This window comes from Gemmatimonadota bacterium, assembly GCA_016719105.1.
GTDB lineage: Bacteria > Gemmatimonadota > Gemmatimonadetes > Gemmatimonadales > Gemmatimonadaceae > SCN-70-22.
Genome location: JADKAQ010000008.1, coordinates 173,015 through 230,685, shown reverse-complemented (window position 1 = coordinate 230,685; position 57,671 = coordinate 173,015). Strand labels below are relative to the sequence as shown.

At 70.1% G+C, this 57,671-nt stretch carries 35 protein-coding genes and 2 pseudogenes (2 of these 37 running past the window's edge); 19 read left to right on the top strand and 18 right to left on the bottom strand.

Translation table 11 applies throughout. From position 1 onward, the window contains the following. Positions 1 to 238, bottom strand: partial view of a PAS domain S-box protein gene (locus IPN47_11440; protein MBK9408637.1) — the 5' end (the start) only. 2,285 nt of this gene lie to the left of the window's left edge; the window shows 238 of its 2,523 coding nt (coding positions 1–238); its start codon is at positions 236 to 238; its stop codon lies off the left edge, out of view. A gap of 117 nt (positions 239 to 355) precedes the next feature. Here IPN47_11440 and IPN47_11435 point away from each other — a divergent pair, with 117 nt between their 5' ends. The 4 genes from IPN47_11435 to IPN47_11420 all read left to right on the top strand — a co-directional run bounded on the left by IPN47_11435 (position 356) and on the right by IPN47_11420 (position 5,409). Beyond that, positions 356 to 2,035: a GMC family oxidoreductase gene (locus IPN47_11435; GenBank protein MBK9408636.1), complete on the top strand. Its 1,680-nt coding sequence runs from the start codon at positions 356 to 358 to the stop codon at positions 2,033 to 2,035. A gap of 244 nt (positions 2,036 to 2,279) precedes the next feature. Next, complete coding sequence (locus IPN47_11430; protein ID MBK9408635.1) at positions 2,280 to 3,959, top strand: GMC family oxidoreductase; 1,680 nt, start codon at positions 2,280 to 2,282, stop codon at positions 3,957 to 3,959. A gap of 77 nt (positions 3,960 to 4,036) precedes the next feature. Further along, the gene (locus IPN47_11425) at positions 4,037 to 4,663 is read left to right on the top strand and encodes a gluconate 2-dehydrogenase subunit 3 family protein (GenBank protein ID MBK9408634.1); all 627 of its coding nucleotides are present in this window, start codon (positions 4,037 to 4,039) and stop codon (positions 4,661 to 4,663) included. Between the two features lie 272 nt (positions 4,664 to 4,935). Continuing rightward, positions 4,936 to 5,409 carry a GxxExxY protein gene (locus tag IPN47_11420; protein MBK9408633.1) on the top strand — a complete coding sequence of 158 codons (474 nt, stop codon included), beginning with the start codon at positions 4,936 to 4,938 and terminating at the stop codon, positions 5,407 to 5,409. A gap of 32 nt (positions 5,410 to 5,441) precedes the next feature. Here the strand turns inward: IPN47_11420 and IPN47_11415 are convergent. Both IPN47_11415 and IPN47_11410 read right to left on the bottom strand, forming a co-directional pair. Beyond that, positions 5,442 to 8,452 (bottom strand): annotated as a pseudogene (locus tag IPN47_11415) (aminotransferase class III-fold pyridoxal phosphate-dependent enzyme). A 25-nt stretch (positions 8,453 to 8,477) separates the two neighbouring features. After that, positions 8,478 to 8,864: a reactive intermediate/imine deaminase gene (locus IPN47_11410; protein MBK9408632.1), complete on the bottom strand. Its 387-nt coding sequence runs from the start codon at positions 8,862 to 8,864 to the stop codon at positions 8,478 to 8,480. A gap of 113 nt (positions 8,865 to 8,977) precedes the next feature. Here IPN47_11410 and IPN47_11405 point away from each other — a divergent pair, with 113 nt between their 5' ends. Next, positions 8,978 to 9,346, top strand: coding sequence for a GIY-YIG nuclease family protein (locus IPN47_11405; GenBank protein ID MBK9408631.1), 369 nt, complete (start codon positions 8,978 to 8,980; stop codon positions 9,344 to 9,346). A gap of 152 nt (positions 9,347 to 9,498) precedes the next feature. On the opposite strand, the gene IPN47_11400 is transcribed toward IPN47_11405, so the two are convergent. From IPN47_11400 to IPN47_11390, 3 genes are all read right to left on the bottom strand, one after another. Next, positions 9,499 to 11,457, bottom strand: a complete 1,959-nt coding sequence (locus IPN47_11400) for a hypothetical protein (GenBank protein MBK9408630.1) — start codon at positions 11,455 to 11,457, stop codon at positions 9,499 to 9,501. 118 nt (positions 11,458 to 11,575) lie between these two features. Then, positions 11,576 to 12,265 (bottom strand): DUF305 domain-containing protein, encoded by a 690-nt coding sequence (locus IPN47_11395; GenBank protein ID MBK9408629.1) that lies wholly within the window; start codon positions 12,263 to 12,265, stop codon positions 11,576 to 11,578. 278 nt (positions 12,266 to 12,543) lie between these two features. Then, complete coding sequence (locus tag IPN47_11390; protein ID MBK9408628.1) at positions 12,544 to 16,248, bottom strand: carboxypeptidase regulatory-like domain-containing protein; 3,705 nt, start codon at positions 16,246 to 16,248, stop codon at positions 12,544 to 12,546. Between the two features lie 158 nt (positions 16,249 to 16,406). Here IPN47_11390 and bla point away from each other — a divergent pair, with 158 nt between their 5' ends. Beyond that, on the top strand, positions 16,407 to 17,324 hold the full coding sequence (gene bla / locus IPN47_11385) for a subclass B3 metallo-beta-lactamase (protein MBK9408627.1): 918 nt from the start codon (positions 16,407 to 16,409) through the stop codon (positions 17,322 to 17,324). A gap of 66 nt (positions 17,325 to 17,390) precedes the next feature. On the opposite strand, the gene IPN47_11380 is transcribed toward bla, so the two are convergent. The 7 genes from IPN47_11380 to IPN47_11350 form a co-directional block, all read right to left on the bottom strand. After that, complete coding sequence (locus IPN47_11380) at positions 17,391 to 21,086, bottom strand: response regulator (protein MBK9408626.1); 3,696 nt, start codon at positions 21,084 to 21,086, stop codon at positions 17,391 to 17,393. A gap of 189 nt (positions 21,087 to 21,275) precedes the next feature. Next, entirely contained in the window at positions 21,276 to 23,318 is a 2,043-nt protein-coding gene (locus tag IPN47_11375; protein MBK9408625.1) for a S9 family peptidase, read from the bottom strand. A gap of 125 nt (positions 23,319 to 23,443) precedes the next feature. After that, positions 23,444 to 25,357 (bottom strand): caspase family protein, encoded by a 1,914-nt coding sequence (locus tag IPN47_11370; protein ID MBK9408624.1) that lies wholly within the window; start codon positions 25,355 to 25,357, stop codon positions 23,444 to 23,446. A 20-nt stretch (positions 25,358 to 25,377) separates the two neighbouring features. Further along, positions 25,378 to 28,743, bottom strand: coding sequence for a caspase family protein (locus IPN47_11365; GenBank protein MBK9408623.1), 3,366 nt, complete (start codon positions 28,741 to 28,743; stop codon positions 25,378 to 25,380). Positions 28,744 to 28,772: 29 nt separating this feature from the next. After that, a complete protein-coding gene (locus IPN47_11360; protein ID MBK9408622.1) occupies positions 28,773 to 29,216 on the bottom strand; it encodes a hypothetical protein in 444 nt (147 codons plus the stop codon). Between the two features lie 23 nt (positions 29,217 to 29,239). Further along, positions 29,240 to 32,185 (bottom strand): protein kinase, encoded by a 2,946-nt coding sequence (locus tag IPN47_11355; protein ID MBK9408621.1) that lies wholly within the window; start codon positions 32,183 to 32,185, stop codon positions 29,240 to 29,242. A 72-nt stretch (positions 32,186 to 32,257) separates the two neighbouring features. Continuing rightward, positions 32,258 to 37,144, bottom strand: coding sequence for a caspase family protein (locus tag IPN47_11350; protein ID MBK9408620.1), 4,887 nt, complete (start codon positions 37,142 to 37,144; stop codon positions 32,258 to 32,260). A gap of 333 nt (positions 37,145 to 37,477) precedes the next feature. Here IPN47_11350 and IPN47_11345 point away from each other — a divergent pair, with 333 nt between their 5' ends. The 3 genes from IPN47_11345 to IPN47_11335 all read left to right on the top strand — a co-directional run bounded on the left by IPN47_11345 (position 37,478) and on the right by IPN47_11335 (position 40,874). Then, positions 37,478 to 38,209 (top strand): metallophosphoesterase family protein, encoded by a 732-nt coding sequence (locus tag IPN47_11345; protein MBK9408619.1) that lies wholly within the window; start codon positions 37,478 to 37,480, stop codon positions 38,207 to 38,209. Between the two features lie 110 nt (positions 38,210 to 38,319). Continuing rightward, complete coding sequence (locus IPN47_11340; GenBank protein ID MBK9408618.1) at positions 38,320 to 39,870, top strand: M20/M25/M40 family metallo-hydrolase; 1,551 nt, start codon at positions 38,320 to 38,322, stop codon at positions 39,868 to 39,870. A gap of 44 nt (positions 39,871 to 39,914) precedes the next feature. Further along, positions 39,915 to 40,874, top strand: a complete 960-nt coding sequence (locus tag IPN47_11335) for a sigma-70 family RNA polymerase sigma factor (protein ID MBK9408617.1) — start codon at positions 39,915 to 39,917, stop codon at positions 40,872 to 40,874. A gap of 46 nt (positions 40,875 to 40,920) precedes the next feature. On the opposite strand, the gene IPN47_11330 is transcribed toward IPN47_11335, so the two are convergent. Then, the gene (locus IPN47_11330; GenBank protein MBK9408616.1) at positions 40,921 to 42,063 is read right to left on the bottom strand and encodes a M55 family metallopeptidase; all 1,143 of its coding nucleotides are present in this window, start codon (positions 42,061 to 42,063) and stop codon (positions 40,921 to 40,923) included. Positions 42,064 to 42,301: 238 nt separating this feature from the next. Between IPN47_11330 and IPN47_11325 the strand changes: the two genes are divergently transcribed. From IPN47_11325 to IPN47_11315, 3 genes are all read left to right on the top strand, one after another. Then, positions 42,302 to 44,131: an NAD(P)-binding protein gene (locus IPN47_11325; GenBank protein ID MBK9408615.1), complete on the top strand. Its 1,830-nt coding sequence runs from the start codon at positions 42,302 to 42,304 to the stop codon at positions 44,129 to 44,131. A gap of 82 nt (positions 44,132 to 44,213) precedes the next feature. After that, positions 44,214 to 44,678 carry a hypothetical protein gene (locus IPN47_11320; protein MBK9408614.1) on the top strand — a complete coding sequence of 155 codons (465 nt, stop codon included), beginning with the start codon at positions 44,214 to 44,216 and terminating at the stop codon, positions 44,676 to 44,678. A 118-nt stretch (positions 44,679 to 44,796) separates the two neighbouring features. Continuing rightward, positions 44,797 to 45,741 (top strand): alpha/beta hydrolase, encoded by a 945-nt coding sequence (locus tag IPN47_11315; GenBank protein MBK9408613.1) that lies wholly within the window; start codon positions 44,797 to 44,799, stop codon positions 45,739 to 45,741. Here the strand turns inward: IPN47_11315 and mmuM are convergent. Next, positions 45,738 to 46,637 (bottom strand): homocysteine S-methyltransferase, encoded by a 900-nt coding sequence (gene mmuM, locus IPN47_11310; GenBank protein ID MBK9408612.1) that lies wholly within the window; start codon positions 46,635 to 46,637, stop codon positions 45,738 to 45,740. The two genes, IPN47_11315 and mmuM, sit on opposite strands and share 4 nt — an antisense overlap. A gap of 22 nt (positions 46,638 to 46,659) precedes the next feature. Further along, complete coding sequence (locus tag IPN47_11305; protein MBK9408611.1) at positions 46,660 to 47,508, bottom strand: cyclase family protein; 849 nt, start codon at positions 47,506 to 47,508, stop codon at positions 46,660 to 46,662. Between the two features lie 224 nt (positions 47,509 to 47,732). Here IPN47_11305 and IPN47_11300 point away from each other — a divergent pair, with 224 nt between their 5' ends. The 7 genes and pseudogenes from IPN47_11300 to IPN47_11270 all read left to right on the top strand — a co-directional run bounded on the left by IPN47_11300 (position 47,733) and on the right by IPN47_11270 (position 55,489). Then, positions 47,733 to 48,953 carry a membrane dipeptidase gene (locus tag IPN47_11300; protein MBK9408610.1) on the top strand — a complete coding sequence of 407 codons (1,221 nt, stop codon included), beginning with the start codon at positions 47,733 to 47,735 and terminating at the stop codon, positions 48,951 to 48,953. Beyond that, positions 48,953 to 49,318: pseudogene (locus IPN47_11295) on the top strand (DUF3224 domain-containing protein). Before IPN47_11300 ends, IPN47_11295 begins: the two are co-directional and overlap by 1 nt. 1,193 nt (positions 49,319 to 50,511) lie before the next feature. After that, positions 50,512 to 50,736: a hypothetical protein gene (locus IPN47_11290; GenBank protein MBK9408609.1), complete on the top strand. Its 225-nt coding sequence runs from the start codon at positions 50,512 to 50,514 to the stop codon at positions 50,734 to 50,736. Further along, positions 50,733 to 52,616 carry an FAD-dependent oxidoreductase gene (locus IPN47_11285; GenBank protein ID MBK9408608.1) on the top strand — a complete coding sequence of 628 codons (1,884 nt, stop codon included), beginning with the start codon at positions 50,733 to 50,735 and terminating at the stop codon, positions 52,614 to 52,616. Before IPN47_11290 ends, IPN47_11285 begins: the two co-directional genes overlap by 4 nt. Next, positions 52,609 to 53,940 carry a cytochrome b N-terminal domain-containing protein gene (locus tag IPN47_11280; protein MBK9408607.1) on the top strand — a complete coding sequence of 444 codons (1,332 nt, stop codon included), beginning with the start codon at positions 52,609 to 52,611 and terminating at the stop codon, positions 53,938 to 53,940. Before IPN47_11285 ends, IPN47_11280 begins: the two co-directional genes overlap by 8 nt. A 9-nt stretch (positions 53,941 to 53,949) precedes the next feature. After that, positions 53,950 to 54,540, top strand: a complete 591-nt coding sequence (locus tag IPN47_11275; protein MBK9408606.1) for a Rieske 2Fe-2S domain-containing protein — start codon at positions 53,950 to 53,952, stop codon at positions 54,538 to 54,540. A gap of 4 nt (positions 54,541 to 54,544) precedes the next feature. Further along, positions 54,545 to 55,489 (top strand): c-type cytochrome, encoded by a 945-nt coding sequence (locus tag IPN47_11270; protein MBK9408605.1) that lies wholly within the window; start codon positions 54,545 to 54,547, stop codon positions 55,487 to 55,489. 77 nt (positions 55,490 to 55,566) lie between these two features. Here the strand turns inward: IPN47_11270 and IPN47_11265 are convergent, their stop codons facing one another. Both IPN47_11265 and IPN47_11260 read right to left on the bottom strand, forming a co-directional pair. Beyond that, positions 55,567 to 57,438, bottom strand: coding sequence for a CocE/NonD family hydrolase (locus IPN47_11265; protein ID MBK9408604.1), 1,872 nt, complete (start codon positions 57,436 to 57,438; stop codon positions 55,567 to 55,569). Positions 57,439 to 57,583: 145 nt separating this feature from the next. Beyond that, positions 57,584 to 57,671, bottom strand: partial view of a hypothetical protein gene (locus tag IPN47_11260; protein ID MBK9408603.1) — the 3' portion only. The gene runs 392 nt beyond the window's last position; 88 of the gene's 480 nt are visible here — the last part of the coding sequence; its start codon lies beyond the right edge, outside the window; its stop codon occupies positions 57,584 to 57,586.

Below are 57,671 nucleotides of genomic sequence, written 5' to 3'. Positions count from 1 at the left end.
TGGCGAAGTACGTCTTGCCGAACCGCGCCAGGACGGTCGCGATCAGCATCCCCGCGATCAGCGCCCCGATGATGACGTGATCGCCGGTGACCATCCCCGGCTGCCCGAGCAGGAAGGCCTCGAACACGGCGGCGGTGACCGTCGCCACCAGCGCCAGACGATAGGTGATGGCGGCCGCGGGCGACGTCGACCACGGGATGAGTCCGCGGCCAGACGCTGGTGTCTCCTGGGATGGCATCAGCGAATCGACCCGAATGGCAGGAGCCGGTGAAGCCTAGCAGCCTCCCATCTTGCCGAGGGACGTGGGACGGGCGAAGTAGTACGTCCTTCGTCACTGACGCATCGGGAGTACATCGTGCCATCGACTTCGTTCGACGCCATCGTGGTGGGGTCCGGGATATCCGGTGGATGGGCCGCCAAGGAGCTCTCCGAGCGCGGTCTCCAGGTGCTCCTGTTGGAGCGCGGCAGGAACGTCGAGCACATCGCAGACTACGTCAACACACGAAAGGCGCCGTGGGAGTATCCGCATCGCGGCGGGCGCACGCAGGCGATGATCCGGCGATACCCGGTGCTCAAGCGCGACTTTCCGCTCAACGAGAAGAATCTCGACTGGTGGGCCTCCGATGAGGACTCGCCGTACACCGAGACGAGGCGCTTCGATTGGTATCGCGGCTACCAGGTAGGGGGGCGATCGCTCATGTGGGGGCGCTGCAGCTTTCGCCTGAGCGACATCGACTTCGAGGCGAACGCACGCGATGGCGTCGGGACCGACTGGCCAATTCGATACGCCGAGATTGCGCCGTGGTACAGCCACGCCGAGAGGTTTGCCGGGATCGCCGGCTCGCTCGAAGGGCTGCCGCAGCTTCCCGATGGCGATTTTCAGCCGGCGATGGCGCTCAATTGCGCCGAGCAAGTCGTGGCCGAACGACTGCGGGGGCTGTATGACGGCAGGCGGCGGCTCATCTCCAGCCGCACCGCCAACCTGACCCAGGCGCTGCACGGGCGTTCGCCGTGTCAGTATCGCGATGCCTGCTGGTTAGGCTGCCCGTACGGTGCCTACTTCAGCACGCAGTCGGCGACGCTCCCCGCGGCCATGGCGACGGGGCGGCTCACGCTCAAGCCGTTCGCGATCGCCAGCGAGGTGCTCTACGACGCGGATCGGAAGCGGGCGACCGGGGTGCGCGTGATGGATGCGCTGACCCGGGAGGTCACCGACTACTCGGCCCGCGTCGTCTTCCTCTGCGCCTCGACGCTCAATTCCACCTGGTTGCTGCTGCGTTCAGCGACCGACGTTTGGCCCGGCGGGTTGGGGAGCAGCTCCGGGGAGCTGGGGCACAACCTGATGGACCATCACTTTCGGGTGGGGGCGTCGGGGCGGATCGACGGATTGGAGGACCAGTACGTCTTCGGGCGGCGCCCCAACCCATCTTACATCCCGCGGTATCGCAATCTTGGGGGGGACAAGCGGCCGTATCTGCGGGGATTCGGGTACGAAGGGGGGGCAGGGCGTGAGGGGTGGGCTCGAGCGGTCGCCGAACTGGGGGTGGGCGGCGGATTCAAGGACCGGGCGGCCGAGCCCGGCCGGTGGACCATCGGCGGGACCGCCTTTGGCGAGATGCTCCCGAACCACGCCAACCGGGTGACGCTCGATCCAGAAAAGCAGGACAAGTGGGGGCTCCCGGTCCTGCGGATCGACTGCGCCATCGGTGAGAACGAGCGGCTGATGCGAAAGGACATGGCCGCCGACATGGCCGAGATGCTCGAGGCGTGCGGTGTGAAGGACGTGGCGACCTTCGACGACGAGTACTTCCCCGGGATGGGGATCCACGAGATGGGGACGGCGCGGATGGGGACGAGCCCGAAGAACTCCGTGCTCAACCGGAACAACCAGGTCTGGGACGCGCCGAACGTGTTCGTGACCGACGGGAGTTGCATGGCTTCGACGGCCTGCCAGAACCCGTCGCTGACCTACATGGCGTTGACGGCGCGGGCGTCGGCGTTTGCGGTGGAGGAGATGAACCGCCGTGCGCTCTGAGGGAGTGAACGCTGTCCCACTTCGCGCCATGGCGTGAAACGAACGCTCTCCTCACGCGAAGCCGCGAAGCCGCGAACGAGGAAGGGCGCGGGGGATCAGGAATGCGGGCGGTGGCGCATCGCCAACGTGCGGTTCGGGCCACATATTATCGGCCGACTTGTCGCCTCCGGCGTGCGGGAATCGGACCTCGCGCGCGCGTGGTAGTCCTCGGGGTGGCACCGTTTCCAGTACTAAGGAGGATGGAGTGCAAGAGACGCAGTACGATGCGATCGTCGTCGGCTCAGGCATCGCCGGCGGATGGGCCGCCAAGGAGCTGACCGAAAAGGGGCTCCGCGTCCTCCTGCTCGAGCGTGGGCGCAACATCGAGCACGTCAAGGACTACGTGAACGCCCGCAAGGGGTCGTGGGAGTATCCCCATCGCGGCCGGCGCACGCAGGAGATGATCGCGCACTACCCCGTGCTCAAGCGCGACTACCCGCTCAACGAGACCAACCTCGATTACTGGGAAAAGGACGAGGAGTCGCCGTACACCGAGGTCAAACGCTTCGACTGGTATCGCGGCTACCACGTGGGCGGGCGGTCGCTCATGTGGGGGCGGCAGAGCTACCGCTTCAGCGACATCGACTTCACCGCCAACGTGAAGGACGGGATCGCGACCGACTGGCCGATTCGCTACGCCGACATCGCCCCGTGGTACGACTACGTGGAGAAGTTCGCCGGGATCGCCGGCTCCAACGAAGGGCTCGAGGTGCTTCCCGACGGTCAGTTCCAGCCGGCCTTCCCGCTCAACTGCGGTGAGGAGCAGGTGGCGGCGAAGCTCAAGAGCCAGTTTGGCGGGACGCGTCGCCTCATCCCCGGGCGCGTGGCCAACCTCACGCAGCCGCTCCCGGGGCGCAACCAGTGCCAGCTCCGCAACGCCTGCTGGTTAGGCTGCCCGTACGGCGGCTACTTCAGCACGCAGTCGTCCACGCTGCCGGCGGCAGTGGCGACCGGGAAGCTCACGCTCAAGCCCTGGTCCATCGTCACGGAAGTCATCTACGACAAGGACGCCAAGCGGGCCAAGGGCGTTCGCGTGCTCGACGCGACCAACAACCAGACCGTCGACTACACGTCGAAGATCGTCTTCCTGTGCGCCTCGTCGCTCAACTCGACCTGGCTGCTGATGCGTTCGGCCACCGACATCTGGCCGGCCGGGCTCGGCTCCAGCTCTGGCGAGTTAGGCAACAACCTGATGGACCACCACTTCCGGTTGGGGGCGTCGGGTGACCTCGAAGGGCTCGAGGACAAGTACTACTACGGGCGCCGCCCCACCGGCTTCTACATCCCGCGCTTCCAGAACATCGGCAAGGACAAGCGTGGCTACCTGCGTGGCTTTGGCTACCAGGGGAGCGCGAGCCGCGAGGGATGGGATCGTGCGGTGGCGGAGCTGGGCGTGGGGGCGCAGTTCAAGGACGCGATGGCGCAGCCCGGGCAGTGGACCATCGGGGCGACGGCGTTCGGCGAGATGCTGCCGAACCATGCGAACAAGATCACGCTCGACCCCGAGAAGAAGGACAAATGGGGGCTGCCGGTGCTCAAGATCGATTGCGCCATCGGCGAAAACGAGCTCAAGATGCGCAAGGACATGACGAAGGACATGGCCGAGATGCTCGAGGCGAGCGGCGTGAAGAACGTCCGCACCTACGACGGCGGCTACTTCCCCGGCATGGGGATCCACGAGATGGGGACGGCGCGCATGGGGACCGATGCCAAGAACTCGGTGCTCAACAAGTACAACCAGGTGTGGGATGCGCCCAACGTGTTCGTCACCGACGGCGCGTGCATGACCTCGGCGGCCTGCGTGAATCCGTCGCTCACGTACATGGCACTCACGGCGCGCGCGGCCGATTTCGCCGTCGAAGCGCTCAAGAAGCGCGAGCTGTAACGCGTCCAGCCTAACGCCAGCCCACGGACACTTCCGGATACGAGACCATGCCTGACGAGATGACGCCGCAGTTCGTGATTGACCGACGCGAAGCGATTCGCCGCGTGAGCGCGATGCTGGGCGGCGCCGCCTTCATTGGCGGCACGTCGCTGCTCGCCGCGTGCAGCAAGGAGCCGGCGGCCAAGGGCGATACCGCGGTTGCCGCTGCGGCCCCTGCGCCGACGCCCGAGCCGCCGCTGACGATGTTCACCGCCGAAGAAGTCGCCTACCTCGACGAGATCGCCGAGACGATCCTCCCGGCGACGAGCACCCCCGGGGCGAAGGACGCCAAGACCGGGCGATTCATTGGCGTGATGGTGCAGGACTGCTACACCAAGGAAGACCAGGACATCTTCAAGGCCGGGATGACGACGCTGAACGACGCGTGCACCAAGGCGCACGGTCACGGCTTCATGCAGGCGTCGCCCGAGGAGCGGCTGTCGCTGCTCACGCAGCTCGACAAGGACGCCAAGGCGTACCAGGACAAGAAGAAGGGCGACCAGCCCAACCACTACTTCCGCATGATCAAGGAGCTGACGCTGCTCGGCTTCTTCACGTCGGAAGTGGGGATGACCAAGGTGCTGCGGTACCAGGAGACGCCGGGGCGTTTTGATCCGTGCGAGCCGTACACCAAGGGGCAGACGATCTACGCGAGTCACGCCTGACGGGCGTGGTCAGATGCAGGCAGCGAGGGCGCTCTCGATGGAGGGCGCCCTCGCTGCCGTTTTTGGACCGGTCTGCAGTGAATTGGGTTCACTTCTTCGCGGGAGCGCGGAGACACTTCAGAACGAGTTCGCGCGCAGCGGGCCGACGGGAGTTCCTTGGCGTCTTCGCGGCTTCGCGTGAGCTCAAACGACAACGGCGTCTCACGCGAAGCCGCGAAGTCGCGAAGAAATTCGGGGCGTAGGGGGGAGGTGTGACAATGGTGGGAGACGGGATGCGTGGTGTGGGGGAGGCGCGAGACTCCGAGAGCCGTGTGGAACACGTGGCCGCGGTGGTGGTCGATGCGGCGTACCACCTGCACCGGGAGCTGGGGCCGGGACTGCTCGAGTCGGTGTACGAGACCGTACTCGCGCGCATGCTGGAGCAGCGCGGACTTCGAGTCGAACGACACAAGACGATCTCGTTCGACTTTCACGGGCTGCACTTCGACGAGGGGTTCCGCGTTGACCTGTTGATCGACGGGTGTTGTGTCGTGGAGCTCAAGTCCATCGAGCGCACCGCCCCCGTGCACCTGAAGCAGCTGCTGACCTACCTCCGACTCCTGGACCTTCGCCTAGGTCTTCTCATCAACTTCGGCGCCGCGACCTTCAAGGAAGGGATCAAACGCGTGGTGAACGGCCACCACGTCTTCGCGCCTTCGCGTCTTCGTGTGAGACAAGCCCTTCCCCGCGCCCCACACGACGTCTGACGTCGCGGGCCGAGCGGGCGCCGCAACCGGGCCTACCCGCTCAGCTCCCCGATCACCCTCCCCAGTACCGCCACCAGCCACTCCACGTCGCACGTCCCACGGTGAGCGGCGGCCGGATCTTGAGGACGTTGTCGGCCGGCCCCTCGGTCCCGATGAGGATGCGCTCCTCGCGCAGCCGATTGACGACGTAGCTGGCCAGCGCTGTTGCCGGCGCGCGTGTGTCGCGATCGGTGACCAGGTCGACACCCACAAACAGTCCGATGCCGCGCACGTCGCCGATGCACGCATGGCGCGTCTGCAGCTCGCGGAGGGAGTCCATGAGGTGATTCCCGACGGTGCGGGCATTCTCCCGCAGTCCCTCGTCCTTGACGATGCGCAGCACCTCGGTCCCCACGCGACACGACAGCGTGCTCCCGCCAAAGGTGGAGAAGAACTCGATCCCGTTGTCGAACGAACGCGCGATCTCGGCGGTGGTGACCACCGCCCCCATCGGGTGGCCGTTGCCCAGCGGCTTGCCTAACACAACGATGTCGGGGGCCACCTGCTGCTGTTCGAACCCCCAGAAGTAGTCGCCGAGTCGTCCCAGCCCGGTCTGGACTTCGTCGGCGATGCAGACCCCGCCGGCGGCGCGGATGCGGTCGTACACGCCCTGCAGGTAGCCAACCGGCGGGATGATCTGCCCGCCCACGCTGGGGAACGTCTCGGCGATGAAGCCGGCGAGTCGTCCGCCGCGCGCGTGTATGCGTGCGATGGCCTCGTCGACATGAGCCGCATACCCATCGGCGGCGTCGGCGCCGCGATGTTCGCCGCGATACGTGTCGGCGACCGGGACGAGTTGCACCCACTCCGGGCACCCGCCGCCGTTCGGTTTGTTGAACTTGTATGCCGACAGGTCGTAGGCGCCGGTGGTGTTGCCGTGGTAGCCGTGGTCGGGGGTGACCATGTCCTTCCCCCCGGTGTGCGTCCTCGCCAGCCGCAACGCCAGCTCGTTCCCCTCGCTTCCGGAGTTTACGAAGAAGACGTGCGTCAGGTGCGGCGGCATGTGTGCCAGCAACGTCTCGGCGAACTCCACCTGTGCGGGGTGCAGGTAGCGCGTGTTGGAGTTCATGCGGGCCAGCTGGTCGGCGGCGATGGCGACCAGTCGTGGGTGCGCGTGCCCCACGTGCGGCACGTTGTTGTACGCATCGAGGTGCACGCGCCCCCATTCGTCGAACAGGTAGTGCTTCCACCCGCGCACGAAGAGGAGCGGCTCACGGTAGCTGAGCTTGAGGTTGCTGGCGAAGTGTGCGCCCCGTTCGTGCCGGATGTGTTCCTCGTCCAGCGGACGATAGGCGACGCGCTCGTTCGGAAGGTTGAGAAGCGCGGCTGGGTTGGGGCAGATGGCGCCCCACATCGCCAGGTCGTCGGGATCGGCCACGCCGGGCCAATCGCGCTCCATTCCGCGGGTGGTCATCGCCAACTGGAAATGGAGGTGCGGGTCCCACCCGCCATTCTCCTCCGGAATCCCTAACCCTGCGAAGCGCTCACCGCGGGCGATGGGCTGCCCGGCGCGCAGTGCCTCGGCACTCGCACGCGACAGATGACCGTAGAGCGTCCAGAACGGGGCGCCGTCTGGCGTCGCGTGCCGCAGGATCACCATGCCGCCGTAGTCGAGCGTTGCCTCGCGGAACTCCACGGTCTCGACCACGGCGTCGAGCGGGGCGTAGACCGGGCTCCCCGCGGGGAGAAAGATGTCGACGCCTAGGTGCACGCTGCGCCGGTCGGAGATGGTGTGCGGTCCCTTTCGAAAGGCGGGAGCGGTGTACACCGCTCGCGGCTCGCCATAGCTCCCCACCCACGCCGGCCCGACGCCGGCCGCGGCGCCTAACGTGCGCGCCTCGGCCTGTGTCATCGCCGTCGGGTCGCGCGGGGCGAGGCTCGTGGCGATGGAAATGGACCCCGCGGGAATCGTCGCGAGGTCGATCCCCATGACCGGCGCAAAGCTCCCGCGCTGCGCATCGAGCCACGGCAGCACACGCGCGGCGGTGTCGCTCGCCGGGAACCCGCACGCTGAACGCAATCGCGCGCTCACCTGCTCGTCGGCGATAGTGGCGGCACGTTCGAGAAAGCGCCAGGCCGGTGCCTCGGAGATCACGACGTATGGATCATCGGGGCGCTCGCGCTTCATCTGCGCCGAGTTGGTGACGCTCACCGCCAGCCGCATGAGGAGGAGCGGCCAGAGCAGGTCGAGCTGGCGCGCGCTGAGGGGGGAGACCGCGTGATAGCCGGCGACGAAGGCGGCGAAGGCGCGCTCCGGCTGCGGATGGTCGAGTACGAGATACGCGCCGGCGATGGCGATGTCGGCCACGACGGGGCCCGCGACGATGTCGCCGAAGTCGATGAGGCCGGCGAGGCGCGGGAGGCCCCGCTCGTCGCGCGCAACGAGGACGTTCCAGTCGTTCAGGTCGTTATGCAGCACCGCGACGGGCTGGGCGAGCAGCGCCCGCTTGATGCCGTCGTAGCGCAGCCACGCGGTGGCCACCAGCTCTTGCCGGGCGTGATCGGCGATCTCGTCGACGTGATGCATGACCCAGTCGGCGCGCGTCAGGTCCCACTTGAAGTCGCGCTGGAGCCCGGGGTGCGCGAAGTCGGCGAGCGCGCGGTGCATGCGTGCGACCGCGGCGCCAAAGTCGCGCAGCAGGGCGAGCGGGCGATACGTCGTTCGTGCGTAGAGCTCGCCCTCGAGCATCGCCAGCAACCAGAGGATGCGCTCGTTCCCGTCCGCATCGCGCACGGTGCAGTGCAGGCGTCCGTCGCGCGCGGGGATGACGGCGGGGACCGGGACGCTGGGGTCGCGCGACTGGATGTGCGCGTGCGCGCGGCACAGCAGGTCGACGAACCCCTCGTCGCAGCCGGGGCGCATGACCTTGAGGATGAAGCGGCGCCCGTCGGTGGCGGTGGCGCGCAGGTTGAGGTCGTACTCGCCGGCGAGCGCGTCGAGCGTTGCGTCGATTCCCCAGGCCGAGGAGAGGGCACCGGCCCAGTGCGTGAGCGAAGTGGTCATCGGGAGGGGAGGAGCGCGCGGGTCGTTAGGGGCGGTAGGCGACGCAGTCGATCTCCACCCGCAACCCTTCGCGCGGGAGCTTCGACACCTCGACCGTGGTCCGGGCCGGGCGGTGGTCGCCGAACATGCGCCCATACACGGCGTTCATCTCCTTGAACTCGTCCATGTCGACGAGAAAGACGCCGCAGCGCAGCACGTACTGCAGGTCAGAGCCGGCGGCCTGCAAGATGGCCTGCACGTTCCGCAGGCACTGCTCCGTCTGGCTGGTGGCGTCGGGGCCGGAGAGCTGGCCGGTGGCGGGATCGACCGCGCCCTGCCCCGAGACGAAGATGAGGCGCTCGAAGGCCATCGCCGGCGAGTACGGGCCGACGGGATTGGGGAGGTTGGGGGCGTGGATGGGGAGATGGCTCATGGCGGGGCTGGGCGGGCGACGGTGACGTGTCGGGTTGGCGCCAAACGGTGCGCGTCCCCAAGATACCGACTTCGGCGCGCGCGACATGCCGATTCTCCTACTGCCTCCCGCTCGTGACCCTCGATCGCAAGGCGCTGACGCGCCAGTACAAGGAAACGCCGCGCACCGCCGGCGTGGCCCTCGCCAAGAACCTGGCGAACGGCAAGTGCTTCCTCTTCGCCGGCGTCGACATCGCGGCGCTCGTCAACCGCCATCGCGCGCAGCTCAAGCTGGGCGGGCATCCCAACAAGGTGCTGCAGGGCGACTGGAACGCTCTGGGCGCCGACCAGTTTGCCTTCGAGGTCGTCGATACGCTCCCCGTCCCGGAGACGGCGGATGTGGACCAGCGCGACGACGTGGCGGCGCTCGAGGCGTTGTGGCTGGAGAAGCTCGCCCCGTTCGAGCCCGCCGGCTACAACCGAGCACCACGCCCGCGGGGATAGCAGCCGCCATCGAATGGCAGACGGCCCGGGCGCGTGAGCACCCGGGCCGTCGCTTGTCACTCGCAGTCCTCCTTCGTGCCTTCGCGGCTTCGCGTGAGGCCTGAAGCAAGGGCGGCTCACGCGAAGCCGCGAAGCCGCGAAGAAAACGGGGGCTAGCTGGTGACGGCGAGGTCCTTCACGGCCTGCGACAGCTTCTGCACGCGCCCGCTGTCGCACGAGCTGCTCGCTTCACCAGCGAGCTGCGACGAGAGCGTGGAGAGCGCGGTGTTGCGCGCGCCGCCCGAGCCCTTCTCGGCGGTCGACAGCGCCTGACGCACGCTGGCGATGCGGCTGGCGGAGAGGCACTTGTTGCGCTCGAGCTGATCCACGTACGCGCGGGCCAGGGCGAAGCTCGGCGGCCAGACGATCTTGGGCTGCCCCTGCGCGTTGAGGTAGTCCCAGTGCACGGTCTTGGCCGCGTCGATCTCGTTCTGCGAGACAAAGGCGCTCGGCGTCAGCTCCATGACGTCGAGGCCGCGGGCGATCTCGGAGCTCACGATGGCGCCGTTGTACCAGTACACCGACCACGAACCGCCCATCGCCATGCGCAGCGAATCGGCCGGGCCGCGGTCGAAGAAGGCGATCTCCTTGGCGTTCTTGGGATCGGTGAAGTCGAAGACCGAGATCCCGCCCTGGTACCACGCCTGCACCATCACGTCGCGCCCGGGGATCGGGATGAGCGAGCCGTTGTGGGCGACGCAGTTCTCTTCCTTGGTCTGCGCGGCCGGGAGCTTGTAGTAGCTCTGGAACTCCATCTTCCCGTTGTTGAGCGTGAAGATGGCGTTGGCCCCCCACTCCTTGGGGTCCGAGGCGCGGCACTTGGGACCACCGCCACCGCCCCACTCGTCGGTGAAGAGGATCTTGGTCCCGTCGTTGTTGAAGGTGGCCGAGTGCCAGTAGGCGAAGTTGGAGTCGGCCGCGGCGGCGATGCGCTTGGGGTTGACCGGGTCGCGGATGTCGAGGAGGAGGCCGTACCCTTCGCAGGCGCCGCCGGCGAGGCCGAGGGCGGGATAGACGGTGATGTCGTGGCACTGCGTCGGGCCCGGACGCGGGCGTCCGGGGGCGGCGTCGCCCTCACCCATCATCTGCGCGATCATCTTGGGGATCGCGTTGCGCAGCGCCGTGCTGTCGGCGCCGGTGGGGGCGCCGCTGCCGCCGCGCGCCTTCACGATCGAGTCGAGCATCGGCTTGGTGAACTGCGGCGGGAGGACGAACGATTCGCCGCCTACATCGGCGACGAACATCCCCTTCGCGCGCGCCTCGTCTGCTTGCTTCTTGTCATCCGGAGCGGCGCCGTGCCCCTTGGGGGCGGTGAGGTCTTCGAAGATGCGCGGGCTGCTCACGATCGCGGCCTGCTCAGGGTGTGCGAGCGGGACCTTGATGACTTCGATGCGGAAGAGCGCCGAGTTGGGATTCTTGTCGGGGCTCTCGCGCACGCAGCCGGGGAGCTCAGCGTCGGGGCGCACGCCGGCCGAGCCGGACACGTAGATGTAGATGTTCTCCTTGTCCTTCGGATCCTCGACCACCGTGTGCGTATGCGAGCCACGGCACGTCTGCACGTTGCCGACGTTCTTCGGGTTGGCGATGTCGGTGATGTCGAAGATGCGGATGCCGCGCAGGCGATCCCTGCTCACGGCCTCGCGCACGCCCTGCGTGCCGCAGTCGAGGCGCCCGGTCATCCCTTCGCCCGAGACGAAGAGCAGGTTCTTGTAGACCGAGACGTCGCTCTGCGAGGCGGGGCAGACGAAGCCCCGCACGAGCACCGGCTTTGCGGGGTTGGAGATGTCCCACACCTGCCAGCCGTTGTAGTTGCCCTGGATGGCGTACTTGCCGCTGAAGGCCAGGTCGGAATTGGTCTGCCCGAGGAACTCCTTGGGCGGCGCGGTGCGCGAGAGGACGTTGAGGTTGGAGACCGCCTCGCCGGCGTCCATGAGGCCGGCGCGGAGGCCGACGCGCGGGTCGACACGGGGCGATGGGGCGGCGACCGACGCCTGGCGGGAGCAGGCGGCGAGCGAAAGGACGCCGACAGCCGCAACGAGCGACGCGCGGAAGGCGCGGGCCGGTCGCGCCATCGCGCGGTGGGGGTGAAGCGCACGATCCATGATCAGTCCTCGTAGGGAGCGAAGTGGTCCAACGGATGCTGCAGCTGCCGGTGACACGGGTGATGCCGCCGCGACGTCGATGCGCGCACTACTTGCCTTCGAGCCGCAGCATGAGGAGCATGCGCTCCATGCGGGCGATCTCGGTGGATTGGTCGACGTTGACGTCGGAGGCGAACTTGAAGACGGTTTCATCCTGGGCGGTGCCGTCCTTGGCGAAGAGCTCCTGCACCATCGTCACGGCGCCCTTGTGGTGCTGGATCATGTAGGTCAGGAAGAGGCGGTCGAAGTCGCGCCCGCGTGCCGCCTCGAGCTCCTGCATCTGCGCGTCGGAGAGCATGCCAGGCATGAGCATCTCATGATCCACGCCGTCCATCTTCATCTTCATGGGCATGGGCTTGGCTTCGGGGACCGGGAGCGCGCGGTCCTTGAGCCAGTTCTGCATGAGGGCGATCTCGTCCTGCTGCGCGTTGGTGATGCGGGCGGCAAGCGTGCGCACCGAGGGGCTGGCGCCATTGGGCTCGGCCCAGCGCGCCATCACGATCGCCTGCGCGTGGTGGCTGATCATCCCCGACATGAAGTGGATGTCGCCATCGGTGTAGGGATTGCGGGCGCTGTCGGCGCGGGCGCGCGCACGCGCCCCGGCGTCACCCGTCAGGTGCACCATTCCGTCGGTGCGGGTCGTGCGGGTGGCCGTCGAACAGCCGGCGAGGGTCACGAGGGCGACCAGGCCGACGAGGGTAAGGCGGGCGCGGGCGCGATCAAGGAAACGAGCGGACATGCGAGCGAGGGTGCAGAGTGTCGAAGGCCTCAGTGCCGATCGTGACGCCGCGGGAGGGTACCAACAACCCGAGGGGAGAGGCGCGCGCTGCAAACTACCACTGGCCTGCCACCTCGCGCGTCCCCGCCACGCCCCGCGATCTACACCAGCCGTCCACGAACGGCCCCGCCGCCGGTAGTGTCCGCAGCCACATACGGCGAGGGGGGCGTCGCGGTTCCACCCTCGCGAACGCCCCCCGGCTCGTCGGTCAGTCGCCCTCAGCGGCTCGCGCCAAACGACTACCGAGTCGCAACCTTGTCGTCGCGGAACTTGATGGGGTGCCCGAAGAACCACTGCGAGTGCTCCCGCTCCCGGGCTGGGACCTGCAGCATGCTCTCCAGCATGGGCATGAGGGCGCGCTGCGTTGGCGTGATGACCGAGTCGGCGATCTCGGGCTGCCGCCAGAAGACCTTCCAGTACGCCTTCCGCGCCGACGTCACGCTGTCGAGCGCGACCTTGGTTGCCTCGCCGTTGTCGAACTGCGCGAGGAACTGCCCCAGCGGCACAAAGATGGCGCGCACCTGCGCAACGTAGGTCGAGTCCATCCGGCGCAGCGCGGCCGCTTGCTGCTGGCTGAGGAAGAGCGAGTCGCTCTCGGCCAGGAGGGCGCGGTGGATGTCGGACGTGTTGTTGAGGTAGAAGGCCGCGAGCGAGTCGGCCGATCGACGCGACCACTGGCGATTGATGCGCAGCGGCTCGAGCGCGCGCCGCAACTCCTGCAGGTTGTAGTCGGTGGACAGGCGCATCGAGAAGTCGAGCGTGAGCCTGAAGGGGGAGCGAGCCAGGGTGCTGGCCACGCGCGTGTCGGCGAATCGCGGATTCACGTCGTAGCGAAAGCGGCGCGCGGTGGCGTCAAAGCCGCGCGGGATCAGCAGGACCGGATCGGGCGTTCCCGGCGCTCCCCATCCCCGGAGTCCATTGGCGCCGTGCACGAGCTGGTCGACGCCGCCCAGCACGTTCTGCAGGTAGAGCGTGGCCTGCACCCGGCGTCCCCAGGTGGAGGGGAGCGGCGGGCGCCACTGGGCGTTGAGTGTGGCCGTCCAGGGGCCGCGGCAACCGTTGCGGCTGGCGACCCGTCCGGTGAAGGCCTGTACGCAGCGACGGGCCGCCTCGGCGCCGTCCTCGAGCAAGGTTCGAAGCTGCGCGGCGGTCGCGGCATCGCCACCCGCGGCCGCGTCGGGAACGAAGGCGCGGTCGCCCCCGCGTCCGTCACCGTTCACGTCGCCCTGCACGATGGGGGTGAAGGGGAGCCCGGACTGCGCGCGCCCGAAGAGGGTGAACGTCCCCGTCCACTTGGTCGTGAACCCACCCTGCAGGATCATGGCGTGCCGGGCGTCGCTGTTGCTCGGTCCCCATTCGCGCACGCGCGGGTCGCCAAAGCCGCCGCCGTCGAATCCGCGGAACTGTCGACGAGTGGACTGCAGCGTGTAGGCGAGGGAGACGAACGGTGAGCCGGGCACGCGCCGCATCTTGAAGACGTCGGGGGCGACCTGGAAGGTGAGCTGGCCGCCGTAGCCGCGAAGGGCGCTGGTGCGCATGCTGACGCGCCCGTAGTCGGCCGTGCGGCGTGATTCGGCGGCCGACAGCGCGCCGCTGGCGGCGTCGATCGCCGCGGTGGACACGAAGACGGGACGTCCCCCTTCCTCGTCGAGGACAAACCGTTGCGTGCCGGCGAAATTGGCGTCGACCGTGCCGGGCTGCGCGAGGTCGTACGACCCCAGCGCCCCCACCCGAACGGTCCACGGCCCGATGTTGCTGTTCCAGTCGAGCGAGGCCCGCCACGAACGTGGGACGTCATATCCCTCGTCGATGAGCAGGACGCTCGGTGCCCGCTCGGCGAGGGGGCCGCTGCCGTCGGTACAGGTGGTGGGCAGTGCGTCAGGCGATGTGAGGAAACCGTTCCAGTCGGGCATCGGGACGCCGGTGCCCACGCAGGAGAGCACCTCGGTTGCCCCGGGGAGTCCGGTGCGCGCGGAGGCGTCGGCCAGGAGGTCCGGGCGCAGCAGGTCGCGGAACTCGCCGATGCCGCCACGCAGCACGCCCGAGGTGCTGCGATAGAATTGCCCGACGTTGTTGTTGCTGCTCCCGTTCCCGTTGTCCTTGTCGCGGTTGTAGGTCCAGGAGAAGCCCACGCGGGGGCTCACGTGCACGCGCGTGGGGGCGAGGGCCGACCGCACCCCGAGCGCCTGCTCCAGCGCCGGGTTGCGCGCCGGGGCGCCCGCAAAGCCGTTGGCCTCGACCCGGGCGCCGTAGAGCACTCCGAAAAAGCGCGATGGGGACCACTGGTGGGCGAGCGCCGTCGCGGCGTTCCAGACGGTTCCGTCGCGCGCCGGCAGGCGCAGCGTGCGGTTGTAGCTGGCGGGGTTGCCGGCGGCGAGGTCGGCGATGGAGTTGAACGTATAGCGCCCCAGCAGGTCGGCCCCGCCCGTGTGTTGCACCCCGTCGATCCGTCCCCAGAGCTGTCCCTTGAACGTGTGGCGGCGCCCGCGGGCGTTCCATAGGGTCTCGTTGGCTCCCTCGACGGTCCATCGCGACTCGGTGCCGCCGATCCCGGCACCGCCACCTAACGACAAGGTGGCCACGTCGCGGTCGCTGCCATCGATCGATCGCACGAGGACCTGCGCGCCAGGCAGCGCGAGGTACGGGTCGGTCTCGGTGCGCACCGCGTTCCACCCGAGCCGGGCCTGGTTGAGGCGCCGCCTGCCGGGACCGAAATAGTCGTTCGCTTGCAGCTGCAGCCCGAGCGTGCGGCCGCGCCGCTCGCTGGCAGCGGCGGGCGTGCCGAGGGTACTGAAGCCTTGCGCTCCATCGGTCGTGAGCCCGGCGTACGTGGTGATTGTGCGCGTGCGCAGCGAGTCGCGGATGTCGTCGAGGCGGGCCAGCCAGGTGAGCGCGGTGGAGGTACGGGCCCCCGGGATCCCGGCTCCGGCCAGGGGGATGCCGAGCGTCGTGGCGGTGGACAGGAGGCGGGCCACCGAGTCGGCGCTCACGCCCGCCAGCCGCAATGTCGTGGGAGTGGCGCCAAGCAGCGTGGCGGGATCGCTCTCGGTGCGCGAGTAATCGACGGCCACGTTGTAGGTGAGCGTCTGGCGCACGAGTTCCCCGTCGGCGCCGGCGCTTCCGCGGAATGAGCCAACCTGCGCCCCCGTCGCGCGCCCGATGGCATCGGTGAACTGCAGCGGCCGCGCGTCGAAGGTGAAGAAGGCGTTCCGCTGCTGGTACATGCGGTCGCCGGCCCCGAGCCGCACGTCGATGTTGGCCCCCGAGAAGCCGCCGCGCGTGGGATCGAACGTTGCGCCGGTCACGCGGGTGTCGGTGCGGGCGGCGCGCGGGAGCGAGGCGCCGCCCAGCGAGAGCCCGTTGAGCGTCGTGAGGTTGGACTCGCTGCCGGAGCCGAGGATCGCCGGGCCGTTGGGGCCGAGCGTGACGCCCGGGATGGTGCCGGCGATCGCGCTGACGTTCCCGGCCACCGTGGGCGGGAGCTGTCCCTGCACGCCGTCACTCCACTTCTCCGACGCCCCGGTTTCGGGGTTGTATGGCGAGACACGGTTGGTCGCGCGCACCGGCTGCGTGGCCGTGACCTTCACGGCGGCGAGCAGTGCCAGGTCGCGTCCGAGGACGAAGTCGGCCACGAGCTCACGTTCACTCCCCTGGCGTTGCACGCGCCGGCGGGCCGTCTTGAGCCCCGGCGCGGTGACGGCGACGAGGTAGTCGCCGGTCCCGTCCTCGAAGAGGAGAGAGTAGCGACCTGAGGAGTCGGTAGTCGTTTGCTTGAGCGCTCGATCGGGCCCCCGGGTGACGAAGACGCTGGCACTCACCACCGCGCGAGACGAGTCGTCGGTGACTCGGCCATGGATGTGGTCCGGGGGTGCCTGCCCCTGCGCCACCGCCGCGCACGTGAGCTGGAGGAAGAAGGCGAAGCGAGCGGAGGTGCGCAGCAGCATGCGACGATGAGGTGAGTGGGACCGCAGTGTTTGACCCCACCACGTCGCCGAGGGTTGGCACATCACGCGTACGGCTTCACGCAGTAGTTTCACTGGCGATCGGCGCTGGCGGGTCACGTGCTGGCGGTCGTCCTATTCACCCGCGCTCTGCTCGCATCATGCGATTCTCATCGGTCCTTCTCGTGGCGGCGACGGCGATCTTGGGCGCTTCGCTCGGCGCCCAGAGCGTCACCCCCACCCCCAACTGCCCCTCCTGCGCGGAGTGGAACGCACCACACGCGCCGTTCAAGCTCTTCGGCAACACGTACTACGTGGGGACGAATGGGTTGAGCGCGCTGCTGGTCACGTCGCCGCAGGGGCACGTGCTCGTCGATGGTGCGCTCCCCGAGTCGGCGCAACAAATCGCCGCCAGCATCCGGGCGCTCGGTTTCCGGGTGGAAGACATCCGGGTGATCGTCAACTCCCACGTGCACTTCGACCATGCAGGGGGGATCGCCGATCTGCAGCGGTGGTCGGGGGCCGAGGTGGTGGCGAGCGCGGCGAGCGTTCCGGTGCTGCGCACGGGGGACGTGGGACGTGACGACCCGCAGTACGGCACCATTCCGCCCATCGCCAGGGTCGCGCGTGTGCGCCTGCTCCCCGCTGGCGACACCGTGCAGGTGGGGCCATTGCTCCTGACGGCGATGCACACGGGGGGGCACACGCCCGGCGGGACGAGCTGGACCTGGACGTCGTGCGAGGGAGGGGCGTGCTGGGCAATCGTGTACGGCGACAGCCAGAGCGCGCTTTCCGCGGACGACTTCTACTACACACGCACGACCACCTACCCCAGCGGGCTCGCCGATTTCGCGGCCGGCTTTGCAGCGTTGGAGTCGGTGCGCTGCGACGTGCTCGTGACGCCGCATCCCGGCGCGACGGCGCTGTGGGAGCGGCTGGCGCGGCGCGAGGCGGGTGACGCGAGCGCGCTCCGCGATCCGGCCGCGTGCAAGCGCTACGCAGCCACGGCGCGCGCGGGGCTGGAGAAGCGCGTGGCTGCCGAGCGCGCCGCCCTGCCGAAACCGAAGCCGAAGCCGTAGCCGTTGCCGCACGGCGCGCGCTGGCGCGCGCCCCCGAACACGCCTTGGCGCACCCGCTGTAGAGGCTTAGGGGCGATACCGTCCCGGCACCGCGGGCTCGGCCGGGACGGCCCTGGCGGCGGCGGGGGTCTTGCGGCGGTCCAGTTCACGCCGGACCGCGGCCGCCAGGGTGTCCTGTTCGAACGGCTTGGCCACCATCGGGCCGAGTGTCGCCAGCTCGCTCAGGGCGGCGCTATCGAGTCCTGCGTAGCCCGACATGAAGACGACGGGGAGGCGCGGGAAGCGCTCGCGCAGCGTCCGGACCAACTCCGGGCCGGAGACGTGCGGCATCATCACGTCGGTGACGACGACGTCGATGTCGTCGGCGTGCTTCTCGGCGAGCGAGAGGGCGGCGGCGCCATCGACCGCTTCGATCACACGATATCCCAGCAGGGTGAGGACACGGCTCGCGACCTGACGGACCGCGGTCTCGTCCTCGACCAGGAGGATCGTCTCGCTTCCCACCGGTCGTCCGCTGGTGTTCTCGGCCGGCCTGCTGTCGCCCTGCCACGCCGGGAGCCAGACGGTGATGCGCGTCCCGGCGTCCGGCGCGCTGTCGACCTCGATGGCGCCGCGGTGGCGGGCCACGATGCCGTGGCAGACGGCGAGGCCCAGTCCGGTACCGCGGTTCACTTCCTTGGTCGTGAAGAAGGGCTCGAAGAGGCGGGCGCGTACCTCGCTGTCCATTCCCACACCCGTGTCGCCCACTTCGAGCGTGACGTAGTCACCGGCGGCGAGCGTCATGTCGCCGACGGTGCGCAGGGCCGGGAGCGTGACGTGGCGCAGCCGCAAGGTGGCCGCCCCACCAGTCGGCATGGCATCGCGCGCGTTGAGCACCAGGTTGAAGATGAGCTGCTCCACCTGCGATGGATCGGCGCTCACCGCCGGAATCTTGCCCGGGTCGTCGATCGATACCTGCACGCGCTCCCCAACCGACTGCTGCAGGGAACGGGACAACGCCGCCAAAAGCACGTCGAGTTGCACGGCGATGGGCTGCGTGTGCTGGCGCCGGGCGAAGGCGAGCAGCTGGCGGGTGATGTCGGCGACCCGTCGGCCCGCCTTCCAGACCTCATCCAGGTCGGATTGCAGCTCGGCATTCCCCTTGGCGCCGTGTTGCGCCAGCTCGGTGAAGCCCAGGACGCCCGTGATGGAGTTGTTGATCTCGTGCGCCACGCCGCCCGCGAGCCGGCCGATGCTCTCCAGCTTTTGCGCGGTGACGAGGCGTTGCTCCAGGAGCTTGCGCTCCTCGAACTCGCGGGCGAGGTCGGCGGTGCGCGCCTGCACGCGTGCCTCGAGCGATGCGCGCTCGGCCTCGAGCTCCTTCGTTCGCTCGACCACCAGCGCGGCGAGCACCTGCTCGCGGCGCTCCACCGACCGCAGGCGCAACCGCAGCGCCAACGCCGTCGCGGCGACGGCGAGTGCGAGCACGACGGGGTAGAACCAGGGGTACTCCCACGGCCAGAGCGGCACCTCGAGCGCGAGGCTGGCGACGACGGGGTTCCAGTCGCCGTCCTCCCCCGCCACCCGCGCCTCGAACCGGTACTCCCCGCCGCGCAGCGGCCCAAACGATAGCGTGCGCCTCACGCCAGCGTCGCGCCACGTCGTGTCCACGCCGATCATCCGGTACTCGGCGCGCACCCGCGAGGGGACGAGGGCGTTGGTGGCGGCGAAGGTCAGCTCCACCCGGATCGGGTGCGCGGAGAGACGAAGGGCGGCATCGACCGGGTACTCCGTCCCGTCGACCGACAGCCGCTCGAGGTGCACTTGCGGCGGCAGCGTGTCGTGCGAGACGGCGCGCGGGTCGATGCGCACGGCGCCGGCATACGTCGGGAGCCAGATGCCACCGGCAGGATCGGTGTAGAGCTGGCTCTGGTAGTCGGCGTTGAACTCCGTGGTGGGGAGACCGTCGGCGCGGTCGAAGCCGCGCACCATCACGCGCGTGCGAGGGTCGTCGGCGTAGCGCATCAGGTCGTTCGCATCGACGCGGTACAGGCCGAAGCTCGAGGTGAGCCACAGGTGGCCGAGGTCGTCCTTGGCGATACCGAGGACTTCGCGCCCCAGGCGCGGGTCGGCGCGCCCGACCCGCACGACGGTGTCACGGCGCAGGAGGTACAGTCCCGAGTCGGCCGTCGCCATCCAGATTCGGTCGCTGTCCGGGAGGACGGCGAGGATGTCGTGATGCGTCAGCCCCCGCGTCGAGTCGTACCGGGTGGCGACCCCCTTGTCGATGATCGTGAGGAAGGGGCGACCGATGATGAGCCGCCCGAGCGCGTCGCGCTGGATGAAGCGGGGCGGCTCGGTGCGCGAGAGCCCCCACGCGGGGTTGGCCGGACGGGCCACGCCGCCTTCGGCATGGTAGACACCGGAGTCGGTCGCGACCCAGTGCGACCCGTCGGTGTCCCGGTAGATCGACAGGACCGAGAGCCCACGCAGGCCGAGGGACTGGGTGACATCACGCGCCCCCTGTCGATCGAGACGATACACGCGGTTCACGTCGTAGACCGCTAGCATCCCGCCGTCGCCGCTGGGCCATGTGCTCGACGCGAGGTTACGTCCCGCATACGGAAGCCTGGGAATCCAGCGCTGGCCGTCGAGAAAGAAGACGCGCCCGTCTGACGCCGCGGCCCACACGGTCCCGGTCTCGTCCCCACGCACCGACCAGGTGCTGCTGGGCGCCATGCCTTCGTTGAACGTCGTGAAGGCCGAGCGCTGGAAACGCAGCATCCCGGCGGCGGTTCCCGCCCAGACGCGGCCCCGCGCGTCGGTCAACAGCCACCACGTGGGGTCGGGGGTGGTACCCTGCGCGTATGAGGTGAGGTGCTGGCCGTCCCAGCGCAGCACGCCGAGGCGCTCCGTGCCGATCCAGAGGTCACCCGTTGGCGTACGGGTGAGGGTCCAGACTTCGTTGCCAAAGGTGGGGTCGCCGGTCGCGAGCCGCTCGATGACGCGGACCGCGCGCGGATCGCGGACGTCGATGTGCCACGCGCCGCGTCGCGTGCCGACCCAGATCCCCTCCGCGCCGTCGCCGATGACGTCGAAGAAGCGCTCACCCGCGGTCGCCGGCACGACGGTCGGCGCGGTCTCACCGTAAGCGATCGAGCCGAGGAACTCGCGCCCGGCCATCCAGACGCGACCGGCGGGGTCTTCGTGCAGGGAGTAGACGAAGGCGTCGATGCCCGGGACCGGGGCGAAGCGTGTGCTGTCGCGGCGGAGCAGGCCAAAGCTCCCCGCGACCCAGAGGCCGCCGTGCCGGTCTTCCAGCACTTCCCAGACGCTGGTGGCTGGGACCTCCGCCGCGGGGATGCGGCGAAAGACGCCGCGCTCGCGGACCACCAGACCACGCGCCGTTCCGATCCAGAGACGTCCGGCCGCGTCGACCGACAGGCTGTTGATCGAGCCTGTGGGGAGCGCCGGGACCTCCTCCGGCGAATAGAGCCTGAACGACAGTCCGTCGTAGCGAACGACCCCGCGCCGCGTCCCGAGCCAGAGGTAGCCGTCGGGGGTCTGGGCGATCGCGTTGATCTGCGTGTCGGGGAGGCCGTCGTCGCTGTCGATGACCCGGCGGACGTAGGACGTCGTCGCCAGCGCGCGTGACGGCTCGCCCGAGCTCCGCTGCTGGGCCTCGGCGAGCGTCGCGACGGACACCAAAGCAGCGGCACTCGCCAGCGCGGCGAGCCATCGCGAAATCGTCAGGGACGTCGTCGAGTGCGAACGGCGGGACATCTCGTGAACTGAGTCGGCCGACCGGCGGGGGCGGCCGGGCGGGACGTGCGACGGCTCGGTGGGGGGGACGAGAGCTGACGAGCGCCTTTACTCCGTCTACTAGTCTCGGACGATGAACGGAGTTTGGTGGGAAGAACCGCTAGAACCTGCGCCGTCTGCGTCGCTCTCGCAATCCGCTGCTCGCATCTGTCACGAACCGGACTTCCCGAGCAAGCGCAGGTCAGGGGCCGCGTCGCCGAAGATGTAGTGGTTGAACCAGCCGAGGTTGTGCTCCATGACCGCTCGCATGCTCCGGGGCTTGGTAATGCCGTGGCCGAACCCCTTGTATACCACCATCTCCACCGGGACCCCGCGATCCTCGAGCCCCTGCCGCAGCTCGTACGCGTTGGCGATGGGGACGCGCCGATCGAGTTCGCCGTGCTGGATGAGCGTGGGTGTCCTTGCCCCCTTCACGTAGGTCATCGGCGACGTCTTGGCGTAGATGGCCGGATCGTCGGCGGGGTCGTCACCGAGGTAGTTGATGGTGAACGGGGTGATGTCGGTGTTGTAGTAGTAGGTGGCCCAGTTGGAGATCCCCGCGCCGACCGAGATGGCGGCGAAGCGTGTCGTGGAGGTGGTGAGGAAGGCGCTGATGTACCCCCCTTGGCTCCACCCCATCGACGCGACCTTGGCGGGATCGACCCAGCCCTTGCCGATGAGGTGGTCGACGCCGCTCAGGACGTCCCACGCGTCGCCGACGCCGAGGTTGCGAACGTTGAGCTTGCGGAACGCCTCGCCATAGCCGGCACTGCCGCGGTAGTTGACCTTGAGCACGAGCGCGCCGCGCTCGGCCCAGAGGTCGACCGGGTAGTAGCGGGCGTCGGGGAGGGCGGGGCGGTCGGTCCCGGTGGGGCCGCCGTGGATCACGCAGAGAAGCGGGTACTTCTTCGACGGGTCGAAGTTGGACGGCGTGATGAGCACCCCTTCGATGGTCGCGCCGTCCTTGGACTTCCACGAGATGACCTGGCGTCGTGCGAGCCGCCAGCCTTGCACCTGTCGGGTCATGTCGGTGAGCACCCGGGGCGACCAGGTGTCGAGGTCGCTCACGGCGAGTTCGGGGAGCGCCGTGGCCGAGTTGACCGTGAACGACACGCGGGTCGCGTCCTTGTTGAGCGAGGCGGCGCCCAGCATGGCCGAGTCGGGGGCGGAGACGCGCGTGATGCGGCGCGTGACGGGGTCGAGGCGGAAGAGGTGCGTCGCGGTGCGCTGTGCCCCGGCAAACCAGATGCCGCCGCTCTTCCAGTCGAGGAGCGACGGGTTTTCATCGAAGGCGTCGGTGAGCGACACCGGCGTCCCGCCAGCGGCAGGAACGACGGCGATGCGCGCGTTGGAGGCGAAGTAGCTCTCCTTCCCCATGTAGCTGGTGAAGGCGACCTGCGTGCCATCGGGCGACCAGACGGGGCCGTTGTCGGGGCCGGGCTGCGAGACCAGCGTGCGGACGGCGTCGGGGGCGCCGGGTTCGGTGGCGAGCGTGACGACGTACAGGTCGGCGGTCTTCCCCTGCACGAGGTCGGGGTTGATCGTAGCGCCGAATGCGATCTGGCGTTCGTCAGGCGACCAGGCAAAGGCTTGCACGGTGTACCGCGTGCCGGCGGTGCGGGCGCGCCCGGCCTGGGGCGCCTGCAGTGCGTCGGCGACGTTGAACGTGTAGAGGTGCGCAAAGGTGTAGTCGCGGCGTACGACTTCGAACGGGGCGTAGCGTTCCTTGCGCGCCTTGGCGGCGGGGGACTCGGCGTCGCTGGAGGTGAAGGCGATCGACGTGCCGCGGGGTGACCACTGATACGACCCGACCCCCGACTCCGCCTTCGTCAGCCGCAACGGCTCGCCGCCGTCGAGCCGCATGACGAAGAGCTGCGGCTTGTCCTCGTCGCGCGAGGAGATGAAGGAAATCCAGGTGCCGTCGGGCGACCACTGCACGCCGCTGATCCCCTTGGGATGCCGCGTGAGCTGGCGGCGCTCGCCGCTGGCGACGTTCACCACCCAGAGCTGCCCCACGAAGGCGTCGGCCTTCCAGTCGGTGGTGGTCACGGTGTATGCGACCCAGGCGCCGTCTGGAGACAGCTGCGACCCACCGGCCGATTCGAGGGACAGCAGGTCGTCGACGGTGGGGATGCGCGGCTGGGCGAGCAGCGCGGGCGCCGCCGCGGCCAGGGTGATGCACAGGGAGGCGAGGGCGAGCGCGTGTCGGCGCATGGGGAACGTACGGTGCGGGGGAGCGGCCGTCGCGCGACGAACGTGCGCGTGACGTGGTCTCACGATGCTGGATAGTACGCGTCGGCTGGGCAGGCGCGAGAGGGTGATGCTCGCGCGCCGCGGTGCTACCGCGTGATCTCGACCTTCAGCCGCGTCGTCCCCCACGTTGAATCGTCCTCGTCGTCATCCTCGGCGATCGCGGCCCGGACCCGCACCGCACTCGGCCCCACCAGCGCCGCCAGCTGCAGGTGGTCGGCGTCGAACTGCGTGGTCGCGGCGAAGAGCTTGAACCAGTCGGTGACAACCCGCACCGACGGGTCGCGCCAGTCCATGACCTTGAGCCGGAAGGCGCGCCCCCCCGCGGCGTAGGCCACCGACCGTGGCGGGATCCAGTCGGCAAAGAGCGTGGAGCAGCCGTAGGCGTCGTCGAGGTCGAGCAGGGCGACGTACAGCCGTGTGTCGGACGTATTGCGCAGGCGCATCTGCACGCGCGGCGCCTCGGCGCCGTCGTAGCGCAGTTGGAGGGTCTCGCCGAGTGGCGCATGCGGCGCCCGGTCCTCGGGGGGACGCTTCTCGTTTGCGGCGACCGGGACCAGTTCGAGGGCGACGGCCCCGTTGAAGCGCGAACCGGCGGGGGTGCGATCGCGCAGGCCGTACCACTTCGCGAGATGGGTGCAGTCGCTGGCGACGAAGCCGAGTTCGTCGTCGGTGAGCGGGTAGCGTAGCCCGGGGAGTGCGATGCCATCCTCGCCCACGAGTTCGATGGCGTCGCCGCCGACGCGCACCGTCACGAGCGGCGTGCTCGAGGGCTGCTCGACGACGCTGAAGAAGACGGCCGAAGCTTGCAGCTGCGCGCGCACACGGTCGGTCATGTCGCTGGATGTGCCGTCGACGCGCACGTGCAGGGGGGTGACGCCGAGTCGTGCAATGGCGCCGAGGTACGCTCCGGCGGGATCGAGCGCGGCAGCGCCGACCGTCAGTTGCAATCGCGCCCGGTCCTCGAGTACGGCGTCGACGGTGGCGCGCGCGATGGGGGCCGGCGTCACCCCCGGGAGGTCGAAGGCGCCGCGGGGATAGATCGACACCTCCACGACGGCGCCGCTCGCCGGGGCGGGGATGCCATCGATCGCGCCAGCCGAGAGCCACCACCGCCCGGATGCGTCGGCGTCGACGGTGAGGTCGCTTCGTCCCGCATGTCCCCCGAGGAAGGTGTCGGTGCCGCGGGCGCCGCCCACGGTGTCGAGGCTGGGGAGTTGCTCCTTCGCCCGGTCGCGGACCTTCATGCGCAGCGCCGTGACGAGGTCGAGATAGGTCGCCGACGGCCCGAGCGCGCGCGCCGCCTCCTCGAAGGCCGAGGTGAACGCCCCGCGGCGCGGCGGCTGCGTGGGGATCTCCTTGGCCGTCTCGTTATGCTGACAGGCCGCGACGGCGACGTGCCGCGGGGCGGGCGGTCCCTGCGTCGCGATGCGATCGGCGTCGTAGAGCACGCGCGCCTCCTCGAGGTAGTCGGCGAGCGAGCGTGCGCGTCCCTTGGAGGCCGCGGTCATGCGCGCCACGCCGGCGTCGGGGCTGGCCAGGTCAGAGACGTCACGGGTCACGCCACCGGAATGGCACGAGTCGAACATCGTCACCACGTGCGCCCCGCCAGATGCAACCTCGCCGATGAGGGCGTTGAGCTCCTTGTCGGCCAGGTCGAAGATGTCGCCCACCCGTGCGTCGACCGGGACGAGCGTCTGGTTCCTCCCGCTCGGCTCGACGTGCCGCCACTCCGGTGGGCATGCCTCCTCGGAGCCGTGCCCGCAGTAGTAGAAGAGCGCGGTGTCGCCGGCGCCGGCGCGTTTCAGGTGCGAGCGAAAGCCGTCGATGATGCGCGCGCGGGTGGCCTCGCCGTCGATCAGCCGCACCACATCGAGCGTGTCGGCGTGGACGCGTTCACGCAGCAGCGCCTCGACGGCGCCGATATCGGACACGCAGCCGTGCAGCGGGGTCACCGCCTGGTACTCGTTGATTCCGACCAGCAGCGCGTACAGTCTCGCCATGCCTTCCTCGCCTCAGCCGTCTAGGTCGCGAGCCACTTCGTGAGCTGTTCGGTCGTGCGCGGATACTGGAAGAACCCCGTGTGCGGGATCCCGTCCGATGCATCGAAGGTGACCTGCGCCGTGATGGGGAAGTACGGCGAGCCGTTCTCCTCGAAGACGCCGAGCGTGGGGACGACCATGTCGTTCCCCACTCCCTTGAAGACCTTGTCCACCAGGCGGTCGGCGGCGAGGCGCGCCAGCGTCGGGTGGAGCGGCGTGTAGTTGGAGGCGAGCGCGAAGTACTGCGTGTCCATGCGACGCTCGCCGGCATTGAGCGTGGTGCAGAAGTCGCCGCCGGGCTGCATCGATCGCAGGCCGACGAGGCTCGACCACAATCCGCAGGCCACGATCTTCACCCCCGACAACAGGTACGTCATGGCGTCGGTGACGCCGTTGGTGGGGAAGACGTTGAGCAGGTTGGTCGCGGTGTCGATGTATTCGCTGATGCACGCCTCGTCGGCCAGCCGCGTCCCGTTGTTCGGCGTCCCGACGAAGACGACCTTCCCTACACGCATGGTGCGGCGCCCGAGGGCGAACGACGCGTGCTGCTCGGCCAGGATGCGGCTCACCAACCCACCGCGCGAGTGGCAGATGATGTCGACGTCGAGCGCGAGGCCGTCGGGGACCCGGCGGAAGAACTCCTCGATGTTCTGCCGTGGGTCGTGCGTGAGCGTGGGGTGATCGAAGGCGAAGACGCGCCCCTCGTACAACGCGTGCATGGCCTCGACGAAGGCGCGCGGTAGCTGGCCAAAGGCGGTGTGCGTGCGGCTGTTGGTCCCGTGGATCATCAACAGGGCGCGTCCCCTGCCCATCGATTCCCACTCTGCCTGTCCCAGCTCCTGCGCGTCGGGTGAGGCGTAGTCGTCGGGCAGGAAGGTGCGCACGCGATACGGCGTCTTCTTGAGCTCGATCTGCTCGCCGTACTGGGCGGTGAGCTTTCCTACGAACGCCTTGGCGGCGGGGAAGACGTACACCTTGATGAACTTCTCGCCGATGGCGCTGGCGAGGCCGCGCGTGGCGGGGGCGTCCGGCGAGGCGGCGCCCGCGGGGATGGTGAAGGTGCGGGTGCGTGGCCCGGGTGGTTCGTCGCCGCGCGTGGCCGGGGCCGGGTCGAGCTGCGGGGCGAAGTGCCACGACACCACGCCGGCCGCGTCGGTCGCAAGCACCACCTGCTCGAAGCCCTCGCCGGGGTCCGTCACCTGCAACTCGATGACCGGCTCCCCCTCGGCGCCGCGCGTGCCGTCGGCGGTGCTGACGGCGTCGGTGACGACGAAAGTCTGCTGCGTGGCGAGCCCCGATTCCTCGATGGCCCGCGTGAGGGCATCGGATGGCGCCGGCGCCGCGGCGGCGCGTTGGGCCGGGCCACCAAAGGCGCGCACCGTTCCGGTCAGGCCGCGCGCGGTGAGCGCGGCGCCATCCACCGCGACCGAACGCCCATCGGCGGACAGGTCGACCTTGCGCCGGATGACGATCGACTGCACCACGCTCGTCCAGTCGTCCTGGCTGAGGGGCTCTTCCTCCGTGGCGCCGCGCGTCGCCTCGCCGGCGCGCAGGAGGAAGGAGAAGTCGACCGGCTGCACGGTGGCGAAGAGCTTGAACGACTCGACCGCGTCGTCGCCGTCCCACGCCATGCGGAAGCCGCGTCCCTTGCCGGCCTTGCTGGCGTCGAAGGCGATCCCCGGCTCGAGCTTGATGGGATTGCCCTTGATGAGCGGCGAGACGGCGCCGTTAGGCTCGAAATCCAGCAAGGAGACATAGACCGGTTCCTCGAGCGCGCTGGTGATGCGGAACTCGAGGACGTCGCCGGAGTCGACGACGGGAAGCCCCGCCGCCTCGTCGGTCTGCAGCGGATTCCACGTGCCACCCGATTCCTTGCGCAAAATCTCCAGCGTCACCTTGCCGCGCACCTGGCTTGCCGGGTCGACGTTGTCGATGGCGAGCGCCCCCACGTAGTCGGCGCGCTTGCGCAGGAGGGCGACGACGTCGTCTTCCGACGCGAGCTGCGCGACGGGAGCGATGAGTCGCCCGTCGCGGCCGGCCACCGCCCACGTCTCCTTCGTGAGCGCGCCAAGCATCGGCAGCGGGTCCTTGGCGCCGACCCCCTCGCGCGGTGCCAGACGGAAGACGCGCACCGTGGCCGCATTGGCCGAGCGCACGAGGGAAATCGTCGGTTCGTCCTTGAGCCGCGTGCGCAGCGTGTCGAGGGCGTCGTCGTCGGCGCCGGCGGCGACCAACTGCACCGCGAGCGGCGGGGTGGGGTAGGCGTGCTGCGTCTCGACAGCGCGCGCCCCGTCGACGATTGCACCTGCCGACGCTTCCTCGACGATGGTGGCGCGCGAGGTCATCCCGGCGACGCGGGTGATCTTCACCGTCCCGAGCGGCGTGGCGTCACCGGCGTCCTTGGTCCCCTGCGCGTAGACGGTGAAGACCGACCCGGCGGTGGCGCCGTGCACGGCGCCGATGGCGAGTTGCACGGAGTCGGTCGCGCGGTCGCGCACCGCCACGTAGCGCATCGGCACCAGTTCGCGCAGGCCGAAGATCTCGCGATCGGCCGCGCCGGCGAGCTGCGGATGCTGCGCGCGGTGCACCGCGGTCACCTTCGACGCGGCACGCTCGAAGACGTCGCGCCACGTGTCGCCCGTGGTGGCGCGTTCCAGCTCCTGGCTCAGGGCGTAGGTCAGCGCCCCGTGATGGACGTTTTCGTCGCCGGGGAGGGAGGCCTCCTGGGCGATCTCGCCGTCGCGACAGGCGGCGATGAGCACATAACGATCGGTGGAGGCGGGGGCCGCCACGGCGGGGGCATTGGGCTCGCGCGCACGCTTCGGCTTGGCCTTCGCCTTCGGAGCCGCTGCCGAACGTTTGGCCGAGGCGGTGAATCGCCCGGTTCCGCCAAAGGCGTCCCGCGTGATCGTCCCCGAATTGCAGGCGTCGATGATGAGCACGGTGTGCGGCGTCTTGGCGCCCAACGCGGCCAACCGCTCGGCGAGTTCGTCGTCGAGCACGTCCTGTCGCGGGTCCTCGCAGACGCAGAGCGTGTTGTCGAAGCCCGTTCCCTCGTCGCCGCTGGCATCCTTGATGGTCGATCCGTGGCCGGCATAGAAGACGAAGGCGACGTCGTCGGGGCCGGTGAGGTCGACCAGCGCATCCAGCTCGGAGAGGACGGCGTCGCGCGACGCGTCGCCGTTGAGGAGCGTGCGGATGTTCGACGGCTCGAAGGCAAAGCGATCGCGCAGGAGCTGCGCCATCAGTTCGGCATCGGCGACACAACCGTCGAGCGGCTTGACGGCATAGGTGTCGATGCCGATAACGAGCGCACGGCGAGTGCGCTCGTCACGGGGGGTGGCCATGGCAGTTGGGAGGAGGGGGGAAGCGGCGATCAGCGACTGCGGGTGGTGCCGCGGGGGGCAGGCGCAGGGCTCCCCCCTCGTCCCTTCGTGGTCTTCGCGGGAGCAGTGCCGCCCTCGCGTCCCTTCGTGGTGACGACGGGGGCCGATCCGCCCTCGCGACCCTTGGTGGTCTTGGCGGGAGCAGTGCCGCCCTCGCGTCCCTTCGTGGTCACCACGGGGGCCGATCCACCTTCGCGTCCCTTCGTGGTCTTCGCGGGGGCGGTGCCGCCCTCGCGCCCCTTCGTGGTCACGACCGGCGCCGATCCGCCCTCGCGACCCTTGGTGGTCTTGGCGGGAGCAGTGCCGCCTTCGCGTCCCTTCGTGGTCTTCGCGGGGGCAGTGCCACCCTCGCGCCCCTTGGTCGTCTTGGCGGGGGCGGTTCCCCCCTCACGCCCCTTCGCTCCCTGCTTTCCACGCTTTGCGGCAGTGGCCACGGCCTGCTCCCGATGAGTGGGGACTACGCCCCGGTAGACGCACGCGCGCCGCGAAGGGCGGCGAGTCGCGCTCGATATTGTCCCGCGGCGACGGAATTGCCAAGTGAACTCGCGGCGGTCGCACGCAGTTCGAGCGACGCCGGGAGATACAACAAGTGCACGAGCGGCCACGACGAATCGAAGACGCTCGCGACGTCGATCGCCTCCTGGTGCGCGCCGCGCGCCAGGAGCAGCTGTGCGAGCTGCAAGCGCTCGGCGGCGCGCGGGTCGGCCTCATCCCACTGCACCGAGTCGGCAGTCGCGCCCCGCGCCAGGAGCGCGATGAACTGTCCCTGCGCCGCGGCGCTATCGCCCCGCGCCAAGCGTACGAACGCGTCGACGGAGCGCGCCAGCCCGTCAGTGTGGCGCGAGGAGGATTCGGCGGCGCGCCGGTGCAGTTCGCGGGCGACCGCGTCGGCGATCTCGGGGCGGCCGCTGCGCGCTTCCAGCACGCCAAGCTCCCAGAGCCGCGTGGGGAGCGGAACGGCGGCGTAGGTCGCGCCATGCGCCGCGGCATCCTCACGGGCGATGGCTAGCGCGCGTTCGCGATACGATGGCACGACCGAGGCGCCGAGGAGATAGAGCGTCGCGCCAAAGCCGAAACGCTGCATCGTGGCGTCGATGGCTGCCGCCGCCGAGTCGGGCTTCCCGCGCGCCACCATGACCGCCTGCAATCCCATCAGCGATACCCACCGGCGCGCATCGGCCGAGTCGGTGGCGGCGGTGTCGATCGCCAGCAGCGTCTCGAAGGCGCGCCGGGCGCAGTCGAAGCGCGCCCCTTCGCCGCCGAGCGAACTGGCGGCGAGGACGACGGCGAGCGGGCGCACCGACGCCTCGCGGCGCCAATCGACCCGGTCGGCACCGTCGCGCACGCAGGCTTCTGCCACGGCGAGCTTGCCTACGAGGAGCGAGTCGGCGTTATCGCGCCGGAACTCGCGCAGCATCGGTTCGGCCGCCGTCAGGTCGCCGCGCCGCAGGCGAATCTCGATGGGATGCAGCAGGACGTTGGCCGCGGTCGAGTCGAGCTGGCGGGCCTTGGCGAAGGCGGCATCGGCCAGCGAGTCAGGATTGCCCTTGAGCGGCAGGAGGTGGGTGTAGACCTCGCCGAGCTGCATCCACGCGACCCCCATCTCGGGGTCGGCGGCGATGGCCGCAGTGAGATGTACGATGGCCGAGTCGGGGCGTCCGTCGAGGTAGGCGAGGTAGCCGCGGGCAAACGAGGTGTAACGCGGGGCGAGCGGGCGGGCGAGGGCGGCGGTGATCATCGCGCGGGCCTCGCCCTCGCGGTGGTTCCAGCCGGCGGCCTGCGCGCCACGGATGGCGGCGAGGGCGAAGGTGGAGTCGCCCTCGACGGCGTTGCGATAGTGTCCAAGCGCATCCGTCAGATGCAACCGGCGGAACGCCGCTTCCCCCAGGAGGAACGAGGCGACGGCGCCCGGACTGCGGTTGGCCCACTCGGCCGAGACGTCGGCGGCGCCCTCGGGGATGAGGCGCGGGAGGATCGTATTGACCGCGAGGAGCGCCTGACGCCACGGATCGGTGGCCCCCCCCGCTCCTGCCCCCTCGGCGAGCACCGAGTCGCCGCGCACGTCGTGCAGGGTGAGGAAGACCTTCACCGAGTCGCCGAGCGTGACGAGACGCCCGGTGATGAAGGTGGCGCAGCGCTTGTCGCGCGCCAGCGCGCTTGCCGCCTCGAGCGTGAGCGAGCGAATGTCGTCGCGCGTGCGGGCGTCGAGCAGCGTCCACCCGTCAATCCAGCGCAGCGGTCCGGCGCCGTCGAGCGCGTTGCCGATGATCGTCGCCATGTCCTCGCCCGCCGTGCGCGCGCCCACGAAGCCGTCGGGGACGACGAACGGGAAGACCATCGTGCGGTTGGTGTCGAGCGCCAACGAGGTGGGGGCGTTCATGCGCCAGACCGCGACCGCTGCCACCACGGCGATTGTGGCCACCGCCGCCGCCACCGCGCGCCAACCGCGCCGCGACGAGGCGACGGTCGACGCGTCCATTGCCGGACCGCGGCCGCTCGACGGCAGGCGCGCGGTTCCCGTCGGCAGGTCGTCGAGAATCCCCGGGTGCCTGAGTGCGGCGCGGAACTCCGCCGCCCCCGCATAACGATCGACCGGCACCTTCTCCATCGCCTTCATCAGCACCTGCTCGAGGCGCGTGGAGACCTTGGCGCGCACGGTGCGCACCGGGGGCGGCGGGTCGATGAGATGGCGCGCCATCACCGAGCGCGCGGTCGAACCGGCAAACGGCGGTTGGCCCGCGAGCATCTCGTACAGGACGCAGGCCAGGCTGTACACGTCGCTCCGGCCGTCGACCTCGCTGCTGGCCGACGCCTGCTCGGGGCTCATGTAGTCGACCGTCCCGATCGCGAAGCCCGATTCGGTCAGCTTCTGCGCGCCGGCGCGCTCGACGGCGCGCGCAATGCCGAAGTCGGCGAGCAAGGCATGGCCATTGGCCAGCAGGACATTGGCCGGCTTGACGTCGCGATGGATGAAGCCGTTGCGGTGCGCGTAGGCGAGGCCGTCGGCGATCTCGGCGGTGAGTTCCAGTGCCTCCTCGATGGGGAGTGCGCCCTCGCGCTTGAGGCGCTGCTCCAGCGTCTCCCCTTCGATGAAGGGCATGACGTAGAACGGGCGCCCCTCGAACGTCCCGGAATCGAAGACGGGGACGATGTGCGGGTGTTGCAGCTGGGTGCTGATCTGGATCTCGCGCGCGAAGCGATCGGCGCCGAGCTGCATGACGAGCTCGGGGCGCGGGAGCTTGATGGCGACCGTGGTGTCGTGTTGCAGGTCGCGCGCGCGATAGACCGTGGCCATCCCCCCCGCCCCGATCGCGCGTTCGATGCGGTAGCGGTTGGCGAGCACGCCGGAAAGCGCGGCGGTGTCGGCCGGGTGGGGCTCGTCAGGCGAGCTCGGCGTGGTCACACGCCTAGAATAGGGGTGGGGCGTTGGGCGAGCTAGTGAGCGCGTGTCGCCGTTATGGGCGGCGCGTCGCCGTTATCTGCGGCGCGTCCCCGAACGACCGCGTGCACGCTCGCATGCGCTCCATCGCGCGCGCGACTCCGATTCCGATTCGCTCAGGTAGCGTTGGCGGTCGTTGGCGCTGAGGCAGAGGGTGCCGACGGCGAAGGTCCGCAGGATTCCCGCCGCGTCCAAAGGAAAGAGCCCCGCTCCACCCGAGTCGAGGGCGTTGACCAACCATCGACCGTCGGGGCTGACGCTGGCGCGGGAGACCGTGGCGCCAGCGCCGGTGAAGGCGGCGACCCCGCCCGAGCCATCGGCATTCCACAGGCTCGCTGCGGTGTCGGACTCCGGCACGGTGAGCACTCGCATGCCGTCCGGGGTGAAGTGCGCGGTGGGGGCCCCGATGCCGCGCGGACGCAACGTGACGACCGATCGCCCCGCGCGCACGTCCCAGATGCGAATCGTGCCGTCGCGCGAGACACTCAGCAGGCGTTTGCCGTCGTCGGCGAATTCCACGGCGGTCACCGGCTGCGTATGGCCGGCCAGCCGTCGTCCCGCCGACCGCCCGGAGACCGGGTGCATCGTCACCGCCCCATCCTCCCACCCCACCGCCAGTTGCAACCCGTCGTGGGAAAAGGCGGCACTTGTCGGGAGGAGGGGATACGGGTCGTCCGCGTCGGGGACCACGATGCCGGTGCGCGCCCCCGTGCCGTCGATCCCCTGCACGTGCACCGTGCCGCGCCCGGTGCCGGTCGCGAGCAGCTGTCCGTTGCCACTCACTGCCGCCACGATGATGGTGCCGTCGGGCGACGTCACCTTCGCGGGGGGCTCGCGGCGCTCCAGGTGCCAGACAAACAACCCGCTGTCGACGGCGGCGTCGGGCGCGGCGTCCGGCGCGTCGGCGTCGACAAAGCTGCCCGGCGTGCTGAAGCCAAACGCGTGCCGACCATCGGCGGAGACGTTCGCGTCGAGAATCATGATCTCGCGAGACGATTCGATCCGCACCGTGTCTCGTGGCCCGCTCTGCGCATCGAGCGCCCACTCGGTACGCCCCCCGTCCACGGCGAGCGCGATCAGGCGACGGTCATCCTGGCTGAACACCAGCGCGCGCGTGGTGCTGGAGGTGGTCGACAGGAGCCGCGGGGCGTTGAGCGCCTCCACCGGCGCGACGGCGATGCGTCCGCCGCTTGTCGCGATGGCCAGGAGGCGGCCGTCGTGGCTGAAGCGCACCGCCGAGAGCGCATTTTCACCGGGATCCACAGCGGCGGCCGTGGAGTCGAAGTCGTAGATCGAGGCACCGCGCACCCACGGGTTGTAGACCCACTCCCGCGCCGTGCCGTCGCGTGAGGCAGTGAAGGCGCGCACGCCGTCGGGGGTGAAGCCGACCGTCTCCAGGAGGTCGGCGTGACCGGCGAGCACGGTCGGCGTTGCCTTCCCGTCCTCATCCCAGCGCCAGACGATCGCGTCGTACCCGTAGCGCGAACGCGCGATCAGCGCCGAGCCGTCTGGAGAGAACGCTCCGCCCACGAGCGTTTCTCCGTCGCGTTCGAGCCGAGTGATGCGGCGCCCGCTCTCGGCGTCCCATATGCGCGTCGCATCGAGACCGAAGGTGGCGAGCAGGTGACCGTCGGGGCTCCAGGCGATCGCGACGACCGAGTCGGAGTGCTCCGTCAGCTGCAGTCCCCGACCGCGTCCGGCCGTCGATTGGCCGGGCTCCTGCCCGGCTACTGATCGGCCGGGCACCTGCCCGGCCACTGTGCACCCGCCCGTCCGTTGGTCGGACGTGCACGTGGCCACGGCGATGTGCGACCCCGACGGGTTGAGCGTCGCCGTGGAGACCCCCACTCCGCGGAATTCGAAGACCTGCGCCGGCCGCGAGGCCCCGTCGATCGGCCACACACGCGCGCGCGTCCCGTCGGTCGTCACCAGCCAGTCCCCCCCGCCGCCGAAATCCTCGGTCGGGAGCTCGTGGTCGCCGAGTGGGAGGCGCAGAGGCGTCCCCGAGCCGTCGGCGTTGAAGACGCGTGCTTCGCGCGACGGTGTGAACTCCACGAGTTCGTGCGTCGTCGAATCGTAGACGAGTCGCAGGTAGAAGGCGGCGATGCGCGATCCATCGGCGCTGAACGACAGGCGGTAGAAACGCGACGAATCCGGCGCGGCGAGGCGCACCGGGCGCTTGGACGAGCCGATCGTCCACACGTACAGCGTGCCGGCGGTAGAGGTCGAGACGAGGCGATCGCTTTGCGGGCTGAACTCGACCCCCCAGATGGCCGATTCCTCCCCCTGGTCGAGCACGATGGGGTCGCTGGCGCTGTCACTTCTCGAGAGCGTGAGCAGCCCCTCGTTGGCCCCCATCGCCACCCAGCGGCCGTCGGGGCTGAGGCGGGCGTAGCGCAGCCCCGACCCGACCTCGCCAAAGCTCGCGGTCACGAGCGGTCGCACGGCGAGTTCGGCCGAGGTGCGCACGAGGGCGAGCTGTGTCGCGGGATCCAGTCGTCGCACCAGGGTCGAATCGATGCTCCCCAGGACGAGCCCCGCGCTGAAGGGATCTTCCGCCGCCAGGGCCGCCGCGGTGCGCACGATCGATCCCACCCGTACCTGCTCCGCGCGTTCGCTGGCCTGTCGTCCGCTGATGAAAGCCCAGGCGCCGGCAGCTGCAATCATGGCGACCGCCACGGCGGTGGAGGCACGCCGCACCGTGCGCCCGCGCACGCTGCGCCGCGCGAACTCGAGCTCGCGCCGGTTGAGCCATGGGGCGCGCGCCTTGACCAGCGGGGCGAGCTGCGCGCTGCGGACCGCGTCGCTCCAGACCAGCCCGCCCTGCGACGCCCCGTCGGCGCGCTCCCACTCGCCGGCGGCGCGTGCCAGGCGCTGCCGCTGCGCCAGCGGGAAGGGCGCCTCCCCCTCCTCGCGCACCCAGTCGAGCAGCCGCCCCCACCCGCGCACGAGTGCATCGTGTGCCGGCTCGACGAAGGGTTCGCCGTCCGCCTCCTTTCCCTCGACCAGCAGGCGCGCACTCGTCAGGCGACGCACCACTTCCTCGGCGCGGGCGTGCTCGGCGGCGTCGGGATAGTCGAGCTCCGCGTCGCTCACGCGGCGACGCGCGAGGTTGCCGCCCTCGGCGACCACCATGCGCAGCATCACGCGACGCAACGTCAGGCGGTGCGCGGCGTCGAGCGCGTCGTGCTCGGCCTCGGCGCGCGCACGCAGGGCGCCCACCACGCCGCCTAACGCGTCGTAGTCCTCGCGCGTGATGGCGCGGTCGGCGCTTCGCCGCCCGACATAGCGCACGTACATCTCGCTCAGGGCAAACGAGAGGAGCGGGAGCGCCCCTGGTGTCGCCACCACCTCGTCGAGCAGCGACTCCACCAGCGCCGACGGCTCGAAGTACAGGACCCGCTTGGCGGCGGGCTGCTCGATGACCGCGCGCAGGCTGTCGCGCGACATGGGCGGGACGATGAAGCGCCCGGCGCGCCAGCGCTCGCCAAAGGCCGAGCGATCGAAGTTGGGCTCGAAGTCGGTACGGAGCGTGAGGATGATGCGGACGGTGTTGGGGTGCGCCTCGGCGAGGCGCGCGAGAAGCGTCAGCACCTGCTCGCGTTCGGCCGGCGTGCGCACGAGCGTGATCAGCTCCTCGCACTGGTCGATCACGAGCACGACCTTGCGGCTGCCGGCAGCTGCAACCATCGCCTCGACGCGGGCGGCGATGGCCGCGGGGGTGGCGGTCGCTGCGCCCGCGGCGGGGGTGGCGGTCGCCGCGGGGGTGGCGGCCACGGCACCGTCGCCGCTCCCCACGGCCTGCGCCAGCGCCACCAGCGGCGTGGTCCCCGGGCGCACGATGGGGAGCACCTGCCACCCGTCGGCGGCCAGTCGCGGGACGAGCCCGGCCTTCACCAGCGACGACTTTCCCGTCCCCGAGGCGCCGAGGACCACCGTCAGGGGCAACGCCTCGACGCGCGCGCGGAGCGCGGCAATCTCGGCGTCGCGCCCGAAGAAGAGCGCCGCGTCGGCGGCATCGTACGAGGCGAGGCCGCGCCACGGGTTGTTCTCGAAGGTGAGCGCCGGCGCCGGGGGGAGGGTGAGGTCACGCCCCGGGACGAAGAAGACGAACTCCCCCTTGTCGTGCTTGCGCAGCGGCCAGAGGCGCGGCGTCTGCCGCTTGCCCGCCTCCTGCGCCGCCAGCTGCAGCCGTTCCTCCAGGTAGAGATAGAGTTCGGTCGCGGTAACCAGGCCGTCTCCCCCCTTTCGCGGGATCACGTCGCCGGCCCCGTCCAGCGCCTCGAAGAGCGCCAGGGCAAAGGGGGAGTGCGCGCCGTCGCCGTCACGGCTCCCTAACGAGCCGGTCGAAAGCTGGTCGATGGCCTTCTGGTCCTGCGCCGCCGACGTGATGACCTGCCACGCCGGGTCGCGCACGAAGCGGTCGTACTTCTCCTGGTGGATGACTGCGTCGTCGTCGATCAGCTCGGCGGCGCGCGTCCCCGACCAGCGAAAGGCGCCGGAGAAGCACGAGTCGAGGACCACGAGCATGTGCCGGCAGGTGAGCGACAGGAGTGCGTCGTGCACCAGCGGCATGTGGAGGAAGGTCGCCTCGTCGCCGCGACGGGCATCCACCGGGAGGAGGTAGCCGTTGGGGCCATCGTCGCCGTCGCGTGCCACGCCGTGGCCGGCCCAGTAGAAGAAGACGCGATCGTCGGGGCCAACGCCCTCAGGGAGCTCGCGGGTGAGCAGCGTCGTCAGGCGTGCCTGCGTCGCCTCTTCGTCGAGGAGCTGGATGACCTCGTAGCCGTGTGATTCACCGAGGATCGCCCCAACGCGCCGCGCGTCGTTCGCCGCCGTGCGCAGCTCGGGGATCCCGTCGCGATAGCGATCGATCCCCACCACGACCGCGATGGACCTGGCAAAGGGGCGATGGTCGGTCATCGCCGGCGGGCGTCGAGCACGGGGGGCACAGAGTCGGGCGAGGAGTGCACTCGGGGAAGGAGAGGGGACCGGCAGGGACGGACCGCCAACGTACGCACTGCAGCCACCCGAGGCTACAGGGCCGCGCACAAGTCGTCGACGAGGTCGGGCCGGCGCCCTGAGCCCACGCGACAGCGACCGCTGGTTGTTGGCGTCACGTACGTCGGCTCGCGCCCTCGCCCTCCGCAACGGCCATTGCGCGTGTGCCACGTCCCACGCTAGTTAGGCACCGCGGCCGCCGGATCGTCCCGCCGGAGCGCACCGCCGCTCCAGCCATCGTGAGGCACCAACGCCATGCGCATCGCTGCCCTCTTCGACATTCACGGCAACCTCCCCGCCCTCGAGGCGGTGCTCCACGACGTGCGGCAAGCGGGGGTCGACCTCGTGGTGGTGGGCGGCGACGTGCTCCCGGGGCCCATGCCGCACGAGTCGCTGGGCGTGCTGCGCGCGCTCGCGCTCCCCGTGCGGTGCATCCGCGGCAACGGCGATCGGATCGTCATGGAATCGCGGGCCGGTGAGGAGTCGCCTGAGGTCCCGGCCGCGTTTCGCGAGGTGGTGCGCTGGAACGCGGCGCAGCTCACGCCGTCGGACGTGGCTTTCGTGTCCGACTGGCCCGTCACGTTTCGCCAGTACGTCGCAGGCGTTGGCGACGTGCTGTTCTGCCACGCAACGCCGCGCAGCGACACGGAGAACTTCACCCGCCTCACGCCCGAGGCGCACATTCTTCCGGCCTTCGGCGGCGTCGCCGCAGACGTCATCGTGTGCGGGCACACGCACATGCAATTCGATCGCACCATCGGCGCTCACCGGGTCGTCAACGCGGGAAGCGTCGGCATGCCCTTCGGCGCGCCGGGCGCCTACTGGCTGCTGCTGGGCGCGCGCGTCGAGCTACGCCACACGTCGTACGACCTGGACGCGGCCGCCGACCGCATCGTGGCGACGGCGTATCCACAGGCGCAGCACTTCGCCGAGCAGAACGTGCGGCATCAGCCCACCGAGCAGGCGATGCTCGCCGCGCTGTCCTGACCACATGCGGGAGCGCGCAATCCGCCACGCCTCGTCCCCGGGCGTTTGCCCTTCCACAGCCCCCGCCCTTAGGCTTGTTCCACCACGCCTCGACAACCAGGGAGCCCATCGTGCCTCGCTTGCGCCCGGCCGCCTTCGCCCTCGCCTTCCTCAGCGCTGCCGCATCGGTCGGCGCCCAGTCGTTTCCCACCAACGATCCCGTCATCCGACGCCTGTGGGATGAGGGGATGACGAGCAAGTCGCAGGTCGCGCGGTTGGCGCAGGTGCTCACTGACTCCATCGGCCCTCGCCTCTCAGGTTCACCCGCCTTCCTCGGCGCGACCGACTGGGTCTCGGCCCGCTACGCCGAGTGGGGAATCCCGGCGCGCAAGGAACGCTACGGCACCTGGCGTGGCTGGCGTCGCCGTTACACCCACATCGACCTCATCGCCCCGCGTGAGCGCACACTCGAGGGGATGATCCTGGCCTGGAGCCCGGGGACGACCAAGCCGGTGGAAGGGGACGTCGTCGTGATCCCTGAACTCGCCGACAGCAACGCCGTCAAAGCCTGGCTACCGAGCGTGAAGGGGAAGTTCGTCCTCCTCTCGGCACCCGAGCCCACCTGCCGTCCGGACGAAAACTGGGAGCGCCTGGCGCGACCGGCGTCGGTGCTGGCGATGAAGGCCGCGCGCGATTCGTCCAAGCGCGCGTGGAACCAGCGCGCGCAGCGCCTCGGCCCTAACGCCTTCGCGCTCCTGGATGGCAGCGGGGCGGCGGGGGTCGTCACGTCGCTCTGGTCGGCCGGTTGGGGGGTCAACAAGGTCTTCAGCGCCAGCACACGCACCGTCCCCGTGATGGACGTGAGCTGCGAGGACTACGGCCTGCTCCATCGCCTGGCGGCCAACAATCAGGGACCGCGCCTGCGCCTCGACGCACGCGCCGAGCAGCTCCCCGAGTCGCCGATGTTCAACGTGGTGGCCGAGCTCAAGGGGACGGAGAAGCCGGACGAGTACGTCTTGTTAGGCGCGCACCTCGACTCGTGGGACGGCGCGTCGGGCGCCACCGACAACGGGACGGGGACGGTGATGATGATGGAAGCGATGCGGCTGCTCAAGGCGGCGTATCCCAATCCCAAGCGCACCATCCTCGTGGGGCACTGGGGGGCCGAGGAGCAGGGACTCATCGGGTCGCGCGCCTTTGCCGAGGACCACAAGGAAGTGGTCGATGGTCTGCAGGCGGCCTTCAACCAGGACAACGGCACCTGGCGGGTGGAGTACATCCGCATGATGGGGCTCACCGGCGCCGCGTCGCACTTCGGGCGCTGGCTCAGTGTCATTCCCACGGAGATCGAAGGGCTCATCGACCTCGACATCCCCGGCGTCCCCGAGACCGGCGGGAGCGACCACATGTCGTTCCTGTGCGCGGGGGCACCGTCCTTCCGCCTGCAGTCGAACTATCCTGACTATCGCCAGTACACCTGGCACACCAACCGCGACACGTACGACAAGGTCATCATCGACGACCTGAAGAACAACGCGACGCTGGCGGCGATGCTGGCGTACCAGGCGTCGGAGGATCCGGAGCGCGTGGCGCGCGACAAGCGGGTGATGACGACGCCGAGCGGGACGACGACCCCGTGGCCGCGCTGCTCCACCCCGCCGCGCAGCACGCCGCAGCGTTAGGCAGTCGCGCACCCCCGCGACCATTCACCCCTCGGACGGCGCGCATGACGACGATCGCGACCCCCTTCACGCCCGACAGTCTCGAACTCCATCGCACGGCGCTCACGGGCCACTGCTACCGCATGCTCGGCTCCGTGGTCGATGCCGACGACGCGGTGCAGGAGACGATGTTCCGCGCCTGGAAGGCGCTCGAACGGTTCGACGGACGTGCCTCGATGAAGACCTGGCTCTATCGCATCGCCACCAACGTGTGTCTCGACGCGCTCGCCGATCGCCCGCGCCGCGCCCGCCCGCTGGAGGAGGGGCCGGTCGGCACGGTCGACGACGAACTGCACGAGCGTCCGCGCACGCACTGGCTCGAGCCGATCCCCGACGCCAGGGCGCTCCCGGCCGATAGCGATCCGGCCGAGGACGCGGTGCTGCGCGAGAGCATCCATCTCGCCTTCGTTGCGGCTTTGCAGCACCTCCCGGCGAAGCAGCGCGCCGTCCTGCTGCTCACGCAGGTGCTGGGGTGGTCGGCGGCGGAAGTGGCCGAGAGCCTGGCGACGACGGTGCCGGCGGTGAATAGCGCGCTGCAGCGGGCGCGCGCCACGTTGGCCGAGCGCAACGTGGCCCCCGTGCCGGCACGCCTCAACGATGAACAGCGGGCCCTCGTGGCGCGCTACGTCGATGCCTTCGAGCGCTATGACGTGCAGGCGCTGACCATGCTCCTGCACGAGGACGCCACCATGTCGATGCCGCCCTACACGCTCTGGCTGCAGGGGCACGACTCCATCGGCAACTGGCTCTCGGGGCGTGGGGCGGGGTGCCGCGGGTCGCGACTGGTCCCCACCGCGGCGTGTGGCGCACCGGCCTTCGGGCAGTACCGCCACGGCGGCAAGGAGCCGTGGGCCCTCGTCGTCCTCGACATCGTGGACGACAAGATCGTGAACATGACCTACTTCCTCGACACCGCGACGCTCTTCCCCAAGTTCGGGCTGCCGATGCAGCTGCCGGACGAGTGAGTCGGTGCCTGGCGCGGCGCGACGCTGCACCGCGTCAGGCGATGCGCTACTGCGCGCCGTAGTACTTCCGTCCGGGGGTGGGCGCCGTGGGAGCGGGGGGGTGCCAACGTTCGCTCTCCACGTCGAACCAGCGCTCCATCAGGCGCTCGCGCTGCAGCCGGGCGATGAGCGTGCTGTCGCGGTGTTCGCGCACCACCTCGTTGGTGGTGGTGGGATAGGCCAGGCGCGCGACGCCGATGAGGGCGTTGAGCCCATCGTAGGCTCCCTGGAAGTCGTTCGCCTCGAAGGTGACTTCGTCGCCGTCCGCGGAGAGGGCGACGCCGGGGACGCCGCGCAACATGGCGAGGCTCGCTGGGCGCACGACCTTGAGCGCCGCGCGCACCGGTTCGTTGGCGCGCATCGTCTTGGCACTGGCCAGCGCGCGCACCGCGGCCGCCGCCTTGGCGCGCATCTCGGCGTGCACCTCGGCGACGTTGCGCAGCTCGACCGTACTGGCGCTCGTGGCCCGCTTGGTCACGACGTATTGCAGCCAGGGCATCGTCGCCAGGTCGCGTTGCAGCCGGTCGTCGCCGGAGACGAAGATCACCGGGACGCCGACGCGCCCCCACGAATACGCGACAATCTCCGTCTCGGTGATCGCGTGCCCGTTCATCGACAGCCCCATCCCGATCGTGACGGTGTGCGAGGCGAACCCCTTGCTCCCCGTCTTGGCGTGCATCCCCACGGCGACGATGGCGTCGTACGTGTCGGGGGCGACGACATCGACGTAGTGCCGGAACGGCGCGTTGCGCGTGAGTTGCGTCGCGCGCTTGTCGAGCCGAGCGCGATCGACATCGGGATTCGGGTTCCCGCTCCCGTGCGCGTCGATGATCTCCACGCTGGTGGCGCCGCCGGCAAAGAGCCCATCGACCACCGCGTTGATGTCGGCGACCAGGTACCCCTGTCCCTTGGCGTAGTACTCGGGGTGCGAGTAGTTGAAGGTGCGATAGTCGTCCTGCCCCGCGAGTCCTTCCATGTCGTGGTAGACGAGGACGCGCAGCGCGCCGTTGCGCGCAGGGCGAGGGGACGAGAGCGTGACACCACCCGACGTCGACGCGCGTGGCGCGGCACCGGGCGGTGCGTTGCCGGCGCATCCGAGGGCGACGAGGGCGCCGGCGCACGTGAGCAGCAGGTGATGACGAGGTTGCATGACGGACTCCGCAGGAGGTCCCCCAAGATGCGGCGCGCGTCGCCCGATCGACACCATCCCCGCGTCGACTGCGACCAGGTTCGCGTCGTCTCGCGCGATGCTTCGCGGCCGCGGCGTGTGCATGGAACCACGCGGCCGTGCGCTGTGCCCTAGTCGCGTGCGCCGGCTCGGCGTATCATCGCCTCACCAGCCCCGCGCCTCGGGGACGCAGCCGTCCGCCCACCTGGAGCATCACGAGATGAACGACGACGGCGTCACGCGCCGCGACTTTCTGAATGGCGTGAGCGTTGCGCTGGGGGCCTCGCTCCTGGCGCCGTGGGCCGATCTCATCGCGCAGGGGTGGGACCCGGGGAGCGACTACTACCCACCGGCGCGGACGGGGCTGCGCGGGACGCACGAGGGGGCGTGGGAGACGATGCACGCCCGCGTGCAGGGGAAGACTTGGCGCGCCGGGGCCCCCGAGGAGCAGTACGACCTCGTGATCGTCGGCGGCGGCATCAGCGGCCTCGCCTCGGCGCACCTCTATCGCAAGCAGCGCCCCAACGCGCGCATCCTCATCCTCGACAACCACGACGACTTTGGCGGACACGCCAAGCGCAACGAGTTCTCGATCGATGGGCAGACGCGCATCGGCTATGGCGGAACCGAGTCGATCGATACGCCGTCGGCGTACACGGCGATCGCCAAGGAGACGCTCGTCGACATCGGGATCGACACGGCGAAGTTCTACGAAGCGTACGACCAGACGCTGTACGCCAAGCTCGGTCTCTCCAAGTCGATTCTGTTCGACCAGGAGAACTTCGGGGAGCGCAAGCTGGTGCTGGGGTACGGGAAGGTGTCGTGGGAGGAGTTTGCGCGAAACGCCCCGCTCAACGACCAGGCGCGCGCCGACTTCATTCGCGTGCAGACCGAGACCCGGGACTACCTCCCTGGGCTCACGCGGGAGGAGAAGTACGCCAAGCTGCGCACCGTGAGCTACGAAACCTGGCTCCGCGACTACTGCAAGGTCGACCCACAGCTGCTCGAGCTGTACCGCAAGTTCGGGATCAGCTTCTGGTGTGTAGGGATCGACGAGATCCCGTGCACGTCCATTCATGAGTATGACGGCGGGATGCCGGGGCTCGATCATACGCTGCCGCGCTACGGCTCGCGCGGCAACGAGCCGTACATCTTCCACTTCCCCGACGGCAACGCCTCGGTGGCACGCCTGCTGGTACGCAAGCTCATTCCGGCCGCGATGCCGGGATCGACGATGGAAGACGTGGTGACGGCGCGCGCCGACTACTCGCAGCTCGACCGGAAGGGTTCGGCGGTGCGCCTGCGCCTCAACAGCACCGCCGTCCACGTGCGGCATACCGCCAGCCGCAATGCGGTGGACGTCACGTATGTCCACGACGCGCGAGCGCACACGGTGCGTGCGCGGCGCGTGATCATGGCCTGCTACAACATGGCCATCCCCCACCTGTGCCCCGAACTTCCAGCGGCGCAGCAACATGGGCTGCGCTACGGCGTGAAGGTCCCGCTCACCTACACCAAGGTCCTCATCCCCAACTGGCGCGCCTTCGCGCAGCTCGGCACCGACTTCGTGTACTACACCAAGGACTTCTTCAAGCAGGTCGAGCTCGACTATCCCGTCTCACTCGGCAGCTACAAGCGCTCGCAGACGCCTGACGAGCCCATGGTGCTGCACATGTGCTACGTGCACCACGACGGAAAGTCGAAGGGGCCCGAGCAGTGGCGCGACGGAAGGCGCCGCCTGATGGAAACGTCCTTTGCGCAGTTCGAGGGACACGTGCGCGACCAGCTCGACGCCGCGCTCAAGGGCGGGGGGTTCGACGCCGGGCGCGACATCAAGGCCATCACGGTGAACCGGTGGCCGCACGGCTATGCCTACTCGCCGGAGCTCTTGTGGGAGCCAGCGTACGCCAGCGAGGCGGAGAAGCCGTGGGTGATCGGTCGCCAGCGGTACGGGCGCATCGCCATCGCCAACTCCGATGCGGGGGCCAAGGCCGACACCAACTCGGCCATCACGCAGGCGTGGCGCGCGGTGCAGGAGTCGCTGGCCTAAGGGGGCGGGTCGGCGCGATCGATGACGCTCACCCATGACGTCGCGCCGTGACGGCGCATCGGCACCATCACGAGGATCGTCCATGACCGAAGTCTTTCCGATCATCCCGGGTCCCATCCGTTCGCTCTGGATCATGCTCCCCATCTTCCTGCTGATGGTGGCGACGATGGGGGTGCTGGGGCTGTCGCTTGGTAGTGCTCGCACCGCACGGTTCGAGGTCTCGCCTGCCGGGCTTCGCCTGCGTGGCGATATCTATGGCCGCCTGGTCCCGGCGTCCGCGCTCCGCGTGGGCGAGGCGCGTGCGGTCGACCTGAACGTCGACAAGTCGCTCGCCCCGTCCATGCGCACGATGGGGACGGCGGTCGGGGGGTATCGGGCCGGGTGGTTCCGGCTGCACAACGGTGAGAAGGCCTTGCTCTACATCACCGACAAGTCGCGCGTGGTGTATGTCCCCACCACGAGCGGCTACAGCGTCCTGGTGAGCGTGGCCGATCCGGCCGAGTTCCTGCAGGCGCTGCGGCGCGCGACGGGGGCGAGCACCTCGTAAGGGCGGTTGGGGCGCGCGGCGCGGCGCCCCGCCGCCTAACGTTGTTCGGAGCGGCGGCCGTGCACGTTGCGCGTCACCGCGACAGCCTGGTGTCGCCCCTCTCTCTCATCCCCCTCGCATGCCCCGCCTGCTTCGCGCGCTCGCCGTACTCGTCGCCCTCGTCATCGCCGGTGGCGCGGCCGCCTGGGTGGTGAAGAACCCCGAACAGGTGCTGCTCGACGACGCGACGCGCGCCGGGGCGCCGGGGCGCTTCGTTCGACTCTCGGACGGAGCCACGCACTACGAGGTCGCCGGTCCCGACACGGGGCGCGTCGTGGTGCTGGTGCACGGCTTCTCCGTCCCGATGTACATCTGGGACTCGACCTTCATGGCGCTCAGCGCGGCCGGGTACCGAACGGTGCGCTATGACGTGTTCGGGCGCGGCTGGTCCGATCGTCCCGATGGCGCCTACGACGGCCCGATGTTCGACCGGCAGCTCGACGAGCTGCTCGACTCGTTGCACGTGACGGGGCCGGTCGACTTGATGGGGCTGTCGTACGGCGGCTTCGTCACCGGGCACTACACGGCGGGGCATCGGGAACGCGTCCGCACCCTGACCCTGGTCGACCCGGTGGCGACCAGTTCACCGATGCCGTCGATCATCACGACGCCCCTCCTGGGAACGTGGCTCTGGCAGGTGACGCGCGTCCCCGGGATGGCCGACAACCAGGCGTCGGACTTCCTGCACCCGCAGGACTTTCCCGGCTGGGCCGATCGCTATCGCCCGCAGATGCGCTTCAAGGGGTTCGGGCGCGCCCTCCTGCGATCGGCCGTCACCGCCTCGAACACCAACTTCGACTCGCTCTACGCCGGCGTGGCCCGCACTGGCGTCCCCGTGCTCCTGATCTGGGGGCGTCAGGACCAGACCGTGACGTTCGACAAGTCGGAGGTCGTGCGCCGCGCCATCCCCTCGCTCGTCTTCTTCCCGGTCGACTCGGCCGGTCACCTCCCGCACCTCGAGCAGACGGCGTTGGTGAACGCCCGCCTGTTCGACTTCCTGGCGGCGCACCCGGTGCAGCGTTAGGCGTCGACGAGGGTGCGCAGGCGGCGGATATCGGCGGGCGTCGTGCGGCAGCACCCGCCAATCCACGACGCCCCGGCGGCCAGCCACTCGGGGACGTGCGCCGTGAAGCGGGTGGCCGCCCCTTCCCAGCACCGCCGCACCGCGTTCCACTGCTCCCCCGAGTTGGGATAGGCCAGAATCGGCTTGTGGCTGACGGAGGCAAGGGCGCGCACCGCCTCGCCCACCAGTGTCGGGGGGACGCAGTTCACCCCCATCGCCACCACTTGCGGCTCGGCGTCGAGCATCGCGGCGCACGCCACGAGGGGGTCACCCGCCGATGTGTGCGCGCCGTCGCGACAGCTGAACGAGAGCCAGGCGCGCGCGGTGGGATGCTCGCGCAGCAGGCGCACCAGCGCCCGCGCCTCGCGGAGCGACGGGATCGTCTCGCAGGCCAGCAGGTCGGGGGCCGCCCCCGCCAGCACGGCGAAGCGCGCGCGGTGGAAGTCGATCAGCTCTTCCTCACGCAGCCCGTCGTCGCCGCGGTACTCCGAGCCATCGTGGAGTGTGGCACCGTACGGCCCGACCGACGCGGCCACCAGCGGCCGCCGCGTCCCGGCGGGACGCCGCGCCAGGTAGCGGGAGCGCGCCGTGTCGGCGAGTGCGACGGAACGTTGCAGCAGGCGGGTGGTCTCGTCCGCGTCCAGTCCACGCTCGGCAAACCCCTCGTAGCTCGCCTGGTAGCTGGCCGTGATGGCGACGTCGGCCCCCGCCTCGAAGTAGTCGAGGTGCACCGCCTCGATCGCCTCCGGCGCGTCGGCCAGCAGCCGAGCCGACCAGAGGTGATCGGACAGGTCAAAGCCACGCTCGGCGAGCTCCGTCGCCATCCCACCGTCGATCACCAGGCGCGCGCGATCCATCCAGGACTCCGACGTCGTGAGGTCAGCGCCGCGCCGCGGCGCGCGGGACGAGCGCCACCACCCGCACCGGCCCCCCCGATCCACCCTCGATCTTCATGGGCAGCGCGATGACCGTCGCCCCGCGTGCCGGCAGCGTCTCCAGGCGCGCGAGATTCTCCAGCCCGATCACCCCGGCGCCGGCCGCCACCTGGTGCACCATGAAGTCCTTGCTGGGGCCGTGGTCGATGGACGCGACGTCGACGCCTAACGCCGCCACCTTGCGCTCCCCCACCAACAGCCGCGCCGCATCCACGCCATAGCTGGGGAAGTGCAGTCGCGAGGCATCGCCCGGCGTATCGTCGCCGAGGTAGGCCTTGGCGTTGGGCCAGCGCACCCCCCACCCCGTGCGCAGGAGGACGAAGGCACCGCGCGGGATGCGCCCGTGCGTCTTCTCCCATCCCTGCACGTCCTCCACCGTGAGACGATAGTCCGGGTCCTTGGCCGCCTTGGCGCCGACATCGATCACGACCGCGGGGGCGATGAGCTGCTCCAACGGGATGCGATCCGCGGTCAGCCCGCCCCTGTGGAAGTGGATCGGTGCGTCGAGGTGCGTCCCGCCGTGCTCCGGCGCGGCGAAGGCATACGACGAATAGAAGTAACCCCCCGGCGTCTCGCCGAACGCCAGCTGTTGCAGCTGGAACCCCGTGGTCGCAGTGGGCCAGTACAACGTCTTGGCGTTGAGCGGGTGCGTGAGGTCGACTAGGCGATGACGCGCGACATCGATCGCGGGCGGTTGGGCGACCGCGGTAGACGTCGTGGCGGCGAGCAGGAGGACGATGCGCGTCGCGATCCGTCGGGCGGTAGCCGCGGCGTGGTGGGTGGGTGTGGTCATCGGGTGGTGGGGGTACTGGCAGGGCGGGATGGAGGGGGTGCAGACCCTGTGCTCACACGAAGCCGCGAAGGTGCGAACAAGAACGAGCGCCGTGTGCGAGCCCCTCGTGTCTTCGCGGCTTCGCGTGCGCCTCCAGTTTCCCGACCTGCGCACGGAGGGGGAAGGGGGGTGCATTGCCGCGCGGTGAGCACGACGACAGATTCGCGTCTCTCATTCCTCCTCCAATGGCTCTGGTACGCGACCATTCTGTCCCAGGCAATGAGTTCTCGCGTCGCGAGGCACTCAAGCGCCTCGCCGCCGGCGTCGTCGCCGCCCCCGCCATCCTGCGCGGGCGCTACCCGCTCTTTCGCCCGGCCGACGCGCGCTTTCCCGTCGAGTACTCGGCGCGCGCCATCAAGCTCGTGCAGGAGTCGGTCGTCATCGACCTGCTCAACCAGTTCCGATTCGCCGACTTCGCCGAAAAGCCCCCCAAGAGCCAGCTCTGGCTCAGCAAGCCGCGCAGCATGACGTCGGCCGACTGGGAGGTGTATCGCACGAGTGGCTACACGGTCATGTGCCTTGGCCACTCGCCACGCGACTATGCCGACGGCCTGCGCTTCTTCGCCGAGTGGAACGGCTTTGTCGCCGAGTATCCGGAGTGGTTTGCGCGGGTGGATGATGCGCGCGATTTCGAGGCGGTGAAGAAGGCGGGGAAGGTGGGGATCATGATCACCTTCCAGAACTCCGACCACTTCCGCTCGCCCGACGACGTCGACCAGTTCTACTCGTTAGGGCAACGGCTGTCGCAGCTCACGTACAACTACCAGAACCGCATCGGGAGCGGTTTCTTGGAGGAGCGCGACGGCGGGCTGACGGTGTTCGGGAAGTCGATCGTGCAGCGGATGGAACAGGTGGGGATGGCGGTCGACGTCTCGCACTGCGCCGATCGCACCACGCTCGACGCCCTCGACATCGCCAAGCGCCCCGTCGTCTTCTCGCATGCGAGTGCGCGCGCGCTCATGCCCGACCATGCGCGCTGCAAGACCGATGAGATGATCACCAAGATGGCGAAGACCGGCGGGGTGATGGGGATCCCGTTCCTCCGGATGATGATCTCCCCGACCGAGCCGGTGACCGTGGAGCACGCGCTCAACCACTTCGACCACGTGCGCAAGCTGGTGGGGATCGAGCACCTGGCGATGGGGAGCGACATGGATGTCGTCGGCAATCCCAACCCGGTCAACGGCCCGGGGCAAGGGAACCCGGCGACCCCCAACTTCGAGCGGTATCACCTGCACACCAACGACAAGGGGGAGTGGCTGCTGACGGTGCCGGGGCTCGACCATCCCAAGCGGACCTTCGACATCGTCGAGGGGCTCATCCGCCGCGGCTACACCGACCAGCACATCGCGATGGTGTTAGGCGGGAACGCGATGCGCGTCTTCCGAAACTTGTGGGGGCAGTGATGCGGGCAACGGGGACGTTCGACGTCAAGCTCACCCCGCAGCCGGCCGACGGGTACGCCGACGCAAAGTCGTTAGGGCGCCTGACGATCGACAAGACGTTCCATGGTGATCTCGCCGGGACGAGCGTGGGGCAGATGCTGAGTGCGATGTCGGCCGTGAAGGGATCGGCCGGCTACGTGGCCATCGAGCGGGTGACCGGGACGCTGGCCGAGCGCGCCGGGACGTTCGTGCTGCAGCACAGCGGGACGATGAACCGCGGGGTCGGGACGCTCGCGCTGTCGGTGGTTCCCGACTCGGCGACCGATGGGCTCGAGGGGTTGAGCGGGAGCATGCAGATCATCATTGAGGGCGGGGTGCACTCGTATGTGTCGACCCGGGCCCCCCCCCCCCCCCCCCCCCCCCCCCCCGGGCCCCCGGGGGCGCCCCCCCTCCGAGCCCCGCCCCGCCCCGCCTCGGACGCCAGCCCCCCCCCCCCCCCCCCCCCCGGGGGGGCGGGCCGGCCCCCCGCCCGGGGCCCCCGGGGCCGGGGCGGGCCCCCGCGCGCGGGGGCGCCCCGCGGCGGGGGGGGGGGGCCCGGCGCCCCCGGCCGGGCCGGCCCCCCCCGGCGGGGGCGGGGCGGGGGGCCCGGCCGCCGCGGCGGGCGGGGGGGCCGGCCGGGCCCCGGCGCCCCGCGCCCCGGGGCGGGGGGCGGGGGGCGCCGGGGCCCGCCGGGCCCGCGGCCGGGCGGCCCGCCCCGGCGGGCGCGCGGGGGGGGGCGGGGGGCGGGGCGGGGGCCCCCCCGGGGGGGGGGGGGGCCCCGGGGGCCGGGCCCTTACCGCCGCCCCCCCCCCCCCCCCGCTCTTCCTGCGGCCGAGGAGCGGGGACGATCTGACGGCGACGACAAGCTGGTCCGGCGGAAGGGGGAGCCGTCGCCTCGCTCGCGTCCGCGTCCACCGCGTGTTGGTCGGGTCGCACTCCTCCGGCCGTACCGGGCGCATGAAGGTGTCCACCGTCAGGTACAACACCTTGGAGAACGGGTAGAGGACGATCGGCGTGATCGCCATCCCGCCCACGGCGCCGTAGGTGAGGTAGTCCCAGTTGATGTCGGGCCACATGGCAACGATCGCCGTCCCCATCCCCACCGCGAAGAGGAACTCGGCGGTGATGAGGTTGAAGAACATCGCCCCGGTGAAGTACGAGTCGCTGCTGCGCTCGAAACGGAAGTGACAGTGCGCGCAGCGCTCGTGGATCTTCCCCCAGGAGATGAGGACGGGGGCCTGGCCGCAGTGCGGGCAGCGGAGGCGCACGGCGCGGCCGAGGACCGTGAGGAACTGCGTCAGCGAGCGCTCGGAGACCGGCTGGGTCTGGGGGCGGGGGGGCGGCGGCGGAGGCGCGGAGCGGGACATGACGGGGGCGAGAGGGCGACCGCGCGCGGTCGAGCGGGCGTTGGGAGACGCCGCATGGAATCTACAGCCCAACGCGCCCGAATCCGTCTCGCCGTGTCGGCGATTCCCTCTCGCGACCGGTAGTACCACGGGCGAGATATCCAAAGACACGCCCCCCTATTCCGGATCGCGCAGTGCCGAAGGAGCTCCAACCGGTCGCCTGGCCACTGGCCGCAGCCCTCGCCGTCGTGGCGGTGGCGGCGGCGGCGGTCGTGCTCGCGGTGGTCCCGAACCTCATCATGAACCACCTGGGCGGAGCGCGGGAGCTTCGCGTCGCGGTCGCCACCTTCTATGAAGTGGTGGCCTTCGCCGCCGTCGCCTGGGGGGCGACCCGGCTCCAGCGGCGGGGGGCGCCATGACGGCGACCGCCCTCCCGGTCGGTGCGGAACGGGGAAGCGCCGGGCGCGCCCTCCCGCTCGCCCCGGTTCTCCCCGACGCGCGCTGGTGGCTGGAGAACGTCCCCTGCCGCACGGCCTGCCCGGTGCACACCGACGCCGGGGGCTACGTGACGGCGATCGCCCAGGGGCGCTTCGCCGATGCGTATCGCATCGCGCGGCGGCCGAATCCCTTCCCGTCGATCTGCGGGCGCGTCTGCGCGGCGCCGTGCGAGACGAAATGCCGACGGGGGGCGATCGATGCACCGGTGGCGATTCGGGCGCTCAAACGCTTCGTCGCGTCGCGCTTCGGGGTCGAGGCGGCGCGCGAGACGGGGGGCTCGCTGTGGCGCGAAGCGATCGGAGCACCGGCCCCCGACAGCGGTAAGCGCGCAGCGATTGTCGGCGGGGGGCCGGCGGGGCTGGCCTGCGCGCACGACTTGCGGCTGGCGGGGCATGCCGTGACGCTGTTCGAATCATCCGCAGCGCTTGGCGGGATGATGGTACATGGGATTCCGCCGTTTCGGCTTCCGAGGGAGCTCATCGCCGCAGAGATCGCGGGGGTCACGGAGTTGGGGGTGGAGGTGCGGTTGCGCACGCGCGTTGGGGTGGACGTGCGGATGGAGGCGCTGGTCGACTCTTTCGACGCGGTGTTCGTCGCGGCGGGGACGGGCGTTGGGAAGCGCCTGTCAATTGAAGGGCGCGACCTGCCCGGAGTCACGACGGCAGTGGCGTTTCTCGCCGGCAGTGCTGGTGAGGAGGCATTGGTCGTCGGCGAGCGCGTGGTGGTGATCGGCGGCGGCAGCGTGGCCTTCGATGCGGCGCGCACGGCGGCGCGAACGGCGGCGCTCACCACGGACGGCGCTCGCCCCGACGTTGCGCCTGGCGATGTCCACGGTGCGCTGCAGGCGCTGCTCGATGTCGCCCGCACGGCGCGCGCCGCAGGGGTGCGCGAGGTGACGGTCGTCTCCATCGAGGGACGCGAAGAACTCCCCGCCGAGCCTGACGAGTGGCGCCAGGCGGAGCGCGAAGGGGTGCGGATGCTGCACCGGCGCTCGGTGCAGGCGATCGTGGGCGACGGACGCGTGCAGGGCGTCTCGCTGCGCCCGGTCGTGACGGTCTTTGCCCCTGACGGGCGCTTCGCCCCGGTGGTCGACGATTCGGCGCCGGTCGAACGGCTCGACTGCGATACGGTGATCTTCGCGGTGGGGCAGGAGGCCGACACGTCGTTCCTCCCGGCGCCGCTCGTCCGCGGCTCACTGGCCGCGGTCGACGCGACGACGCTCCGCACGTCGAATCCCAAGGTCTGGGCCGGCGGCGACATCGCCTTCGGGCCGCGCTTCCTCATCAACGCCATCGCCGATGGACGGCGCGCCGCGGCGGGGATCTCGGCGTTCCTGGAGTCGGGCGCCGGCGCGGCGTCGGGCGCCGGCGCGGCGCTGGGTGACGCATGGGGCGAGGCCGCGACGTTGCGGCTGGCGACGCCGTGGCACCGCCACTGGAGTGACTACGACGCGGCGCCGCGCGCTGCACTTCCGGTCATCGCCGCCAGCGACCGCACGATGGGGCGCGAAGTGGAAGGGGTGCTCGACGAGGGGGCGGCGGTGCGCGAGGCGCAGCGCTGCCTGCGCTGCCACGCCAACGTCACGCTGCGCGCCGAGCGGTGCATCCTGTGCGGGCTGTGCGCCGATGTCTGTCCGGAGCGGTGCATCGCGCTGCGCGCAGGCGACGCGGGGACGGTGGTGCTGTCGCTCGACGAGGCGCGCTGCATCCGCTGCGGGCTGTGCGTGGAGCGCTGCCCGCCGCAGGCGCTGACGATGGTGGAGCTGGTGCCGATGGGAACGCGGGAGCTGGCGCATGCCTGACGAGTCGCTGGAGCCGGGGGCGGCGCCGCCGCACGGACTCATGGCCCGCCTGCGCGCGAGCGAGGCCTATCGCTCGATCTTTCGCACGCCGCCGCTCGACACGGCGCGTGGGCGCGCGCTCAAGAGCTTCGGGAACGTCTTCCTCCACCTGTACCCGGTGAAGGTCCCGTGGCGCGTGCTGCAGTGGCGCTACTCGTTCCGGCTGGGCTACATCACGACGGTCCTCTTCGTGATCCTCGCGGTCACGGGGACCTACCTGATGTTCTTCTACACACCGTCGGTGGCCAACGCGTACGGCGACATGCAGCGGCTGCGGGCCGAGGTGGGCTTCGGGCAGCTGCTGCGCAACGTGCACCGCTGGGGGGCGCACCTGATGGTGCTGGCGACCGCGCTGCACGTGGGGCGCGTGATGCTCACCGGAGCGTATGCCAAGCCGCGCCAGTTCAACTGGGTGATCGGCGTGGGGCTCCTCATCGTCACGCTCGCCTACTCGTTCACCGGCTACCTCCTCCCCTGGGACCAGCTCTCGTACTGGGCGGTGCGCGTCGCCTCCGACCTGGTGCACTACGTCCCCTTCGTGGGAACGGAGCTGCGCGCCCTCCTCCTCGGCGGATCGACGATCGGGCAGTCGACGCTGCTGCGTTTCTACGTGTTGCACGTGGCGGTGCTGACGATCTTCTTCTTCCTCCTCATCGCGGTGCACATCTGGCGGGTGCGGAAGGACGGCTTCGCGGTGGCGCGCGGCGGGGCGCCGCCATGGGCGGTGGCCGATGGTGCGCCGCTCCCGGAGGGGCGCGGCGAGCGTCCGGACACGCCGTATCCGGTGGCGCCTGACGAGCGCGTGCGGTTGCTCGGTGTGGTGGAGCGGACGGGGGTGGAGCGCGAGCCCCCGGAGGAGGATGACACGGTCTTCACCTGGCCGCACCTCATCGTGCGCCACCAGGTGATCGCGTTTGCCGTGGTCGCCATCTGCCTGGCGATGGGGATCGCCTTCGAGGCGCCGCTGCGCGAGCTGGCCAACCCCAACCTCACGCACGAACCGGCCAAGGCGCCGTGGTACTTCGTGGGGTTGCAGGAGCTGCTGGCGCACTTCGACCCGGTGATCGCGGGGGTCCTGGTTCCCATCGTGCTGGGGGCGTGGCTGGTCTTCCTCCCCTACCTCGACCGCAACGCGGGTAGGCCGCTGCGCGAGCGCCGGGTGGCAGTGGCGACGATCGTCCTGCTGGGGATCATCGCCCTGGTGCTGACGATCATCGGGGCGCTCTTCCGCGGGCCCGGGTGGGTCTGGGTCCTCCCGTGGGAGCACTGGTACTTCGAGCCGTAGGAGCGAGCGATGGCAGGCGACGGAACGGTGGGCGTGACGTTAGGCGGACCCGGTGCCGCGACCGGTGGCGGTGGCGGGCGGGGCGCGCGCGTCGGCGTCCCGGTCGACCACTCGCGGCGGGAGGCGCTGCGCATGGCGTGGCGCATCGGGCAGGGGCTGCTCGCTGCCGCCGCCGGCTACACGACCTTCATCGCCCTCCGCCCGTTAGGCAATACGAACGAAGGCGAGCGCGTCATCCTCGGCGCCCCCGAGGGCTTCACCGAGGGGAGCGCGACGTACGTCGCGGCCGGGCGCTTCTGGCTCACGCGATCGGAGGGGAAGCTCTTTGCCCTCACGCAGAACTGTCCGCACCTGGGCTGTCGCCTCCCGTACTGCGAAGGGTCGGGGCGCTTCGAGTGCCCGTGCCACGGCTCGCAGTTCAACCTGGGGGGCGAGTGGATCTCGGGACCGTCGCCGCGCGGGATCGATCGTTTTGCCCTGAGCGTGGACGAGGGGCGCGTGGTGGTCGACACGCGCACGCTGGTCGAAGGGCCGCCCCTCGGCGCCAAGGAGCACGAGCGCCCCGCGCTGGGGGCGTCGTGCGTGAACCTGGCCACGTGAGACGATGAGCCCTCCCCTCGACCGCGACATACCGCACGAGCGCGACACGCCGCAAGAGCGCGAGTGGCTCGAGCGCTCGCTCGACCGCTGGTACCTGGCGGGGATCGGGTGCATCGTCTTGCTGCTGGCGGCCTTCCCGGTGTACGCGTGGCGCGAACCGCGGCGCCTGGCGGCGGCGCGCGAGGAGCGGCAGCTCGCCTACATCGAGATGGGGGAGAAGACCTTCGCCATGCACTGCGCCTCCTGCCACGGCGACAACGGGGGCGGGGGGCGCACGGCATCGACGCTGCGGTCCAGGGAGTACCTGCAGCAGGCGACGGTGCAGCAGGTGGAATGGGCGATCGCGGGCGGGCGCACCGGAACGGCGATGGCGGCCTGGTCACAGGACTTCGGCGGCCCGCTCACGATGGAAGAGGTGCGGCAGCTGTCGGAGTTCATCAAGTCGTACGACTCGGTCGCGGTGAGCGTCCCCGAGTGGAAGAAGGGGGTGGCGGCCCCGCCTGCGGCGGAGCGTCCCGTGGTGGCCAAGTGGCGCGAGCGCCGCGCGCGCGAACGGGCGCGTGCGCGCGAGGAGCGTCGCGGTGGCGGTCCGGGAGCCCCGCCGCCAGGTGCACCGCCCCTGCGCACGGAGGCCCCGACCATCGCCAAGGGTCAAACGCTGTGGGGGTCGTACTGCGCCTCGTGCCACGTCCCGGTCCCCGGAATGGCCAAGGGGTTGGCGCCACTCCTCATCTCGCGCGAGTACCTGCAGTTCGCCACCGACGAGCGCGTCGACTCCATCATCACGGTTGGCGTACCGGGGACGACGATGCTCGGCTGGGGGAAGGGGAGCGCGGGGATGCTCGACGCGACGCAGATCCGCTCGCTCATCCTCTTCCTGCGCGCACAGCAGGCGACGGCGCCCAGCGACCCGACATGGAAGGAGGGGCGGAAGATCCCGATTCCGTAACGGGAGCTGCCACCCCTCCGGGTGCGATACCGCGGCGCGTCGGCCTGACGACGCGCCGTTCGTGCGTGGTGCGCCGACTAGTTCGGCAGCACCCCCACCGCGATATGGCTCGGCGTGCGCGGCCCCGAGTGGATCGTGTGTACCTGCGCCCTGAAGTCGCTCGCCTTGGCCTCGAAGATGTTGGGGACCCACGTCTGCGGGTTGCGGTCGTAGAGCGGGAACCAGGTGCTTTGCACCTGCACCATGATGCGATGCCCCTTCTGGAAGCGGTACAGCTGCTGGTGCAGGTCGACGGTGAACGGGGTGACGACGTTCGGCGTCAGCGGGCGCGGGACGCTGAAGCTCTTGTGGTAGCGGCCGCGGAGGATGTCGGCGGCGACCATGAGCTGGTAGCCGCCCAGCTTCGGATCGGTGGCCACCGTGTCGGGATACACATCGATGAGCTTCACCACCCAGTCGGCGTCGCGCCCGGTGGTGCTGGCAAAAAGCCGGGCCGTCACGTCGCCGGCAATCACGACGTCCTTTTCGAGCGGCGCACTCTCCCAGCTCACCACGTCGGGGCGGTTGTGCACGAAGCGCTGATCCTCGACCAGCCACTGCCGCCAGCGCGTCCCGTCCACCGGGCGCGCGATGTATGGCACCGGCCGCCGTGGGTCGCTGGTGTACGATGTCTTCGCCAGCGCGGTGGGCGCGTCGAACGAGAGCACCCCGTCGGCGTGCAGGTACAGCTTGGACGCCGTCGCCTCGCGCGGCGGCCAGGCGTCGAAGGTGCGCCACGTGTTTCCCTGCACCTCGAAGAGATAGGCCTCGCTGAACGTCGCGGTCCCGTCGCCATGGAGCCAGTTGGCGAACCAGGGGCGCTCGATGTTGGCGCGGTAGTACAGCCCCACGTCGCTGCCGAACTTCATCGGCCCGAAGGTGTCGGTCGCGCGCCCCGCCCACCCGCCGTGGAACCAGGGGCCGAGCACGATGTGGTTCCACTGCTTCCCGTCGGCCTTCTCCAGCGTCCGGTAGGCCTCCTGCGGTCCCAGCACATCCTCCTGGTCCCAGTAGCCGCCCACGTTGAGCACGGCGACGTTAGGCACCGTCCAGACCTTCTGCATCGCTTTCGCCTGCCAGTACGCGTCCCACGCCGGGTGCGTCTTGAAGCCGCGCCACGACGCCAGCGTGTCGATGCCGTTCCTGGCGCCGAGTTCCTTGAGGGTGAGGAACTGGAGATACCAGTCGTAGCGGTCGTAGCGGTTGATCTTGAGCGGCGACGGGACCTGACGTGACCACTCCATCGCCGTGGCGTACTCCACCCCGAACGACTGGCGGAACGCCCCCTGGTGGAAGAAGTCGTCGCCCATCCAGGTGTCGGTCATCGGGGCCTGCGGCGAGACCGCCTTGAGCGCCGGGTGGTTGCTGAGCGCGGCGATCCCGGCGAGCCATCCGGGATACGACACCCCCATGACCCCCACGCGCCCGTTGTTGTTGGGGATGTTCTTCACCAGCCAGTCGATGGTGTCGTACGTGTCGGTCGCTTCGTCGACACCGTTGGGATCGGCCTTGGGGTCGTGGAGCGCGCCGTTCATGATGAACTTCCCCTCCGATCGCCCGGTCCCGCGCGCGTCCTGGAAGACGAAGGTGTAGCCATCCTTCGCCAACTCGGCGTACGCGATCGGGATGGGGCCGGGGCGCAGGTTCTGGTTTACGCCGTACGGCGTGCGCACCAGCATGATCGGCAGCGGCTTGCTTTGGGTCTTTGGAGCGACCACGACCGTGAAGAGCTTGGCGCCATCGCGCGTGGTGATGCGCACCTCTCGGCGGTCGAGGTCGTCGGCAGCAGGGGTTTGCGCGGCCAGCGGTGCGGCCAGCCGCGTCGGCAGCGGGGCGAGGAACGAACCAGCGACGAGGGCGCCGGCAAGGATCGCGCGGGCGCGCTGCGGGAATCGGGTGTGCGGTGTCATAAGCGGGGCGTGGGAGTCACCAGAACTTACGCTCCAATCGCCGCTTCGCTGTGCAAAGACGTGCGCTGCCATCGCCCGCACGCGCTAGCGCTGCACAAAGGTGCCCGTCGGTCGGCCGACGACCCGCGAGCCAAGGCCCGTCGGGTCAGCGCACGCGTTCGTACGTGGCGAAGGTGACGCTGCTGGTCCGCCCCGAGCCGTCATCCCGCATGTAGACCACGGCAATCGTGTTG

What these genes read in the sequence shown, in the direction of transcription:
- IPN47_11325 (MBK9408615.1), top strand. Translation starts at nt 42,302, where the DNA reads ATGAACGACGACGGCGTCACGCGCCGCGACTTTCTGAATGGCGTGAGC.
- IPN47_11345 (MBK9408619.1), top strand. Translation starts at nt 37,478, where the DNA reads ATGCGCATCGCTGCCCTCTTCGACATTCACGGCAACCTCCCCGCCCTC.
- IPN47_11280 (MBK9408607.1), top strand. Translation starts at nt 52,609, where the DNA reads ATGCCTGACGAGTCGCTGGAGCCGGGGGCGGCGCCGCCGCACGGACTC.
- IPN47_11335 (MBK9408617.1), top strand. Translation starts at nt 39,915, where the DNA reads ATGACGACGATCGCGACCCCCTTCACGCCCGACAGTCTCGAACTCCAT.
- IPN47_11395 (MBK9408629.1), bottom strand. Translation starts at nt 12,265, where the DNA reads ATGTCCGCTCGTTTCCTTGATCGCGCCCGCGCCCGCCTTACCCTCGTC.
- IPN47_11410 (MBK9408632.1), bottom strand. Translation starts at nt 8,864, where the DNA reads ATGAGCCATCTCCCCATCCACGCCCCCAACCTCCCCAATCCCGTCGGC.
- IPN47_11420 (MBK9408633.1), top strand. Translation starts at nt 4,936, where the DNA reads ATGCGTGGTGTGGGGGAGGCGCGAGACTCCGAGAGCCGTGTGGAACAC.
- mmuM (MBK9408612.1), bottom strand. Translation starts at nt 46,637, where the DNA reads ATGGATCGCGCGCGCCTGGTGATCGACGGTGGGATGGCGACGGAGCTC.
- IPN47_11330 (MBK9408616.1), bottom strand. Translation starts at nt 42,063, where the DNA reads ATGCAACCTCGTCATCACCTGCTGCTCACGTGCGCCGGCGCCCTCGTC.
- IPN47_11315 (MBK9408613.1), top strand. Translation starts at nt 44,797, where the DNA reads ATGCCCCGCCTGCTTCGCGCGCTCGCCGTACTCGTCGCCCTCGTCATC.
- bla (MBK9408627.1), top strand. Translation starts at nt 16,407, where the DNA reads ATGCGATTCTCATCGGTCCTTCTCGTGGCGGCGACGGCGATCTTGGGC.
- IPN47_11305 (MBK9408611.1), bottom strand. Translation starts at nt 47,508, where the DNA reads ATGACCACACCCACCCACCACGCCGCGGCTACCGCCCGACGGATCGCG.
- IPN47_11300 (MBK9408610.1), top strand. Translation starts at nt 47,733, where the DNA reads ATGGCTCTGGTACGCGACCATTCTGTCCCAGGCAATGAGTTCTCGCGT.
- IPN47_11365 (MBK9408623.1), bottom strand. Translation starts at nt 28,743, where the DNA reads ATGGCCACCCCCCGTGACGAGCGCACTCGCCGTGCGCTCGTTATCGGC.
- IPN47_11400 (MBK9408630.1), bottom strand. Translation starts at nt 11,457, where the DNA reads ATGGCGCGACCGGCCCGCGCCTTCCGCGCGTCGCTCGTTGCGGCTGTC.
- IPN47_11375 (MBK9408625.1), bottom strand. Translation starts at nt 23,318, where the DNA reads ATGCGCCGACACGCGCTCGCCCTCGCCTCCCTGTGCATCACCCTGGCC.
- IPN47_11275 (MBK9408606.1), top strand. Translation starts at nt 53,950, where the DNA reads ATGGCAGGCGACGGAACGGTGGGCGTGACGTTAGGCGGACCCGGTGCC.
- IPN47_11370 (MBK9408624.1), bottom strand. Translation starts at nt 25,357, where the DNA reads ATGGCGAGACTGTACGCGCTGCTGGTCGGAATCAACGAGTACCAGGCG.
- IPN47_11380 (MBK9408626.1), bottom strand. Translation starts at nt 21,086, where the DNA reads ATGTCCCGCCGTTCGCACTCGACGACGTCCCTGACGATTTCGCGATGG.
- IPN47_11350 (MBK9408620.1), bottom strand. Translation starts at nt 37,144, where the DNA reads ATGACCGACCATCGCCCCTTTGCCAGGTCCATCGCGGTCGTGGTGGGG.
- IPN47_11265 (MBK9408604.1), bottom strand. Translation starts at nt 57,438, where the DNA reads ATGACACCGCACACCCGATTCCCGCAGCGCGCCCGCGCGATCCTTGCC.
- IPN47_11320 (MBK9408614.1), top strand. Translation starts at nt 44,214, where the DNA reads ATGACCGAAGTCTTTCCGATCATCCCGGGTCCCATCCGTTCGCTCTGG.
- IPN47_11285 (MBK9408608.1), top strand. Translation starts at nt 50,733, where the DNA reads ATGACGGCGACCGCCCTCCCGGTCGGTGCGGAACGGGGAAGCGCCGGG.
- IPN47_11270 (MBK9408605.1), top strand. Translation starts at nt 54,545, where the DNA reads ATGAGCCCTCCCCTCGACCGCGACATACCGCACGAGCGCGACACGCCG.
- IPN47_11390 (MBK9408628.1), bottom strand. Translation starts at nt 16,248, where the DNA reads ATGCTGCTGCGCACCTCCGCTCGCTTCGCCTTCTTCCTCCAGCTCACG.